We start from the raw sequence: 57,671 nt of genomic DNA, 5'->3' as shown, positions 1-57,671 counted from the left end.
CTGCTCACCTCGTAACAGAGATGAGATCGTCGGCCAGGTACAGTGGGCAACCACCGCTGATTGCGAACACGCTTTAATGGTCGCCCATCTGGCTTTTCCAAACTGGCGTAACACGTCGGTAGAGCTGAGGGCCAAGCTACTTGAAACGCTAGCTGACCAGCTGCAAGCCCATCAAGTAGAGCTGATCGCATTGTGCACCCGCGAAGCAGGTAAACAGCTTCATGACGGTATTGACGAAGTAAGAGAAGCGATCGATTTTTGTCGTTATTACGCCGTTGAAGCACGCAAGTTATTCCGTCCCGGCGCGCCACTCCCTGGCCCAACCGGCGAACTGAACGAACTATTTGTACAGGGCCGTGGGGTGTTTGTTTGCATCAGCCCCTGGAACTTTCCGTTGGCCATCTTCCTCGGTCAAATATCGGCGGCGTTGGTCACTGGCAACACAGTGATAGCCAAACCCGCAGAGCAAACCAGTCTGATCGCTCACCGTACCGTGGAACTGATGCTGGAAGTTGGTTTTCCAGCGGATGTGATCCAGCTATTACCCGGCAGTGGCAAAACGCTGGGAACGGCACTGACGCAAGATAACCGCGTTACCGGAGTCTGTTTTACCGGTTCAACCCAAACGGCACAGCTAATCAACCGCAGTTTGGCGACAAGGGACGGAGCCATTGCGACGCTTATCGCCGAAACGGGTGGGCAAAACTGTATGCTGGTTGACAGCACCTCACTGCCTGAACAGGTCGTTAAGGATGTAGTCCAGTCTGCGTTTGCCAGTGCCGGGCAGCGCTGCTCAGCGTTGCGCGTACTATATCTGCAAGCAGAGATCGCGGATAAGGTTATCGCGCTACTCGCTGGCGCAATGCAAGAGCTGAATGTCGGCGATACCTGGTATCACCACACTGACATAGGCCCGGTCATTGACACGGCGGCGCAGCAACAACTGCTACAACACATTGCAGACATGCAGAGTAGAGGACGTCTGATCGCCCAATCCCCGATGCCGGAAGAAACCAACACAGGCAGCTATGTGCCGGCAACAGCAGTGGAAATAGAGAGTATTAACTGGCTCAGTAAAGAGCAATTTGGACCCGTGCTGCATGTGATCAGGTATAAAAAGTCCGACCTCAATGACGTTATCGCTCAGATAAATGCGACCGGTTTCGGTTTAACCTTAGGGATCCATAGCCGCAATACCCAGCTCGCCCTAACAATTGCCGATCAGGTCAATGTCGGAAATGTCTATATCAACCGTAATCAGATCGGTGCCATGGTTGGCACTCAACCCTTTGGCGGTCAGGGGTTATCAGGCACAGGCCCGAAAGCCGGTGGCCCCCGCTATCTGCCGCGATTTATTACCGAGAAAACCCGCAGCAACAATATTACGGCAGTTGGCGGCAATGCATCACTGCTGTCTCTTGGCGATGCTTAACAACAAAGCCTTTCTGTTACGCACAAAAAAGGCCGCATCTGCGGCCTTTTCAACCCAGCACAGGGATATTACCAATCGGTCAGTGCTGGCAAGCTAAACATATAGCCGTGTAAAGACATCACTACTGATTGCGGGTCGATGCGCTCAAGCACCAGATCCTCACTTACAGTCTCCCCTTCATGGACGGTTTGGCCGTTAACTTTCACCCAACGCTTAGAAGCGTCTGAAGAGTAGATATGCTGACTAAAGCTCAAGCTGGGGACGGCATCCTGTAACGCTTGCGATTTCTCCGTCAACATGGGCACCGGCTGCGCCATCATCGGATCCAGCCCCGTATCATTCATATCCTGCGTCGCAGCAATGGCGGCCTGAAAACGCGCCATCAACTCCTCTTCTTCTAGCTGAGCTAATGGTTCTGTGTTATCGCCAGGTGGCTGCTCAACAACAGCCGCCACAGGCGTTTCCAGATCTAAGCTAATCGCTGGTGCCGGCTCGGGTGGCAAAGCGGTAGGAGCAGACGCAGGTTTAGCCGGTGCAGTCACCACCGGGCGCGGCTGCATCTCTTGCGGTGGCCAACTGCCTGACGGCTTAACTTTAGCCACTTCTCGCTTACCGAGGATCCGCATATCGGTCGCTTCATCGGCTATCGCTGGCACAGTTTCTTCCACGATAGGCACTTCTGCAGGCGCCACAACAGCAGTCACCTCAGTTTCAGGTAGCGATGGCAAAGGCTGCGCTATCTTTAACATCACCCACATGCCACCAAGTACTGCGATACTGACAATCGTTGCGCCCACCAGCACTGGCAACCACACAGGCGTGGTTTGCGTCTCTTCAATAAACATCATGTCACTGCTTTGCTCGGTACTGATACCGGGCAACTCTGGCGTCTTCTGTTCATTTTCGGAGCGCTTTAACGCCTGCAATATATAAGACATCAGCCGGCCTCTTTCATTAATGTTGGCGCTTCAAGTTGCAGCATCTGATTCAGACGGATCAGAGTTTGCACTCCCGCAATACCATCGGCTTCCAGACGCTGTTCACGTTGAAAACGGCGGATCCGTTCACCTAACATTGAATCAAAACCATCTAACCTGCGCGGACGTTCGCCCTGTAGCAACCCCAAAGAGGTTTCCAGCCATTGCACTGACGCGCCTTTGGCACTCCAACCTATGGGGCCAACATATCCGACCGGTGGCTGCCAGAGAACGGCATAAGAGCCTTTCCAATACCTTTCAAACCAACGTTCGCTGACTTCCAGCTCGTTGCCAGCGATAACTAACTTCAGCAAACCATTTTTAAACCCTAGCATCGCCCCATAAGCAACCTCACCGGTATCATCGATGAGACGCACCACCGCAGGTCGGTTTAGGTGTAACAAGCCATGTAAACTACCCTGCTTCCAGTAACAGGCTAAATCATTCTGTTTTGCCTGTTCACAGGCATCAATCCCTGTCATCAGAGATTTGTCCCACTCATTAAACACCACAGCGAAGGCGTCTTCTATCTCCCGGCTTTGTTCAAACATAGAAGCCAATAAGCGTTTCGAAGGCAGATCTAGCTGCATCTCAGTAGCAGGTTCGGCACCTTCCAAATCATCCAGCCGCTCATCACTCTCAGCCGCCAATGCAGGCTGCACGGGCCTTGGCACAGCATCACTGTCGGTATCCCCAAATTGCAGAGCCAACCAAGTCAATGCCACAACGAGGGCCGCCAAGGTGCCACCAATCGCCAAATAGCCAGGCCAACGGGCGATGCCACCAGACTCGGCATGTCCCGGTAAACCCAAAGCTTCAGAGGCAGCCTTACTGATCAGGTGGTGGTCAACACGCTGCTGCCCTTTACTATAAGCACCAAGCAGAGCGCGATCGCAAAGCAAGTTGATCACTCGAGGAATGCCGCCACTCAATTGATGCAATCTTTTAACAGCACGTTTAGTGAATAAGGGGTGGCTACTGCCAGCAACCTGCAGACGATGTGCCACATAGTTGGCCACATCATGTTCGGTCAACGGCAACAGATGATAACGCGCGGTGATCCGCTGTGCTAACTGACGGAGCTCCTTGCGTTGCAACAGCTCTTGAAGTTCCGGCTGACCAATTAAAATCACCTGTAAAAGCTTTTTGGTATGAGTTTCTAAATTGGTGAGTAATCGCAATTGCTCCAGCACTTCCGGACGAAGGTGTTGCGCCTCATCAATAATCAATACGGTGGTTTTTTCCGCCTCGTGATTGCGAAGCAGGTGTTGATGAATGGTATCTGTTAGCTGCTTGAGTGTTGGCTGCGATGGGTATTGAACATGAAATTCATCGCAAATAGTTGCCAGCAATTCATGCTCGGTCAATGTGGGGTTGAGAACAAACGCTGTTTCCGTCTGCGCAGGCAGCTGCTCCATCAAGCAGCGGGAGACGGTGGTTTTACCTGTGCCCACCTCGCCTGTCAGTAATACGAAACCGCCAGTTTCCCCCAAACCAAACATTAAATGAGCAAGCGCTTCACGATGGCGATCGCTCATATAGAGGTATTGTGGGTTGGGCGCGATTGAAAAGGGGTTTTCCCTGAGCGCAAAAAATCCTGTGTACATGAGAGTTGTCGGGTATCCAAGGGCAATTTGCCAGTAGCGCCCAAGTTAAGACTTTCACCGAATGATGTCAAAACGATGCGCCCATTGAGAGGCCTCGATATAATGATCCTATGATGGAACTTTGAAAGCGGTCACAGGTGCAGATTTATTTAGTGGGTGGAGCGGTAAGAGACCGCTTGTTACAGATCCCGGTACAAGACAAAGATTTTGTGGTTGTCGGCAGCTCCTCAACAGAGATGCTGGCCGCGGGCTATCAGGCTGTGGGCGCCGATTTTCCGGTCTTTTTACACCCGACAACAAAACAGGAATATGCCCTCGCCCGAACAGAGCGCAAGTCAGGCCATGGTTATACAGGTTTCATCTGTCATGCCAGTCCAGAAGTGACCCTGGAAGAGGACCTGCTACGCCGAGATCTCACCATCAATGCGATCGCTGAAGCAGAAGACGGTAGTCTAATTGATCCCTATGGCGGTCAGGAAGATCTGCAGAACAGGCTACTACGGCACGTATCTCCGGCTTTTGCCGAAGATCCTTTACGCGTATTGCGGGTCGCACGCTTTGCCGCACGCTACGCTGCATTGGGTTTCACTGTCGCAGATGAAACCATGATCTTAATGCAAAAAATGGCCGCCAACGGCGAATTGGCGCATTTAGTTGCCGAGCGGATATGGAAAGAGACCGAGCGCGCGCTGATGGGCCCCAACCCGGCCTGTTACTTTGAAATACTAAGAGAAGCGGGTGCCCTGCAGTGTTTAATGCCCGCTGTAGCGGCGCTTTGGGGAGTACCTAATCCGCCGAAATGGCATCCTGAGATCGATACAGGCATCCATACCATGATGGTATTGGAGCAAGCCGCCTTGGCTAACAGAAGCTTGGAGGTTCGCTACGCCGCACTCTGTCATGATCTGGGCAAAGGGTTAACGCCGCCGGATCAGTGGCCAAGCCACCGAGGCCATGAAAAAACTGGTTTAGCGCTGGTTACCGAGCTCAGCCAAGCATTGAAAGTCCCCACCGCCTGCCGCGAATTAGCCTTATTGGTTTGTGAATACCACACCCATTGCCATAAAGCCGATACCCTACGGCCAAAGACCCTGCTAAAAGTCCTTGATGCCATGGATGTTTGGCGCAAGCCGGAACGTTTTGAGTATTTTTTACAAGCCTGTGAAGCCGACTTTAAAGGACGCACAGAGTTTGAACACCGGCCATACCCCCAGGCCGGTCTTTTCCGTCAGGCGCATCAAGCCGCTCTGAGTGTTAATCCAGGTGAAATAGCCCGTCAGGGATACAAAGGTGCGGAGATCCGGGAAGCGGTAAAACGTGAGCGGCAGCAAGCTATTGCACAGCAGGTGGTCAATCCCTCTCTCTAAAGGAGTAGTTGTAAAAAAACCTTCATCGAACTTCCATTCCGAACGCCGGCTCAGCTGCTATAACCAGTAAAAGCAATACATTGGGCGGGAGTTTAAACAGACATGTGGTGGTTCGAAACTGATGTAGGTAAATATTCCACGCGTCAGGCGATGAAAAAGCTATTACATAAGCGCTATCGATCTCAGCGGGAGTATGAGGCATGCCTCGCGAAGCTGGAGGAGGCCACCGGTCACCCAGATCCAGAGGGCTTTCTCCGCCAACAGCGAGGCTCCGCCAAAGCCAAACAGGTACTCGCGGAACTTCGTGGTGAAGCCGCTCTTTTTCAAGCCATGGTTAACCATCGTGATTAAAAAAAGCCGCTAACTGACGCTAACGGCTTTCATTCTAACTTGATCTATCCGCTACCTGGATTAGCAAGCCTGTCAACACGACATCCCTACCAAATCAGGTAACCAACTAACAACAGACCAAGAGCCAGTCGATAGATCACAAAGGGCAACATACCCATACGGCTAACCAGCTTTAAAAATACATGGATACAAGCGTAGGCAGCAAAAAATGAAATCACTGTACCCAACGCTATCTGATCCCACTGCACCGGCTCAACTGCTTCAACCAATTTTTTGGTCTGTAAGCCACCCGCCAAAAAGATCACCGGGATAGACATTAGAAAAGAGAAACGAGCCGCCGCTTCGCGAGTTAACCCCAACATCAGGCCGGCGGTAATGGTAATGCCTGAACGAGAAGTACCTGGAATTAAAGCTAATGCCTGCGCACAGCCAATGATCAGCGCTTTCTTCCAGCCAACTGCATACTCATCTAAAACCAGTTTCGCCTTAATGTCTGCCCACCAAAGCAACAAACCAAATACAATGGTCGTTGCTGCAATAACAGCCGCACTGCGAGCCAACACTTCAATCAAGTCGCCAGCCATTAAACCAAACAGGCCAGCAGGTATGGTAGCCAGTACCACAGACCAAGCTAGCTGCGCTTCAGTGGTAAGACCGCGCCCAATGACCGATCCACACCAGTCTTGCGTCATGCGCCAAACTTCGTCGCGGAAATAGATAACAACCGCCAATAAAGTACCGACATGCACTGCCACATCAAATGCTAACCCCTGATCATTCCATCCTAAAATGGCTGATGGGAGAATAAGGTGTGCAGAAGATGAAATAGGGAGAAACTCGGTCAATCCCTGAATCAAAGCCAGAATGATAACTTCCAATGTACTCACAACAACAACCGCCTCTATAGATCTTAGCTTTGGCCGATCCTATCAGGAAAACGTGACGCATCTAACACTATTTTTGCAATACCAAATCAATTGGCCACAACTGCTGGCTGCCATCATAACTTTGCCACAGCTCGGCGTAGCTGCGGCCATCAACCGGATGGGTCAATAATGGTGCCAGTTCCGATAGCGGCCAGAGCACGAACGCATTGAATAGAATTTCAGCTCGAGGCAGCACCACAGGAGTATCGGTCACCAGATGGTCAAACAGTAACAGATCAATATCCACGGTTCGCGGGCTGAACTTCTTGGCATCAATGGTGCGCCCCAGTGACAGCTCTATTTGTTTGAGACATTCACTGATGGCTACGACAGTAAGCGGCGATGAAAACTCGGCTACCAAGTTGTAAAAGTTATCCCCGACAAAACCAACTGCTTCGCTTTCAAATACCCGAGAGCAACGAAGATCTGGGAACTGTTGTTGCAACGCAGCAACTGCTTTCACTATGTTATTAGCCGAATCGACGTTACTGCCGATACCAACAAAGATCCGAGCCATTAGAACCCCTGACCACGAACAATTCGCACACCAACAGATTCTGCCTGTGGAACCGCCCCCGGTTTATTAACCGTGAGTCTAACGCCAACCACGGCAAACTCTTCCAGCAACAACGTTGCACAACGCTCTGCCACCGTCTCAATCAGCTCCACTCGCATTGCTGACACGTACGCAGTTAATCTGTCGCTAATCGCGGCGTAATCGAGCGCCTGCTGAATATCGTCGGCGGCAGCGGCAGGGGCTACATCACAAGCGAGTTCAAGATCCAGTACTAAGGTCTGCCAAATCTCTTTTTCCCACTGATAAACACCGATCACCGTGTCTATGCGCAATCCCTGAATTAATACTAAATCTGTCATATTTCTTGATCCATTTGCCAACTGGTGGTCGAATCACCCTATGGACGACCCTCGCGTATGCTAGCATTCTCGCTCTGGGTCGCGAAGCTCTGAGCTAGTTTCGCATTCAAAACAGGAAGGGAACATTGACTGAAATACTCTGCATCATCATGGTGATTAGCGCCTACCTGATGGGTTCCGTCAGTAGTGCCGTATTGGTTTGCAGATTATTTGGTTTACCCGATCCTCGTACTGAAGGCTCCAAAAACCCCGGTACTACCAATGTTTATCGTCTCGGAGGTGCCGTTCCCGCGGTGCTCACCCTGCTTGCTGATATGCTCAAGGGTACCATCCCCGTATGGGGCTCCTATTTCCTGCAACTACCTGCGATTTGGCTTGGCGTAATCGCTGTTGCCGCTTGTATCGGCCATATGTACCCCTGCTTCTTTGAATTTAGTGGCGGCAAAGGTGTGGCAACGGCATTCGGTGCGCTGTTGCCCATAGGCTTGGATTTGGGAGCACTGCTGGTGATTACCTGGGGCCTAGTGATCCGCACCAGCGGTTATTCGTCACTCGCATCTATTGTCACCATCAGTTTATCTCCGCTGTTTGTGTATTGGATTAAACCACTTTACACGCTCCCAGTTGCCATGCTGGCCCTGCTGATGTTGTGGCGGCATCACCAAAACATCAGCCGCCTACTGGCTGGTACAGAAAAAAAGATCTGGGAAAAAGGCTCAACCAGCGAACAGTCCTAAACTACCCGAATTAAATGGAAGTGAGCTCTTCCAGTGGCCAACGCGGACGAGTCGTTACCGACAAAGGCTGAGTTTCCCCTGCTTTCAATCGCTGTAATCCGGCATAGGCAATCATCGCACCATTATCGGTACAAAACTGTGGCGCGGGATAAAACACTTCGCCCTGGCGCTCTGCCATCAACTCAGCCAACTGCCGACGTAGCTCCAGATTAGCACTCACGCCTCCCGCCACGACCAGACGTTTAAGCTGTGTTTGCTCTAACGCTCTACGGCACTTAATTGCCACGGTATCTATCACCGCTTGCTGAAAGGCATGAGCAATGTCAGCCTTGGTCTGATCACTGGCATCAGCAGCACGGATCGCCGTAGCGGCAGCAGTCTTCAAGCCACTAAAACTAAAATCCAACCCTGGCCTGTCGGTCATCGGGCGGGGAAACTTGAACACACCGGGAGTACCAGCCTCGGCCATCTTCGCCAGTAACGGTCCGCCGGGGTAATCCAAACCTATTAACTTCGCCGTCTTATCAAATGCCTCGCCCGCAGCATCATCTATCGATTCGCCTAACAACTCATACTGACCAATACCATCAACACGGATCAGCTGGGTATGCCCGCCAGACACAAGCAACGCCACGAACGGGAACTCAGGCACATTCTCTTCCAGCATCGGCGCCAAAAGATGACCTTCTAAATGATGCACACCAACCGCAGGCACATTCCAGCTGTAGGCCAAAGACCTACCCACCGTAGCCCCCACCAATAACGCACCAACCAAGCCTGGACCTCGGGTAAATGCCACGCCATCAATATCATCTGCGCTACAGTTAGCTTCTGCCATCGCGGCACGGATCAAGGGAACGATCTTGCGCACATGATCGCGGGATGCCAGCTCAGGCACGACTCCACCATAATCTGCATGCAGTTTAACTTGACTGTACAATTGGTTAGCGATCAAGCCAGCATGATCGTCAACGATCGCTATACCAGTTTCATCACAAGAGGTTTCAATACCCAGCACACGCATGCAATTAAGGCCTTATAAATAGGGACAAATATAACGAACAGGAATTTTACCTGCCCCCTACCAACAAAAACAGTCTAGATGTCACTTTACTTTGTGGTGTCGATCAGATTAGAATTCCGCACCATTTTTAAACGGCGGTCAAATTTCGTACCGCGTTTCAGATTATTCTGATGATCCAGTTTCTGAGGTGAGAGTTACATGCCAGTAATTAAAGTACGCGAGAACGAACCTTTTGACGTAGCGCTGCGTCGTTTCAAGCGCTCTTGTGAAAAAGCAGGCGTATTGTCTGAAGTTCGTCGTCGCGAGTTCTACGAGAAGCCAACTTCTGAGCGTAAGCGCAAAAAAGCTGCGGCTGTTAAGCGTCACGCTAAAAAGTTGTTCCGTGAGAATGCACGTCGCACCCGTCTGTACTAAGCAGCGGTTAAAAGGTTTATACCCCCATGAGTGAATTGGTAGTACAGCTAAAAGAACATCAAAAAGATGCCATGCGCGCCAAAGATAAGGTTCGTTTAGGCACTATCCGGATGATCCTCTCTGAGGTGAAACAACGGGAAATTGATGGTCAGACTACGCTGTCCGATGACGAAGTTATCGCGGTCTTAACCAAAATGGTTAAGCAGCGCAGAGATTCCGTCAGTCAATTTGAATCCGCTGGTCGTGAAGATTTAGCAGCAGTTGAACGTTCAGAGATCAGTGTGATCGAAGCTTTCCTGCCGCAACAGCTTTCCGCGGACGAGATCCAAGCACTGATAGCTCAAGCAATTGATGCGACAGGCGCCAGTGGGATGCAAGACATGGGTAAGGTAATGGGAATACTCAAGCCTAAGATTCAGGGGCGTGCCGAAATGGGCCCCGTTAGTGCGCAGGTTAAAGCACAGCTAACAGCCTGATCTTTGAGTTACCCAAAAATCTGTTAACAAGCCGTGCCCCAGGGCACGGCTTGTTGCGTTTCTACTTGTCTGAAACAAAAGCAATAGTCGGAAATTGATGGCTGGACACATTCCCCGCGAGTTTATAGACGATCTGCTTGCCCGCACCGACATAGTCGAAGTGGTAGATAGCCGTGTACGTCTAAAAAAAGCCGGTAAGAATTATGGTGCCTGCTGTCCATTTCATAACGAAAAAACCCCCTCTTTCACCGTCAGCCAAGACAAACAGTTTTATCACTGCTTCGGTTGCGGTGCCCATGGCAACGCCATCGACTTCATCATGGAGTATGAACGCCTCGAGTTCGTTGATGCGATTGACGAACTCGCCGGGCAAATGGGCCTAGAGGTGCCACGCGAACAGCGCAGCGGCAAAAGCCCGCAGGCAAAGCAGGCCAGTGCCGAGCAGAAACGCGACGGCTACGAGTTAATGGAGCAGCTGGCGCGTTTTTACCAGGCTCAACTCAGACAAAACCCAAATAGCAAAAAAGTCGTCGAGTATCTTAAGCAACGCGGCCTCAGCGGCGAAACCGCCCGTGATTGGGAGATCGGCTACGCTCCTGCGGATTGGGATGGCGTGTTTAAAGCGTTTGGTCATACAGCACAGCAACAGGAACAACTGCTGTCGCTGGGTATGCTGATTGAGAATGATAATAAACGCCGTTACGACCGCTTTCGTGATCGCGTTATGTTCCCAATCCGCGACAAGCGTGGCCGAGTGATAGGCTTTGGTGGCCGTATTATCGACGATGGCACACCGAAATACCTCAACAGTCCAGAAACCCCACTGTTCCATAAAGGTCTTGAGCTATATGGCCTGTTTCAAGTCAAAGAAGCCGAGCGAAAGCCAAAACAGGTGGTGATTGTTGAGGGCTATATGGATGTGGTGGCGCTGTCACAATATGAGATTAATTATGCAGTGGCCTCACTTGGCACAGCCACCAGCCGCGAACAGCTGCAAACCCTATTCAGACTGACGGACAAAGTCGTCTGCTGTTACGACGGCGATCGCGCAGGCCGAGAAGCCGCTTGGCGGGCACTCGAAAATGCACTGCCACTGCTCAAAGATGGCATTCAGCTCCGTTTTGTTTTTTTACCCGATGGTGAAGATCCTGATTCATTAGTGCAAGCGCAAGGCAAAGCTGCCTTCGAACAGATTATCGATGATGCGCAACCCATGGCTGATTTCTTATTCCAACAGTTAACGGCGCGAGTCGATATGGAGCAGCAAGAGGGGCGTGCCAAGTTTGCCAACTTAGCCGCACCACTTATCAGTAAGATGCCTGATGGTATCATGCGCGAGATGATGACAGACCGCCTATGCCAGCGGCTAGCAATGCCAAGAGCAAAACTTGAGCGCTTACTCGAAGATGCAGACAAGAAAACACAACCGCAACACAAGAGGACGCCGGTCCGTACGGCTATCGCCACACTGCTACAACACCCTGAACTCGGACAAACAGAACAGGTCAAAGCATTACATGGGATCGACGCCTTTGCTGATATCACCATGCCCGGCGTGCCGTTATTAAAAAGGCTAATTGAGCAGACCATTGCTGAGCCTCTTACTACCGCCCGTTTATTGGAGCGCTGGCGAGAGACTCCGGAGTACAGCAGCCTGGCTAAGTTAGCCAGCTGGGAACTCCATGTGGACGAAGAGTCGTGCGAGCCACACTTTTTCGACACGTTAGAAAAGCTGCTAAATATGTTCGTTGAGCAGCGTACAGAGCTATTATTGGCTAGAGCCAGAGAAAATCGGCTTTCCGCCGAAGAGAAGCAAGAGCTTCAACAATTGCTGCGAGAACGTCAGCAGATAGAAACAACGCCCTAGCGGGCGAATAAGCAACAGGTTATACTGTAGGGCTTTCGTGCCCATCAGTTAAGCGCGGTATCACATCAAGAAGGTCCAAGAGAGTATATGGAGCAGACCCCGCAGTCTCAACTAAAACTCCTCGTTGCCAAAGGCAAAGAGCAAGGCTATCTGACCTATGCTGAGGTCAATGACCACCTGCCGGCAGATATCGTCGATTCAGATCAAATCGAAGATATCATCAGTATGATCAACGACATGGGAATTCAGGTTTATGAAACCGCCCCAGACGCTGACACACTGATACTCAACGAAAACAGTTCAACGGACGAAGATACCGCGGAGGCTGCTGCACAAGCACTCGCCACGGTCGATTCTGAGCTGGGACGCACCACAGACCCTGTCCGCATGTATATGCGTGAAATGGGTACCGTGGAGCTGCTCACCCGCGAAGGCGAAATTAAGATCGCCAAACGGATCGAAGAAGGTATCTACACCGTACAAAGCTCGGTCGCTGAATATCCAGCAGCCATCACTTATCTGTTAGATCAGTTTGACCAGTTTGAAGCCGGTGAAATGCGCCTGGCTGAAATCATCTCCGGTTTTATCGATCCCAATGCAGAAGATGTGGCTCCAGCGGCCACTCACGTCGGTTCAGACCTGTCTCAAGATGACCTTGATGACGAAGATGAAGACGATAAAGACGACGATGACGACGATGAAGAGGAAGGTCCAACCGGCCCGGATCCTGAAGAAGCGCGTGAGATGTTTTCCCAGCTGCGTGAGATGCACGATAAAACTCGGGACGTCTTAAGTTCTGAAGCCCGCGATACAAAAGCGGCCAAAGCTGCCCTCGCTGAGTTATCCGAGTTCTTCAAACAGTTCCGCTTGGTGCCTAAGCAGTTCGACAAGATCGTTGCCAGCATGCGTAACATGATGGATCGCGTTCGTACTCAAGAACGCCTCCTAATGAAGCTGTGTATTGCTAAAGCCTCTATGCCGAAGAAGATATTCGTCCAGACCTTTAGTGGTAACGAATCATCTGTTGAATGGTTAGATGCGCAAATTGCTGTCGGTAAAGCCTGGAGTCCAGTCCTCGAAGAGGAACGTGACGACATCCTTCGCAGCATAACGAAGCTGAAACAGGTTGAAGAAGAAACAGGCCTGAGCATCACCATCATTAAAGATATCAACCGCCGTATGAGCATTGGTGAAGCCAAAGCCCGTCGTGCGAAGAAAGAGATGGTTGAAGCTAACTTGCGTTTGGTTATTTCAATTGCGAAGAAATACACCAACCGTGGCTTGCAGTTCTTGGATTTAATCCAAGAAGGTAATATCGGTTTGATGAAGGCCGTGGATAAGTTTGAATACCGTCGTGGCTATAAGTTTTCAACTTATGCAACATGGTGGATCCGCCAGGCAATCACTCGTTCAATTGCTGACCAGGCACGGACTATCCGTATCCCGGTGCATATGATCGAGACCATCAACAAACTAAACCGTATCTCTCGCCAGATGCTCCAGGAGATGGGTCGTGAGCCTAGCCCGGAAGAGCTAGCCGAACGCATGTTGATGCCGGAAGATAAGATCCGCAAAGTACTGAAGATCGCAAAAGAGCCGATCTCGATGGAAACGCCTATTGGTGACGATGAAGATTCGCATCTGGGTGATTTTATCGAAGATGGCACGACAGAGTTGCCGTCTGATTCAGCCACCATGGCAAGCCTGAAAGGCGCAACCCATGAAGTGCTGGCTGGTCTGACTGCCCGCGAAGCAAAAGTACTGCGTATGCGCTTCGGTATCGATATGAATACCGACCATACCCTTGAGGAGGTTGGCAAACAGTTTGATGTTACTCGTGAGCGTATTCGTCAAATCGAAGCCAAGGCACTGCGTAAGCTGCGCCACCCTTCCCGTTCAGAAGTTCTTCGCAGCTTCTTGGACGAATAATAACCAACTGAATAATAGTTAGTTATTGTTAGTGTCACAAAGCTAGACAGGAGCGGCAGCAAGTCATAAAATTGCTGCCGCTTTTACATCTTATGGATGTATAAAAAATTAGGCCCCTTAGCTCAGTTGGGCGAAGTAGAATCGTTATGTCAGTGACATAACGCAGTCAACTGAGGTGGAGGCATGGATGCCGACAGGAAGGCACTCCATGGATGGACGACATCAGCGATAGATAAAAATTAGGCCCCTTAGCTCAGTTGGTTAGAGCACACGACTCATAATCGTTAGGTCCCCAGTTCAAGTCTGGGAGGGGCCACCATATATTACAAAGCCTGAACAGTTTCTGACTGCTCAGGCTTTGTTGCTTTTGCCCTTAGATGACTGCGGTCTTCATGCTTATCAGTGCTCTATCGATGCGCTAAGCAATATTTGCTCTCCTCCAACCGCTTGTAATTGATGGATCTTCCAGAATGCGACTTTCCTCACGGTTACCTGCACAAGGTTCCCGCCATCATATTTTAATCAGTTCAGAGGAGTCAGCATGGGTCGACAAGAGCAGGTTACCGCATCTCAACGAGCACGTTATGTTGAGATCTTAGAAGGTCTTTTCGATGCCACCTTCGAACTCAAACGGTTACAGCAAGATGCGTCGGTGGAAAAAGCACGGGCAGAAACCTTTGCGCTAGCAGGCGAAGTCCTTGGCATTTTTGAGCGCAGCAAGTTACAACAACTGATGAATGAGTCCCACGTGAGAATTTTAGGGACACAGATATCTCAAACAGAAAATGACCAAAGCGTCCAATATCGAGAAGCATTAGCGCAAAACAAGTTTGAACTCTTCGATATCCCTACCCTGCTGCGGCAACAAGCAGACACGCCTGATAAATAATCGAACAGCGGGCTCATATGCTAATCACTTGTATAAATAAGATGGACATAGGGCATGTTCCTTCCTACCTCTGTAATTAAAACTCTTTTTAACCAAACACCTATAACTCTTCAAATAATTTATTTATGCTGCCAATGGCCAAGGAAAATAATGCTCGGCCATTAGCAACAGGCTACGCAAGGAAACTATTCTTGAAAACTATCAATAGCATGGGCTTTCCCGAAGATCTGCAATGGACAACAGAAGAGCAGTCGGCACAAGCACTATCGCAACTATTTCATTATGCCAATCGACGCTGTGATGGTTTTCGCGAATGGTACCTCAAACGTATCGCAGTCAAAAAGCGTGCGGCCTTAAGTACCAGGCTGGGAGCCATCATGAGTACAACAATGGCAGGGATCATCCCGATGCTTTCAACACTGCCAATGTTTGCGCAATCAGAGTGGTTACATGCCGCCTGGTCCAGTGTCGCATTAGCGGTCGCTGCGCTCCTAGTTGCACTAGATAAATTTGCCGGCTACACCAGCGGGTGGATCCGTTACACGCTGACTGAACAAAAGCTAAGGCAGAGGCAACAACAGTTCTGCTTTGACTGGCAGCGAATAAAGGTTCTCAACACGACAGACAAGCCGCTCGAAGAAGTACACCAATTTCTCACAGATACTCAATCACTGGTTCATGAAGAAACCCAGCAATGGGCAAAAGAGTTTCAACAGCACCTTAGCCAATGGGAAAAAAGTGGCATGGCTTCACCAACAAGAAAGTAGCCCAACCAGCCACAACACAATGACAACGGGCGTAATGTTGTTTTTTTACAACACAAATACTAATCAACTGATTAGCTCATCGTACCAGCTGGTCATACCTTGACCCAGATCAATACCCACCTGGTCAGGCCAGTTAATATGTATACAAATTACGAACATCTAGTGCTCAGTTTATAAACTGAAGAAAGGAATTATCATGGATGCGCCTACCCAGCTTTTAACCGTTGTACTAACCCCGTTTGTGGTCTGTGTTGTTGCCGCTGTACTCGTATTGGCTTTTCAAAAAACGAAAAAAGCCACCCAGAAGCTATGGGTTAATCCTCGTTGCGCAAACTGTAAAACCAACCTTTGCTGGTCTTGCACGCCAGAGGGCACCAGAGAGCATCAAGCTTATAGCTGGTCAGCCGAGCCGAAGTAGACCAGATGAAGATGACGGTTTAGACACCGTCATCTTCATAGTCGCTAAGGCTTATTCCTAATTCGTCTGCCACTTCCGCCCAATAGGGCTCCGCTTCACAGACACAACAGTCGCACCAATCCGCCACCCCCTCATGCATACTGATCGCGGATCTTTTCGGCCGTATTACCGCTGGAGAATGGCTCTGCGCTATCTTCCTGTTGGTCTTATGTTGTTTATTCACCATTTCGAATCACCCATTCGCACTGTATCAGTTGCTCTCCTGTAGGGAATCAAGACCTCACTCCAAATTCCGACAGACCAATCAAAACAGCATAGCTTTTTGACAACATAAACCGGACAAGGGTTAGACCAATAAGTTATCTATTACACCGTTTTTACGATATTCTCGCGTTCAAATGTTTTGTCTCGCAGGAGCCCACTGTGCTCAGCTATCGCCACTCTTTTCATGCCGGTAATTACGCCGATGTCTTGAAGCATCTGGTGCAAGTACGGATCCTCAACTACTTCTGTCAAAAAGATAAACCCTTTTGCTACATAGACTCCCACGCCGGTGCCGGAGGCTATGAATTAAGTAGTGGTCACGCACAGCAAACTCAAGAGTACCAGGATGGTATCCAACGCCTATGGCAGATTGAGGGATTGCCCGAATCCCTGCAGAGCTATTTAGAAGAGATACGCGCCTTTAACGGCAGCAAAGAACTCATTCGCTACCCTGGTTCGCCAACTATCGCGCAGCAGATATTGCGTCGTCAGGACAAGCTCTGGCTATACGAGTTGCACCCTACAGACTATAAGATCTTAAGCGACCACTGTCAGGAAGATAGGCGCATACGCTGCGAGCAGTCGGATGGTTTTCAGGGGCTTATCGCCAAAGTGCCGCCGCTAGAACGACGCGCCGTGGTTTTAATGGATCCTCCTTATGAACTGAAAGAGGATTATCAGCGTTGCATCACCACCCTGATCAAAGCAAACCGCCGCTTTGCGACAGGATGTTATGCTCTTTGGTACCCCGTCGTTGCGCGAGAACGTATCAACAAGATGGAAGCTGAGCTAGTCGCCAGCGGTATCCGTAATATCCAACTATTCGAACTTGGACAGAGTAAAGACACTGAGACTTTTGGCATGACCGCGGCAGGCATGATAATAATCAACCCGCCTTGGACACTAATGCAGGAGATGCAGCAATGCCTACCTCTGTTAGCAGAGCTGTTGGGGAAAGAGGGGCGTGGGCATTTTCGCTGCGAAACCTTAGTCGAAGAATAACTAAGGCACAGAAAAGCCAGTGACAAACGACGCCCAATCCTAAATTCGTAATGCTTCCAAAAGTAAAGAGCCGACACTTGTCGGCTTTTTCAGTTTTGACGATAAGCTGTCAGCTATTTATCAGTGAGATAGCCTTGAACACCGGCAATATTCCTTCCCCAAAGACGCTCTGCTTGCTCCAGAGTTTCCACGGCGGTTGCATAGATAGGAATACCGAGACTGCTGACCGTATTGACGACGGCCGTTAGCAGCTCTCCATACTCATCGTCATCGCGACACAAAGCAGGTGCGAGTTTGACATAATCAGGTCTTAACCCCTGCAGATAGTCCAAATTGAGGCCACTGGCGCCTAATTGATCCACCCCAAAGCGATACCCCAGCTGTCGTAATACTGCCGCAAAACTAACAACCGTCTCCTGCTCTCTAAGCAGATTTAACTCTGACAACTCAAATAGTACCGTTTCCTTCACGTCTGCACCGAACTTAGACAAAGCACCGATAAATCGGGTATCCCTCATGGCTGAAAGGGATAAGTTAATCGCGGTGGGCACACTCTTCTCTGGTGACATTAACACCGACTGCACGACCGCCAGGTCCAACTCACCACCAAGCTCAAACTGCTCTATCACCGGCACGAAAAGCCCTGCATGCAGTGATTGACCCTGCTCATCTTTAACGCTGGTAAATACTTCCTTCTGCAGCGTCTCTCCCGAGCGTCCAACAACAGGTTGCCAACGCAGTGCCAGCGCCTGTTGCGAGAGTTGAGAGCGGAGTAATGCCAGCCACTGCTCTGCTGTGCGCAGAACCTCTAGCGGCGCATCAGATTCAATCCAAGAGGCGCGCTGAACCAACCCAGCAGTGCCTCGAAGTTGCTCATCAAGACGAGTCAATAACTGTGGTAATGACTGTTCGTTGAAAAGTAGACCGGCAGCTTGGCAATCGAGCTTGAGGTGGCTATCAACAACGGCAAGCGAGTTCAGGTCATCACACACCCCTTGGAGCTGTTCCTGCGGATAAGAGAGAGCATCGCTATCTAGCAGCAGTGCAAACTCTTCGGAAGAGAGTCGCCCCACCAGCAGAGAGCTTTCTCCTGCGGTATTAGAAAAATGGGAGATAAGCAGCTCATGGATACTGGCTAACAACGCGCGCCACTTTGGAAACCCTTCCTGCTTACGAATACTATCCAAATTGCCGACTCGGATCAGCACCAACACGCCTTGCTCACTCTGCTCCTGCCGCAACGTCACCGCATCCAGTAACGCTTGTCGCGTCATCAGTCCGGAATCGGCATCGGTTAACAGCTTGCCGCGAACTTCCTGCAATTGGCGGGCACTTTCTAAAAAGCGGCTTTTCAACAGTGCCGTTAATTGATTCAGTACGATAACTACCCGGCGAAATTCGCGGGTTGACGGTAATGGGATTCGATATTCAAAATCTTTCTGCTCGATGGCATGTGCTTGATGTTCGATCTGTCGCAGCGGTCTGATCAACCAGCGGAGTGCCACTGCAGTAAATAAGGCTAATAAGGTAAACAACAAACCATAGACCATCAACAGTTCACGCATCAGTGTCCAAAGCTGTTTATAAACGGTACCAGGATGGCCTTCAACGGTGAGCAAAGCAACCTCGTTCCAACCTAATGTTAACGGCGCCTGTGTTACCACCGGTGGAATACTGAAAAGCGAGATAAACCACTCAGGCACCCCCTCATCAATATCGTCTCTCACGCGCGTAATATGCGACTCATCGGCAAAAATTTCGACATCAATTCGTTTCAGAAAAGTACCGTCAAATGCCACATTCACCGTACTTTCAGCCGACACCCTATCTAAAGGCTGCAAAAGCGGCGCCAAACGCATTCCCAAACTGGTCACAGTACTATCGGTATTGGCATACAACTGCTGCTCAAGATAGCTCGCATTAGAGCGAAGATTCAAAGTCATCACCGCAATGAGCGATAGCAGCATAGTCACGATCAGCAATAAAAATACCTGACGATACAGGGTCATCGTTACTTCCTCTTAATTCTTCTGGGCTTGCTGCGCATGACGTTCCTGAAGATCACGCCAAAGTGAAATTCGGTCAGACTTGCCCACATGCTGGCCACTGCTACGCGCTTTGGCCAACCAAAGAAAATCTGCATTAAAGCTATAAATAGGGATCAGATCGTCACGTTCGCTGGCTGGACGGATCACCGGATCAATATTATCAAGTACCAAAGGCTCGGCACCACGCTGCTCATAGTAGGTCAACACCATATGATGTTGATTGTATTCCACCGCTTTCACATACATAAGCCGTAGCTTGTCAGCAGGGAAGCCCGCCTCAATCAAGCTGTAGTACTTAGCTATCGTATAGTCCTCACAGTCACCCTCTCCCCGACCAATAAACTCAATCGGAGTCGCCCAATAATCCTCGACGCCCCAGACGGACTCGTCGGAAGAAAATTTCATCTGGTTAAAAAAATTATTGATCGCTTTTAATTGGATCAGAGGAGGCTGAGAACGACTGCGCTCGATGACACTCTGCCAAGCCTTGCCTCTGGCTTCAGCTTCCTCACCATAGACTTGCCGCAAGTGTGCCAACAAGGAGGAAAAGTCCAGTGGCGCTGCTGCCCACAGTAATGAAATCCCGCCAGCAACCAACAAAATAAATAGATAACGGCGCAAGGACTCTCCCGTAATCAAAGCGGCCCGAAGGCCGCTATCAACGAGCTATGATTATCGCTCGATCTCTTTCTTTTCAACCACTGTAAGCGTAGCCACAATACGACGATTCGCCGCCGCAGCTTCTTTACTATTTTCTGTACTCAGTGGTTTAGTCTCACCGTAACCGACGGTGCTCACGCGAGATGCAGGCACGGAATAGCGCTCAACCAACTCAGCGGCAACCGCTTTGGCACGTTTTTCTGATAACTGCTGATTATAATCCGCGGCACCAGCACTGGATGTGTGACCTTCAATCGTCACGGTCAACTGCGGATACTGATTCATGAATTCAGCCAACTCTTCTATCTCTGGCAGATATTCATCCTTCACATCAGCTTTGTTGTTGTCGAAGTTCACCAGCAATGTTTTGCTGACCACTTCATCTTTATAGAGGGTACACCCTCTTTCATCAACGGCGTAACTCGCTGGCGTATCAGCACACTGATCATCGGCATCATAAACGCCATCACCATCGCTGTCTTTAGGTGCAACCACGACTACTGGCTCTGGTTCCGGCTCTGGCTCAGGTGCAACTTCTGGGGCTGCAGTAGGCTCGACCGCTGCCTGTGTCCCGAAGTAGTAAGCCAAGCCAAAACCGACGGTAAAGTCAGTGAAGCTCTCATCAATGCCCTGGTGAGCAATCAGTTCTGCCGACATCGCCACGGCATCATTGAAAAAATGACGTCCGCCAATACCTAAATGCACCGCTGTATTGCTGTCATCTAGATCGATATAGTCCAGACCGGTAATGATGTAATGCTTCTTCTCATTGAAGTAAAACAGTGCGTCGGCGGCGTACCACATGCCATCATCATCTTTGCCTCCTTCTACGTCCATGTCCGCGTATTCAGCTCGCAAACGTAAGCCGATCTCTTCCCAGGGATCCATGCCAAAGGATAACCCACCAAGCAGGCCATCATCATAATCACTACCTTGATACTGACGATCGCCGTCCATCGCGGCATAGCGCAAAGATGCACCAACATTCATTGGCATATTATTCAGCTCTTCCGCAACGACGCTCGTAGCCAGCAGACATCCAGCAACAACGGTTATTCCCTTATGTAAACGCATAGTCATCTCTCATTAAATTTCACATGTTGTTGGAGTACCACTCAAAGCTCCAGTAACCACCTCGCTCTAGTGGCGAGCGTGATAACATTTTGCATCGTTGTTACAACACAATCCAAACAAATTTAATGTTTTTCAGCATGGTATAGCGGTCAACACGCGACTTCGTATTTTTTTTTGAAAATGCCCATGACACCACGCGCTCATCTGGTAACTTTAAGCAATCACATACTGATCCGATCAGCGAATGGTCACTAAACTGCATAAACAGCAGGTGACGAAGGAGTATCAATGCGATATCACACCTTGGCTCACACCGATCTCAAAGTCTCTAAGATCTGCTTAGGCACCATGACTTTTGGCGAACAAAACAGTGAGCAACAAGCTCACCAACAGTTGGATAAAGCATTGGCGATGGGGGTCAACTTCATCGATACCGCAGAGATGTATCCCGTACCGCCCAAACCAGAAACACAGGGGCGCACCGAATCACATATTGGCAGTTGGTTAAAAGCACGCGGCAACCGTCAGCAGGTGGTTTTGGCAACCAAGGTGGCAGGCCCCGGCGGACCTGGTGATTACATCCGTGCCAATCTAAAACTGGACCGCGCCAACATCCGGCAAGCGATAGCCGATAGCTTGCAACGCTTACAAACCGATTATGTCGATCTTTACCAGGTGCACTGGCCAGAGCGTCAAACCAACTTTTTTGGTCAACTTGGCTATGTGCCACAAGCTGACGAAGATGCCACACCGATCCTGGAAACACTGCAGGCCCTTGGCGAACTGGTTGCCGAAGGCAAGGTACGTCATATCGGCATATCCAACGAAACGCCATGGGGTGTGGCACAGTATCTGAAGCTGGCAGAACAACACAATCTACCCAGAACAGTCACGATCCAGAACCCTTACAACCTCCTCAACCGCAGTTTCGAAGTGGGATTAGGTGAATTTGCTCACCGTGAGGGAGTAGAACTACTGGCCTACTCACCGCTGGCATTTGGGGCATTGTCAGGGAAATATCTGGACGATCACTGGCCGACGGGCGCGAGAATGACGCTGTACAAACGTTTTGCCCGTTATTTTACCGCGAAAGGTATCGAAGCAACTCAGGCCTATGTTGATCTAGCTAAAGCCCACGGACTGGATCCCGCACAGATGGCCTTGGCCTACATCAACAGTCGCCCCTTTGTCGCCAGTAATATTATTGGTGCCACTGACCTGGCGCAGCTGCAAGATAACATCAGCAGCATAGAGTTGGTGTTGTCAGAAGAGGTGCTCAAGGGCATTGAGCAGATCCATAGTCAAAATCCAAATCCTTGCCCTTAACCGACCCAACCAGCACTCAGGGGTATTGCATTAAGCCTCGTTAACGCAATATCCCTGTATAAACAGGTCGACGCAAGAGGTAAGGTATTGCAGTCGCTCAGCATCGGTTTGTACTGGAGCTAAGCCTAGCTCCACACACATACGATCACGGCTTTGCGCCATCAACAGCAGCTGCACAGCAGCATTCGGCACATGAGCGATCTTCAGCGCCCCCCGCTGGCACATTTTTTCGAGGTAATTGGTCACTTCAGCAATTACCCGCTTCGGTCCAGCCTGGAAAAATAGTTCTCCTAATTGCGGGTGAGTCTCCGCCTGTGCCACACAGGTGCGATAAGTCTTAACTGCAGCATCAGACAGAATCAATTCGTTGAAGCGGATCGCCACCAGCAACAGAGTTTCCCGCAGATCCCGTTCAACATTAAATGCTACATCGGTAAGTTCATGGGCAATGCATTTCTGACCAACCGCAGCGACAAACAGCTGCTCCTTATTCTCAAAGTGGCTATAAACCGTTTGTTTCGAGACCCCGGCCAACACGGCTATCTTATCCATGCTGGTATTGGCATAACCCAAGTCAGTAAACAGCGAGATGGCTGCATCTAATATTTGTAAGCGTTTCTGCTCACTTTTACTTCGCCCTTTTACTGCCACCTGCTTACCTCTACCTATCGCTATAGAACAAATTTCTAACCACTAAATAACAAATCAAACTATACAGTCTAGTTTAGTTAACTTAAACTGGACTAGATAGTCCATTTTATACTACTTGCTGCAGGAACGTTAGCCATGGGTTCGACGCCACCGCTCATCCTTGCTTTATTACTCGCTATTAGCGTGCCGACCTTAAATGGCTGCCTCCCCTCTGTTGCCGATGAAACTGCGACATCCTACCGACATAAAGTGCAAGCTTATCCCATCAAGCTTGCGCCGCACTATCAGGTGCCACGCCAGTTTGTCGGCCTCGTCAGCAACAATCAGGAAGCCCGAGTTGGCTTTGAACTGGCAGGCAAGATTGCCTCTATTGAAGTGAATGAAGGGGATCGAGTGAAAGCGGGCGATCTACTCGCCCAGCTTGATACCCAACTGTTGAAGATTAATCGCCAAGAACTGCAAGCCCAACTAAACGAGATCGATGCCGAGATGCTGCTGATCGACAGCAACCTGAAACGCGTCGAAGCCTTGGTACCCAAAGGCTATGCTTCAACCCAAAGCTTGGAAGAGTTACATACACAACGCAATGCGCTCGCAGCAAGGCGCACCCGTCTACAGGCCAGCTTATCAGCGAATCAAAGCCGCTTAGACAAAGCGCAACTGCTGGCCCCATTCGATGCCATCGTCAATAAGCGGATGATATCCGAAGGAGAGGTCGTTGCCGCCGGGCTCGCCACGTTCGAACTGTTACAACAGGGCACACTGGAAGTAAAAGTTGGCGTACCGGTCAGATTGCTGGAACTGCTGGCGCAAAAACAACCGACGCTGCGCGTAGGCGAACAAACGTTTACTGCCACGCTACTGACTCAGGGGGGCCAAGTTGACCCTGTGAGTCGCACAGTGCAACTAAGATACGCACTGCCCGCCGACGCCAGCGTGGTTAATGGTCAACTGGCTTACTTACAGTTAAAAGAAACCATTGAGAAGCAGGGGTGCTGGATCCCACTCACTGCGCTTACTGATGGCATCCGCGGCATGTGGAATGTTTATCTACTGGTCACTGATGACCATCAGGTTTACCGCTTAGAAAAACGCGATGTAGCCGTGCTCTATGCCAATGAAACTCACGCTTTTGTCAGTGGCGCAGTCACTGATCAGGATCTTATCGTCGCCGCAGGCTTGCATCGTCTGGCACCGGGTCAAAACGTGGAACTGACTGCACAGGTCACGGAGACCGCACAATGATCCGCACATTGGTCGAAAATGGTCGCTTAACGGCATTGGCCATCGTGCTTTTAATCGTTGCCGGACTCGGGGCATTGAATCAACTGCCACGCACCGAAGATCCGCGCATCACTAATCGTCACGCCAGTGTCATTACCCACTACCCAGGTGCCAGTGCGGAACGGGTTGAAGCGCTCATCAGCGAGCCGATGGAAAGTAAACTCCGCACCCTGCCAGAAATGGATGAGATCACCAGTGTCTCACGTCCCGGCATCTCCATCGTCAAACTAAAACTTAGGGATGATATCTACCACTCCACTCCTATCTGGAGTCAGGTACGGGACGAGATCGCCGAAGTTGCTTTTTCACTGCCACAAGGCGCCCTCGCGCCACGACTGGATGATGACAAAGGCTATGCGTTCACGACGCTGATCGGGCTGACCTGGCAAGGTGAGGGAGAAACTAACCTCGCCATCGTTCAACGCTACGCCCGTGAACTGCAAGATCAGCTGCGCAACCTCCACGGTACCGATTATGTTGAGCTTTACGGCCAACCACAGGAAGAGATCCTGGTCGAAATAGACCCCCATGCTGCAGCAGCAATGCAATACTCCGCCGCCGAAGTCGCCCAACTGATCGGTGCGGCTGATGCCAAAATATCCGCCGGCGAGCTAGTCAATAAACATAACAAGCTCCAAGTTGAACTCACCGGCGCCCTTGATTCCCTCGAGCGGATCCGGCAGATCCCGCTACGCAGCGATCAGCGCGGATTTATTTACCATCTCGGCGATCTGGCCGATATCAGCCGCCAACTGCAATCACCCGATGCCCAGCGGGTACTGCTGGCTGGTGAACGTGGCATTGTTGTCGCGGCACGCATGTTGCCAAATGAGCGGGTAGACCTGTGGAGCCAAGATCTACGGGACAAGTTGGCTCAATTTAAACAGCAGTTACCCGGCAATATCGAACTCACCATGCTGTTCGAGCAGCAGGAATATACCGACTGGCGTTTAGGGGAGTTACTGCTCAATGTATTGGAAGGGTTTGTCATTATCTCTCTGGTACTGTTTTTAACCCTCGGTTTCCGCGCAGCCATGATCGTGGCAACAGCATTGCCGCTGACGGTCATGTTCACCCTCACCTGCATGAACTACATCGGCCTGCCGATCCATCAAATGTCAGTGACAGGCCTGGTCGTAGCATTGGGGATCATGGTCGACAACGCTATCGTCATGGTCGATGCGATCCAACAGCGACGGCAAAAGGGGATGAGCGCACTCGCGGCGGTCAAGGCATCGGTACAACATTTCTGGCTCCCCCTACTCGGTTCCACGCTCACCACTGTTTTGGCATTTAGCCCCATCGTGATGATGCCCGGTCCCGCTGGCGAATTCGTTGGAGGTATTGCCTACAGCGTGATCTTGTCGCTGATTGGCTCCTACATTATCTCCCACACCTTGGTGGCAGGATTAGCCGGACGCTTTATCCGAGCCGGTGAAGAGACTCACCATTGGTGGCAACACGGCTTGGCTTTTCACCGCACCAGCCAGTGGTTTAACCGATCATTGCGCTGGACTCTGCAGCGGCCAGTATTAACCCTGCTGGTGATGACCATACTGCCGTTCAGTGGCTTCTACGCAGCCTCGAAACTGACCGAGCAGTTTTTCCCACCGTCCGACCGCGATATGTTTCAGGTCGAACTTTACCTGCCAGCCCAAGCGAGTATTGACGCTACCACTCGCGTGGCAGAATCTGTTTCAGCAGCCATCGCAGGTGAGCAGGATATCAAGAATTTACACTGGTTCATCGGTGAGAATGCCCCCAGCTTTTACTACAACATGGTGCCGCGACAACAAGGTGCGCAAAACTATGCTCAGGCCATGGTTACCACCACGAATATGGATGCCGCTAACCGATTAATCCCGGCATTACAGCGCAAACTTGATGATCTATTCCCACAGGCGCAGATCCTGGTGCGCAAGCTGGAGCAGGGGCCGCCATTTAACGCTCCGGTAGAGCTCAGGATCTATGGACCCAACCTCGATACGCTGAAAACTCTGGGTGATCAGGCGCGACGCATCATGCTGGAAACTCCGCAAGTGATCCATGCCCGTGCCACCCTGCAGCCTGGCACGCCGAAAGTTTGGTTAAATGTGGATGAAGATAGCAGTCGCTTAAGCGGCCTAACCTTAACCCAGATCGCCAACCAGCTACAAAACGGCCTGACTGGGGCGGTACGCGGCTCAATATTAGAGACCACAGAATCTGTCCCCGTACGAGTACGTGTCAGTGGTGAGCAGCGTAGTAATCTGCATCGTCTGACCGAACTGCGCCTTAGCTCACCAGAGCACCCCCACCCCATAGCTTTGACCTCCATCGCCACCGCTTCGTTGAAACCCAGCCGTGGTGCCATCCCCCATCGTAACGGCGAGCGGGTTAATATTATCGAAGGCTATCTCCGTGCAGACATTCTGCCGTCGGAGGTACTGAATGCATTTAAGCAACGTCTGGCAGAGGCGGAACTAGAGCTACCCGCAGGCTATCGATTCGAATATGGTGGCGAGTCCGCCAAGCGCAATAAAGCCGTAGGCAACCTGCTCGCTAATGTTGGTTTTCTTGGCATATTACTAGTCACCGTGATCGTCGTGTCGTTCAACTCGTTCCGCATGACCACAGTGATCCTGTTCAGTGCCATCCAAGCCGCAGGACTCGGATTACTGAGTGTCTTCTTGGGTGGTTACCCGTTTGGTTTTACTGTGATCATCGCACTGCTCGGCTTAATGGGCTTAGCGATCAACGCCGCCATTGTCATTTTGGCGGAGTTCAAAGCGGACCCCCAAGCCCTGGCAGGGGATCTGGATGCTATCCGTCATGCGGTCCAAAGCTGTAGCCGACACATCAGCTCCACCACCATCACCACCGTAGGCGGCTTTATGCCACTACTGTTAGCTGGTGGAGGCTTCTGGCCACCATTTGCAGTGGCAATAGCCGGTGGCACTGCATTAACGGCACTACTTAGCTTCTACTTCGTACCTTCGGCGTTTGTACTGTTGCGCCGTATCAAACCCTTTTGTAAAAACAGCGAGGCAGCTACGGCCAACGCCTAATTTTTGTTATCCTGCCGAGCAATAATCATGAGATGGGTATAAGTGATGAGCTATGTAGGCCGAATGTGGCGCGGTGAGCTGCCACTGGCAGTGACTTTTTTCGGTTTTCACCTCGGCGGCTGGGCAACCCTGTTCGCCTTGGGGCATCTGTTATCTCGCACTATGCCCGTGGCGGGATATGTCTGGGCATCCTTCCTGTTGATACCGATCTGGCTGGCGTTCTTTGTCTGGTCGCTCACTGGCTTGTGGCGCGCCGCCGAGCATGTGTCAAAGTGGCCAAAAATGTTTGCCCGAGGCTGGGTCATGGTCGTTGGCCTTACCTTAGTGCAAACCCTTATCCTGCCTATCTTTTTTAAATAGTTTCACGATCAGCGGAGATTATCGCTAGACAAATTTCTCCACAGACTTGCCGACCACCGGCCTGAATGATTAACATGCAGGTCACTAGTTGCGCACAATGTCGCCAAGTCCCTGTCTCAGCAGGCCGTTTCCGGCGATTGACTGACAAAGCATTCAGCCTGTCAGTCATAAGCTCCATTTCGTGCAGTAACAACGAAATTCCAGAGATAGCTCGGCAACAGAGCTAACCACAAAAATTAGCCAGAGAGAAAGCTGAATGTTCCCAGTTTTGCACCACACTCGTAGTATCGCGTGGCTGTTATGCGGGGTACTGTCTGTACCAGCAGTATTCGCCGACCAAACAACTCCGAACCAGGGGTTGCATGAGAACACGCCGACCCTGTTTGCTTTGGTCAACGCCACGGTGGTGACAGAGCCTGGCAAACGGATCCCGAATGCCACCCTGATACTAGAAGATGAGCGTATTCAACGGGTGATCGAAGATGGTGATGTGCCACCAGGCGCAACCATCATCGATCTTAAAGGCCATTTTATCTATCCGGGATTTATTGACCTCTATACCCAATATGGCGTTGAACCCTATTCAGGCAATGGCCATCACGATGAAGAGCCTATCTACGATGCCCATCGTAAAGGAGGTAATGCCAGCAACGATGCCATCCATAGCCAGATTAGCTGGATAGACAGGTTCGAACCCAGTCCAGACAACGCACAAAGTTGGATCCAAGATGGCTTTACTGCCGTTCAGAGCGCCCGTTTTGACGGCATTCTGCAAGGTCGAGGCATGTTGATCAGTTTGGCTGATGGTTTACCCAATGACCTGGTTTATCGGGCACAAGCTCAGTACTTTGGCAGTTTTGATAAAGGAACATCGGAGCAGGCTTACCCCACCTCCTTGATGGGTAGCATCTCACTGATCCGCCAAACCCTGACCGATGCGCAGTGGTATACCGCTGCGCATAAACAACAAGGCGCAACCAACCTAGCGATAGAGTACAACGCAGCGCTGGCAGGACTGAGCGAGATCGCAGAGCGTGGCATAGTGTTTAAAACCACCGATGACCTGATGTTATTGCGCGCCGCCGGCCTGTTTAATGAGTTCGACGTGCCGCTCACCGCTTTAGGCAGTCATTACGAATACGGCCGCCTAAGAGAGATTAAAGCCAGCGGCGTCAATATAGTGCTCCCTCTTAACTTTCCAGATGCTCCGACAGTAGATAGCCTGGATGATGCCGCCGATGTGACATTGGCGAAGTTACGCCATTGGGAGCGCGCTCCTGGTAACCCCGCCGCGCTCGCCAACGCCAAGATCCCATTTGCACTCACCCGTGAGGGTAGCAATGGCAGCTTTTGGCAGAACTTAAAACAGGCGATGACTCACGGCCTGAAAGCCGATGACGCGCTTGCCGCACTGACGCTGGTGCCAGCACAGTTGGCAGGCGTCAGCGATCAGTTGGGTCGTATCGCTCCCGGTTACCGAGCAGATTTAGTCATCACATCAGGGGATCTATTTGCTGGCGGCGAAATTCGCCAAGTTTGGTTGCAAGGGCAACAGCAACTCTTGGATCCGACTACACCACAACTACTGGCCGGTCAGTACCGCCTTGAGATTGATGGTAAACCGCTCACCCTGAGTTTTGAGTACAGCGATGGCAACCTACACGGCGAACTGCTGCATGAACAAACCACATTGGCAATCAGTTCACTGAACCTGTTCAGCGATCGCTTACGCTTTAGTGCCGAACTAGAACAGATTGGCTTTCCCGGTGTTAGTCGTTTTGCCTTAGAACGCCATAAAGAAAAGTTGCTCGGCCAGATGATTGACGGGAGCGGCAAGCCCCATGCCCTGCTAGCGATCGCCAGCGGCGGCAAACAGAAAACAGCCGTCAAACCAACGATTAACGAAGCCAACTATATTGGGCAACTCACCTACCCTAACCGTGCTTTTGGTCTGACACAGGTACCGAGCGTAGAAAAGGTACACATCAAAAATGCCACGATCTGGACCTCGACTGATAAGGGCAATCTTCAGAACAGCGATCTGCTATTCGCCAACGGTGAAATTGAAGAGATCGGCCAAGATCTCGATACACCCAGCGGCTACCTGGTTATTGATGCCCAAGGTAAACACCTAACCGCAGGCATTATTGATGCACACAGTCACTTAGCGATCAGCCACGGCGTCAACGAAGCTTCTGATGCCGTCACCTCCGAAGTGCGGATCGGTGATGTGCTCGATCCAGAAGATCCCAACATCTACCGTGCATTGGCTGGCGGCGTCACCTCTGCTCACCTATTGCACGGCTCAGCTAACCCCATCGGCGGTCAAGCACAAGTGATCCAACTACGTTGGGGAGCAACGGCCGAGGCACTAAAATTCAAAGGAGCACCCGCCAGCATCAAATTTGCTCTGGGCGAAAACGTCAAGCAGTCAGGTTGGGGGGATCGCTTTGATATTCGCTATCCACAAAGCCGATTAGGGGTAGAAGCGATTATTCGTGACTACTTCCAGGCCGCAAAAGAGTATGAAGCCAAACATAAAGCGTATAACGATTTAGGACGTCGAGCGAAGCGCGATACCCTGCCTCCGCGTACCGACTACCGAATGGAAGCACTGGTAGAGATCCTCAATAGTGAACGCTTTATTCATCCTCACTCGTATGTCGCCTCCGAGATGCTTGCACTACTGCAGGTCGCCGATGATTTTGGCTTTACCGTACAAACCTTTACCCACGCCTTAGAGGGCTACAAAGTGGCTGACAGTCTAGCCAAACATGGTGCCACGGCCTCCACGTTTGCCGATTGGTGGGCCTACAAATTTGAGGTTTACGACGCGATCCCGCAAAACGCCTGCTTGATGCAGCAACGCGGCGTCAATGTCAGTATTAATTCCGACAGTGAAGACCTGATCCGCCGCCTGAATCAAGAAGCGGCGAAATCGATGATGTATTGCGATATGAAGCCAGAACAGGCTTGGCAGTTAGTCACCCTTAATCCAGCCATACAGCTGAAAATCGATGACCAAGTCGGCAGCTTAGAAGAGGGTAAACAGGCAGATATCGTCCTTTGGAACCACAACCCAATGTCCAGCTATGCCCGTGCCGAAGTGACCTGGGTAGCCGGTCAGCGCTACTTTGATCGCCAACGGGATAAAGTCATGCGCCAACAACAAGCCAAAGAGAAGCAATTGCTGATTCAAAAAATATTGGCAGGCGACAATGGCCATGCTGAAGATGACCGCGACACCGCGGGTGCCAGCTACAAAATCGATCAACCAAGCTGGCACTGTGACACCCAGCATGACATCTGGAAACAGACCCATCAGCATCACGTAGGAGGGCACTAATCATGAAGATGACAACGAAAGCCATTACCCTGATAGCCCTGTTATGCAGCCTCCTGCCCTGGTCTGCATCGAGCCATACCCAGTTACCGGGAGTTCAGCAGCAACAATCGCTGTTGATCCAGGATGGCAATATCCATACCGGGGATGGCGAAGTACTCAAAGCCTACGATCTGCTGATTGAAGGCGGCATGATCACAGCGCTGGAGCCACAGATCCCGGCACCCACAGGTGCTAAAGTGATTAACGCCAACGGCCAATCTATCTACCCCACATTGATCGCCCTGGATACCACCCTCGGCCTGCTTGAGATCGACGCAGTACGCGCTAGCGACGATATCGCCGAGGTGGGAAGTATCAACCCCAATGTCACCGGCTATGTGGCATTTAATGCTGATTCAGAGCTAAATACCACTACCCGCAGTAACGGCATAGGCTATGCCCAGGTCGTACCTCAGCGTGGTTTACTCAGTGGTGGCTCCAGCTTAATGCAGCTCGATGGCTGGGATAATTTAGACGCATTAGTCATAGACCGAGTCGGTATCCACTTACGCTGGCCCACCATTAAGATCCGTGACCAAGCCCGTTCGTCACAATCGCCAGAAGAGCAGCGGGAAAAATACCAGGAAAAATTAGCGCAGCTACAAACGGCCTTTGATCAAGCGCGCCGCTACTTTAAGAGCTTCCGCGTTGATCAAGTGCAAGCCGTTGACCAGCGCTGGCAAGCGATGACCCAGATCCTCAACGGGGCGCAGCCACTGTTTATCCATGCCGATGACGCACGAGACATCGCACAGGCAATCGCTTTCGCCCAGCGTGAAAAGGTGCGCATGGTGCTCGTCGGCGGCGCAGAAGCGGATCAAGTTGCCGTACAACTGCTGCGCTTTAATATTCCGGTGATCTACACCCACAGCGTTGGTCAGCCATTTAAAGAAGACGCCAGCTACGACAGCGCGTATGGCGGCCCGGCACGGCTACAATCTCTCGGTATCAAGTACGCCATTGCTTACCACAACGAAGGCAACTGGGACGTACGTAACCTGCCTTTTGCTGCGGGTCAGGCGGTGGCTTATGGCTTAACCCCAGAGCAAGCACTGCAAGCGGTGACACTGTCCGCCGCAGAGATACTCGGCGTCGACGATAAACTTGGTTCGCTGCGTCCCGGTAAGCAGGCCAGCCTGATTATCGCCCCCGGCGATATTCTTGATTACAGCGGCCACCCCATTACCACCATGTTGATTGATGGCCGTGAAGTGGATCTGAATAACCGGCAGACCCAGCTGTACAACAAATACAAGCAGCGCCCGGCGACGCATTAATCTGCGCCGGGTGCTCCAACCGTTCAAGCGGGCTTAGCAGCCCGCGTTACGCCAGTTAGCCAGAAAGGAACAAGTCATGGGATGTTGTGACGCGCCGGGCTTAATGCCCGTGGAACAAGCACTGACAGAGATGGCTGCGAATGTTACCAATGTCAGTGAAACCGAGTTCTGCGAACTGGAGCAAGCCTTTGATCGCATACTTGCCGAAGCCGTCGCCTCCCCTCTGGATATTCCACCATTCGACAACTCTGCTATGGACGGTTACGCCTTTCGTTTTGCCGACTTGTCAGCGGATATCCCCATGCCAGTCGTGGGTACCGCTCTTGCTGGCCAACCCTTTGCTGGCGACATTCCCGCTGGCGGCTGTGTGCGGATCATGACGGGTGCACTGCTGCCCGCCGGGCTCGACACTGTGGTGATGCAGGAGAACGCCGAACTCACCGAAACAGACGATAAAAAGTACGCCCGCTTTGCCAACGTCAAAGCCAATAGCAATGTCCGTTACCGCGGTGAAGATGTCAGCACCGGCGATACCGTCATGACGCCGGGCTGTCGCCTGTCACCCAGACACATAGGCCAACTCGCCTGCCTCGGCATTGCGCAAGTAAAGGTCTACCGCAAACTCAAAGTGGCTATCTTCTCGACCGGCGATGAGCTAAAACAGCCTGGAGAAATCCTCGGCAAAGGCGAGATTTACGATTCGAACCGCATCGCCGTCAAAGCCATGCTGCAACGCCTGCCTGTCGACATACTCGACTTAGGCGTGGTACCCGATGACGAAGCCAAGCTGCGCAGTGTATTTCAACAAGCAGATAGCGAAGCTGACGTGGTCATTTCCAGCGGTGGCGTCTCAGTTGGTGACGCCGACTACACCAAACTGTTACTAGAACAGCTGGGTCAGGTTGGCTTTTGGAAACTGGCCATCAAACCAGGCAAACCTTTTGCCTTTGGTGCCCTGCCAAATAGTCGGTTTTTCGGTTTACCAGGAAATCCCGTCTCTGCCGTGGTCACCTGTGATCAACTGGTGATGCCCACGCTACAGAAAATGATGGGCTGGCAGGCAGAGCCCGCCATCCAATACCCCGCAAAACTGACCTCTGGCCTGCGCAAGCGCCCCGGTCGCAAGGATTATCAGCGCGGTGAAGCGACCCTTGATAGCGATACCGGCCAATGGCAAGTAGTTACCACTGGCGCCCAAGGCTCAGCGATCTTTAGCTCCATGGTCTCGGCCAACGGCTATGTCCCTTTGCCTGCTGCGAGCGGCAATCAGGCTGAAGGGGATGAAGTGTGGTTTGAACCATTCGCGGAGTGGTTGCGCTAGGAAAGAACGCTCTCCTGCCAAGAACACTAATCATCCACAATCTATCGGGCAAAACTTATGGAAGAGTTAGTCGTCGCCATCGGCGCATTTATGCTTGAGCTGTGTATCTTCAGCATCATGGCCGTCAGCCGGCCATTTCAATTCCTGATATCTGGTCATTACCGACAGCAAATGAAAAACAAATGGGCAGGTCGTTCTCGTATCCGGCTTTACTTGCATCTGTTTAATGGTGTGTTGCTGCTAGCCGCACTGCTTATTGCTGCCGGTTGGTGGTTATACACAGCAGCGCCTCAGCCCAGCACAACGGATAAACTCCAACAGATAGTGACCGAAACCCTCATTGAAACAATTTAAGTCCCGCACCAATAACTCACCGCATCATATCCAGGAAAATGCGTTGGTCATGAAGAAGCCATGAACATGGGCGAGATGAACGCCCCACACGTTGAAAAACAGAGGGGCTAGCAGGTCAATGACAGCATGGGGGTAGTCATTGATATAGATACGGCAATAGCTTCAAGTAACAGATAAACATAACCGATACGGGCCAGCTCAACGCTTGCTCGCAGTTTTCTCGCTCAGCTGAAAAGAAACTATCAGAGATTGGATCACGTCGTCATCCCCTTCAATCTCCCACTCAAACCAGTTGCTCCATTCAAAATGCAGCGTTTGCTGACATTTTTTTAAGGTATAGCTATCAAAATCGATACCTTTATCAAAAGCTAACCGATTGTACTGCTTAGCGATTTTCCAACCCGCTTTACGCAGTCCGGCCAGAATTTCGTTGCCCCGTTCGGTCTCGATATTTTCTATTTTCACGTTAATTTATTCCGACCTTATGGATTAACGTCGCTTGGTATTTTGGTCTCATTCAAGTAGTAACGTTTACCCAAAATTAGAAATGGAATAGCTAGATATAACGATGCATAAGTTAAGATCTGATATACCCAGTCAAAAGAGGTCACTTGATAAACAGCTGCGACCTCCGAAAAGCGATACAGGGAGTATGACGGTATCGCAAGCAAATAGACCAAGCGCACATAGAACGTCATCCCCACCCTGTGACCAGTCCAAACGACCACAGCAAAAGCAACACCGATATGAACAGCCCAAGCAGTGGACAAAGGCTCACCCGCTAGCATTGATTGCGCAATCAGAAACAGATAAAGCAGCAGATGCACAACACCAAGAACTGAAACCACTTTTAGCGCATTTGAACAACCCATAAACATCCCTATTTTTATGCTTTAATCTATCAGCAGACCACATTCTGAGGAGCAATAACTCTAACCATTTTGAGAAAGAATGTATTCTTAGTCTATTCAATATGTATTTAACTAAGTTGACATTACCAGCTGTAGGCACTAAATTTCGTCTTAGACAAGGACTGTTTAATTGCGGAATTATCCCAATGAAAAACGCAAAGATGAAATGGAGAATATCATTTATAATCAGTGTAATTAGCCTGATTTATTTCTGCGTGCATATGTTTGTGTACGAACAAAGTACTGACAACAGTAGTCAACTAGTCCAAACATCTCTGAATAAAGAAACTATCATTATCCCCTCTTATAATGACGGCTCACCTCCTCTTCACCACCAAACCTTTATTCACTCAAACTCTAAAGAAGCTAACTCTTTATTAAGCTTTATTTCAGATCGGACTATTTCCGATGAACTCCAGCTAGTTGAGAAAATCGAAGACCGTTTACTCGATATGCTTTCACTACAGGAGGTGAACGGAGTTGAAGTATCCACTATTAGCTGTCAAAACACTTCTTGTTATATTTCATTCTATTCATCTTTGCCATTATCACAAACCCAAATAGTAGAAGGTATTGTGGCGATTTTTGACAACGATATAGAGCTTACTATCTCATCACCCCCATCAAGCGACTTTTTCTTTTCAGAAATAGTCGTAGAACAAATTTAAGGATGAAAATGAACACAAAATCATTGATTAAATGGTCACTAGCCGCTGTTGTATTTTACAGTTCAAGCAGTTATGCGGAACAATTTAACTTCCCAGGACACAACTGTAGTAGTCCAACTAACATCTACCGAACAAACGGTTCAGTAGTTAATACCTTTACAACAAAAACACTCACCTACTGGTGTCCAATAACTAGCACTAGCAGCTCAAACCGTCTAAGCAGTGTCTCTATCGTAGTGAAAGATGAAACTAGTGCAGGAAACGTTTCTTGCTCTTTATATTCCTACAGCAGCACTGGCGGCTCTCGACTGATAAACAAAAAAACATCCACTAGCGGAAAAGGTACTTACACGTTAACTTATACAGGAATTACTGGGTACACGAATGGTTCATATTCTATTGCTTGTGTACTCCCCAAAAGCAGCGGTGCAACACAAAGTGCCATCTTGAACTATCGTGTTGTAACAAACTAAGCTAATCAATAGTGAATGAGGCCAAAGCTATAGCAGTACATGAACCTAGGCCTCTTATTTCTTTATTTCTTGTAAATGTGAGATGTCATCATCCACCTAAAACCTCACCATATCCGCCGTGCTAAACCTTTTCACCCCATTAAAATCTGGATTCAACACTTGCCTTGCCATTGCATTGGCGACTTGCTCACCGGCTACGGGCGCAAACGGTGAGCGAATACCGCCGCTGAGTTTTGCCGCCAGCGACAATAGAGGCGTACCGAGCTTCTCTGACCAGCGCAGGGCGGGTCGGCCGGTTAGCGGGCCAGGTTGAAAGATCCCTAAACGATCAAAATTTAGTGCAACAAGCGCTTGTTCTGCTTGGCCTTTACAACGTAAATAGGGCGAAAGAGATTTAGCCGAGGCCAGCGTTGACGACACCAGCAGGCAGTTTTTTATGCCGGCTTCACGGGCGAGTGTCGCTGCTTTGACGGTGTAACCCAGATCCACCTGCTGATAGCTGCCAGCATGGCCACTATGAGTGCCCAAGCAGAGTAGCAACCAGTCGATACTCGACAGCTTTTTATCCGCGTTAAATAAGTTGGCCGGGATCTGGTTGAAATCGATCACTGGCCGCTGCAAACGATCATTCTCAGCCAAACTTAGATCGTGACTAAGCTTTTGTCTTTGCGGGCAAATAAGTGCTGCTATACGGCTATCAGCCAGCAGGTTAGCCGCCAGCTGGCCACCAATAAAGCCGCTGGCTCCAAATAGCAAAATACGCACTAGACTCTCCCTTAAGATAAGCTTTTTCCGACCAATCAAGTTGTTGGCGCCTGTAGCCTCTATGCTAGTCTCTGTAGAGGTGAGCCACCAGCCACGACATGAGTCATGCATGCCATAGGACGATAGCCAGTTAACCAGCCAGATCAGGGTAAGTAATGGAAAACAACTCTTCTACACTGCAAGCGATGAATATTCTGGTGGTCGGCGCCAGTGGTTATGTTGGCCGTCATCTGGTGCCCAAGCTACTGCAACAAGGCCATAAGGTACGCGTAAGCGCTCGCCGCGTGACTGAGCTGGTGGCACTGTTTGATCAACGGCCTGTCGATATCTGTCCCATGGATCTGTTACAACCCACCACGGTAACCGAAGCGTGTCGGGATATAGATATCGCTTTCTATCTGGTGCATTCGATGCAGGCGGGCGATGACTTTGCCGAACGCGACCGTCGTGCCGCCCATGTCTTTGGTCGCGAGGCCTCCCGCGCGGGTATTAAACAGATCGTCTACCTTGGCGCCCTCGCCCCTGAAGATACGCATTCGCTACACCTGCGCTCCCGTGCCGAAACCGGCGAAGCGCTGCGGGAAGGTGGCGTGCCCGTTACCGAGCTACGCGCCCCTATTATTGTTGGTGCGGGATCGGTGCCGTTTGAGGCGATCCGCGATATGGTTAACCACCTGCCAGGCATGCTGTTACCGACGGCCGTAAAAAACAAAAGCGCCCCTATCGCATTGGATAACTTACTTTTTTATCTGGTCGGTGTGATGGCCTGCCGTGAAGCCTATCAACAGATCTACGACGTTGCCGGGCCAGATACCATCAGCTACCTGCAGCAGATAGAGAAGTACGCGGCCGTTACCGAACAACGCTTTAAACCGCTGCCCTTTTTTCTGATATCTATTGCCATGGTGCGCTTTGGCATGCCGCTGTTTAGCTCTGCGCCTAAAGGGGTGATAAAAGCGCTGTTAGGTGGCCTTAAGCACGACATACTCGCGGACGATAAGGCGATCCGGAGGCTGCTACCCCAGCCGCTGCTCAGCTATGAGCAAGCCGTTGAAAAGGCGCTTGCAGATGAACAAAGCTGGCCGGCACCACTGACTTGGTTTCAGGGCAATATGGCGTTTCGGGAAGGCTGGCGCAATGCCGCCTTTTATGGCGACTGCTTGGGACTCAGCCATGAATCCGCTATGCCCGCTAAACCGATCTGGCAGGTACTGAGCAAAATAGGCGGCAAGCAACGCTTCTTCTTTATGAACTGGGTATGGGCGATCCGTGAATGGATCGACTTTTGTGTTGGCGGCCCCGGTCGGGATCTGGGGCGAGATACCGCAGACAAATTTGTCGTCGGCGAACGGGTAGACTCCTGGAATATTCTGCGGGTAAACGAGGAAAAATCTGTGCTGCTGGGCTTTGGCATGAAGGGCCCCGGCTCAGGCAATCTGGAGTTTCGCTTAGAGCCACTGCCTGACGGTGGCACCCGCATCACGATGCTCGCGTATTGGCACCCGGCGGGGTTCTGGGGGCAACTCTATTGGTACTCAATGATGCGCCCACACACATTCCTGTTCTGGGGCATGTTGCGTCGGATCAGCGCGCTGGCAGTGAAGCAACATCTGCGCTCGTCACCAGACTGACCGCTTTCACATAAGCGTAGATCGGATCGCCAAGTTTGATCTTTAACTCCTCGGCGGATCGTTCGGTGATCCTAGCCAGCAATTTCTGTTCGGCCAATTGCAGCCGCACCAACACCTGACTTTCTGCCGTACTATGTATGCCTATCACGGTGACCGAGAACCCATTGCGTAGGCTAGTGCCCTGCAATGTATCGCGGGAAAGAATAATATCCCGGCACATCAGGCGTAACGGCAGAGTTTCACCCGCAGCAGTGACCACCGCTTTGTCTGCGGGGATCTCTAATGGTTGGCCATCGACCATCAGATGCTGAGTATGATGCACAGGATCGTACTCCATCATCTGCGCCAGCAGCAGTGACGCCGCACTATCACGGTGGGAGATCTGTAGATCCGGACGAGAAAATAGCTCCGATGGTGAGCCTTGTGCCCGTAAGCAACCCTCATCCATCAACAAGATATGATCACACAGCGCACCCAGCTCCTGCTCTGAATGACTGACTAATAAAATCGGCAGCCGCGCTGATAACTGTTTCAGGTAGTGACCGATCACGCGCCGGTGGACTTGGTCGACCGCCGACAGTGGCTCATCTAGTAATAGCCAACGGGGATTCACCAACAGTGCCCGCGCTAACGCCACCCGTTGACGCTCGCCACCGGAAAGCTCGGTCACCGGTTTGTCTAACAGTGGTTCCAGCATCAACACGTCAAGCAACTCTGCTTTTTCTACCACCGCAGCATTGGCGAACGGTTTAGCCAGCGCCAAATTACCCGCCACAGTCAAATGAGAGAACAACGCACTTTCCTGTGGTACATAACCGACCTGCCGCGCTTCCACCCGCAGCGAGCCGCTCAGCCCTTGCCAAACCGCGCCAAAGGCTTCAATAGTGCCCTCTTTTTCAATCAGTCCGGCCAGCCACCGCAGCAGCGTTGTCTTACCCGCACCTGAACGACCAAACACACCACACAAGCCGCTTTCGGCCAGCTGGATTTCTTTCAGGCCCGAAGCTTCAGTCGTTTGATTTATATAACTAAAACTAATCATCTTGGCGCCTTATTACCAGCACGAAGCCAGCTATAAGTGAGACTCAGGGCCAGCAAAGAAAACAGCAGAAGGCCACCAGCCAAACGATGAGCGGCCGCATAATCGAGCGCTTCAACATGGTCAAACAAGACAATAGAAAGTACCTGCGTGGCACCGGGAATATTACCGCCAATCATGAGTACCACGCCGAACTCGCCCACCGTATGAGAGAACCCCAGCACACCCGCAGCACCGGTGGCACGTTTGGTTTGCGGCAAGATGATTTTAAAGAACCGTCGCAACGGCGACATACCCAAGGTGCGCGCCACCTCTAACTGACGTTGATCGATCGCCTGATAAGCCGCTTGCAGTGGCTGCACAATAAACGGCAGGCTATACAGCATAGAGCCGATCACCAAGGCAGAAAAACTGAACGCCAATGGCGTACCAAACAACGCCTGCCAATAGCTACCAACAGGCCCTTGCGGGGCAAAAGCGACCAGCAGATAAAAACCTAAAACGGTGGGAGGCAAGATCAGTGGTAAAGCCACAATCGCTTCTATCAATGGTCGATGCCAGCGCCGTGTATGAGCTAACCACCATGCCAACGGCGGACACAGAACAAGTAGCAACAGCGTGGTGACAGCTGACAGCTTAACGGTCAACCAAAGGGCCGCAATGTCTTGTGCTGAGAAGCCGAAATCCATTAATCCGCCCCGCGATGCAAAGCAGTAGAGGCAAAACTCGCGGCAGGATAAAAGCCATGTTCAGCAAGTACGTTTTGCCCTGCCCCCAACAAGTGCTGCAAAAACTGTCGCGCTAATTGGGCTTTGCCGTTTTTAATCACGACCGCCTGATGCGCCAAGGGGGGATACAGCTCTTGAGGAATAACCAAGTAGTCATGCTCAACACCGCCCTGCAGTAACAGGGACTGCGGCAATAAGCCCGCAGCGATATTGCCGCTAGCGACAAACTGATAGGCCTGCGATGCCCCGGCACCACGCACCAGCCTTTTCTGCATGCTAGTCCACAGACCTTGCCCCTGTAGCAACGCTTTTGCCGCTTCACCGTAAGGCGCCGTGCGCGGATTAGCGATTGATAAGCGGGACACGTCGTTAAGTTGCTTTAAGCGGGGCTCTCCCCCTTTGTGGCTACCACCGGGCGGCCACCAAAACACCAGAATGCCGCGCGCATAGGTCAAACGACTGTCTGCATAAGCCAGCCCCCTATCCACCAGCAGCGCTGGCCGAGCACTATCGGCAGACAAAAATAGGTCAAACGGCGCACCGTGCAGGATCTGGTTTGCCAACACACCACTGGAAGCAGAAGCTAACTGGATCTGAACATTGTGTCGTTGTGAAAACTCTGCCGCGATTAACTCTGCGACGGGACGAAAGCTGTTCGCGACAGCAATGGTCAGGGTACGAGAAGCGCCAGTAGAATTAGCCGCTCCGCCTTGGGGCGTAGGATCGGCATGTACTGAAGTAAACAGGCTTAAAAGCAGAAACAGCGCCAAAATGCGGCAGAAAACACTTACGGGAAATAGTCGAGAAACGCTTAACTCCATCGTTTACTCGCCTCCTGATCACTTTGCCGCGCATCTACCCAGCTAGTTTTACCGTCAGCAGTCTCTCTCTTCCAGAACGGCGCTTCGGTTTTGAGAAAATCCATGATGAACTGAGCAGCCGAGAACGCAGCATCACGATGGGCACTGGCGACCCCCACAAACACGATCTGTGCGTTCAATGGCAGTGCGCCAATGCGATGGATCACCGTCACAGGCCCCAGCGGCCAGCGCGAACGGGCGCGTTCGACGATATCAGCCAACGCTTTTTCGGTCATGCCAGGATAGTGCTCCAAGAACAGCTCGGTCACTTTCGGCGCATCCTGCTCACTTAACTTGGCAAACTCACGCACTAAGCCAGAAAAAGTCACCACGGCACCGCAACTGGCACTAGCCGCTAACCGCTGATACTCAGCGGCCATGTCAAAGTCATCATGCTGAACAGAGATATAAGTCTCTACATTGATTAGTGCCGGCTCAGTCATGTTCACCCCCCAGTCACCGGAGGAAATAGCGCAATTTCATCACTCTCATTGAGCGGTGTTTGCCAGTCCGCCATCTGCTGGTTCACAGCTAACAATAATGCCGGTTGGCTCAATGCTATTTGCCATTGAGGGTGGTCAGCTATCAACTGTGCGCGCAACGCTTCCGCCGTTGTGCCCTGTGCCAGAGAAACATCGACCTCGGCGGTGCCTAAAGCATCTCGCAGCGAGGCGAAAAAAAGCACTTTCATGATGCGTCCGCCACAAAGTGGCCAGACTTTCCGCCCTGCTTTTCTAACAATTTCAGATCTTCTATCACGATATCTTTCTGTACCGCTTTGCACATGTCATACAGGGTTAGCGCCGCTACAGATGCCGCTGTCAGCGCTTCCATTTCGACACCGGTTTTACCACTGAGTTTGCATAACGTCTGAATACGCACGCAGCTTTGCTGTTCGTCTGCAATGAGGTCCACTTCTACCTTGGTCAGCATCAGCGGATGACACAGAGGGATCAACTCCCAAGTGCGCTTGGCGGCTTGGATACCGGCGATCCGCGCGGTAGCAAACACATCCCCTTTGTGATGTTGACCAGACACAATCATGGCTAAGGTCTCTGGTGCCATCCGTACAACGGCCTGGGCACGGGCAATGCGTGTGGTGATCTGTTTCTCACCCACATCGACCATGTGCGCCTGACCGCTTTGATTAATATGGGTTAACCCCTGCTCGGACATGGTTCTACCTTCTCGCCAGTGGTTTTCAGGTGCATCACAAAGTTACATGGGCCATGACGCGCATCTAACTGCTCGGCTATGATCTTATTCCAACCGGTACGGCAGGCATTGGTCGAACCCGGCATACAGAACACCACGGTGCCATTAGCGAAACCTGCCAGCGCCCGAGACTGAATGGTTGATGTACCGATCTCATCGTAGGAGATAGCTCGGAACAGTTCGCCAAACCCTTCCACCGGCTTATCAAACAGTATCGACAGCGCTTCTGGCGTGGTATCTCGTGCGGTAAAACCGGTGCCACCTGTCACCAACACCGCTTGTATATGGTCTGATGCAATCCAGCTGGAGACAATCGCTCTTAATTGGTAGACATCGTCTTTAGCGATCTGACGATCCGCTAACTGGTGTCCTGCCTCAGTTAATGCATCAGCCAGAAATTGCCCTGAAGTATCATTTTCAAAACTGCGGGTATCTGACACGGTTAATACGGCGATATTCAGCGCCTTAAAAGTGCGGGCGGCATGGCTCATAACGGTTTGTAAACTCCTATTCTTCACTTAGCGCTTGTTGCAGCGCCCACTGCCATTGCTCTGGCGTATTGACGTTACTTAGTAGCTCTGGTGGATCAGGTAACGGCAACCAACGTTTTGGTAACCGCTCTAACAGTGCCCGCAACGAACGTAATTTATGCTCGTGTTGATCTAGCAGGCAACGCAGATGTTCAATCAGGTGATCATCAAGTATCAAACGTAATGGAAAATATGCGTCTTGGTAAGCGACAGCAGGGAACTCTGCCGGCTGCTCCAGTAACTGATGGATTGTACTTGGCGGCAACAGGGGCATATCCACTGGCACGACGACCATAAAGCCGTATTGACCACGAAGTTGCTCGGCCACACTCAGTAAGCCGGCTAACGGCCCTTGAGAGATAACTTGACCAGCGGCGTCCGGAAAGTCGATAAGGTGCGGATAATCGGGATAATCTCCACTCACGAATACCTGCGCTAAACCTGCTTGCCGCAAGCGCCCGAGCATGCGTGCGACTAAAGGCTCGCCATGAAATTGCAGCAAAGCCTTATCTTCACCCATGCGCCGCGACTGACCTCCGGCCAGCACCACGCCGCAACAGCTTTCTGCATTAACCTCGGCCATTATTAGCTCTATCGAAGAGGGGCACATCTATTCCCAAAAACTTATGCCCAACCATCTATGCCCAAAACATCATCCTACCCAAGAATGGGCCGCTTTCAAATGAAAACGGCGAGGCTTGGCCTCACCGTTTATCCCAACACTTAGACCATCAAGCCACTACCAGCCCTCGACACCCGACATATCCGGCAACTGATGGGCAATGCCTTTGTGACAATCGATGCAGGTTTTCTCACCCGATGCCAGCGAGGTGCTGTGCTGGGCTGACGCGCGTTGGCTCTGTTTAGTGAAGTCCATGTAATCAAAGTTATGGCAGTTGCGACACTCCAACGAATCATTCGCTTTCAGGCGCGCCCATTCATGTTGTGCCAGCTCTAAGCGATGTTCGAGGAATTTCTCCCGCGTATTAATCGTGCCAAACAAAGTCGCCCATACCTCTTTGCTGGCCTGCATTTTTCGGGCGATCTTATCTGTCCAGTTATGCGGTACATGGCAGTCGGGACAGGTCGCACGCACCCCAGAGCGGTTGGTAAAGTGAATGGTACTGCGCATCTCCTGATAAACATTGTCTTCCATTTCATGGCAGCTAATACAGAAAGCTTCGGTATTAGACAGTTCCAGCGCCGTGTTGAAACCACCCCAGAAGATGATCCCAGCAATGAAGCCACCAACAGTGAGAAAGCCAAGACTGTAATGAACACTGGGGCGGGCCACGACCCGCCAGCATTTAATAATAAACTTCTTCATAGTGGCCTCATTTCACCTGTTCGGCGCTTTTCTCTTTCAGCACCAAATCCACATCCTTGAACTCATTTTCAATCAAAGGCTTAACCTTATCCTGAGTGACGTGGCACTGCTGACAGAAATAACGGCGCGGAGAGACATCCGCAAGAAAGTTCCCGTCCCGATCCATAAAGTGGGTCACACTCACCATCGGCGCCTGACTTTCAGCGGTTCTCTTTCTCGAATGACAGCTAAGACATTTATTACTATTTAAATCAACTTGATAGCCATCAATCTTATGTGGAATGATCGGCGGCTGCATTGGATACGCCCGCTGTAACTTCACATCTTCGTTGACCACTGGCGCCATCATGGGTGGCTTACCCTGTTCAGTGAGTTCAGTACTTCCCCTGAGGGTAGCCACTTCCACTTTGGCGACCACAGCACCTGCAATCAGCATAGAGAGCAGGCCAAAAGTTGCGATTAAAACTCTCATGATCCTCTCTCCTATGCTTTTTCTACACGAACAGCGCACTTTTTAAAGTCAGTCTGTTTCGAGATGGGGTCTGTGGCATCCAATGTCACTTTGTTAATCAGCTGCGTGGCATCAAACCAAGGTACATATACCAGCCCTTTAGGTGGCTTATTTCGGCCTCTCGTCTCTACCCGAGTTCTGATCTCGCCACGACGAGAAGTCACTTTCACTTCCTCACCGCGACGCACCCCAAGCGCCAGAGCATCGTCTGGATGCATGTAGCAAAGCGCATTAGGAACCGCTTTATGCAGTTCGGGCACCCGCTGCGTCATAGACCCGGAATGCCAATGCTCTAGCACGCGTCCGGTCGACAACCATAATGGGTATTCTTTATCAGGAGATTCAGCCGCTGGCTCGTATGGCAGCGCAAAAATGATCGCGCGGCCATCCGGCTTACCGTAAAACTCAAAACCTTTACCCGGCTTCACGTAAGGATCAGAGCCTTCCCGAAAACGCCAGAGCGTCTCTTTGCCATCAACCACTGGCCAACGCAGGCCTCGCTCTTGATGGTAAACCTCGTAGTCGGCCAAATCGTGCGCATGACCGCGACCAAACGTCGCGTATTCTTCGAACAAGCCTTTTTGCACATAAAAACCAAAATGTTTGGATTCTTGGTTTTGATACTCATCGCTGATCTGTTCCAGCGGGAATTTATCTACATTGCCGTTTCGGTACAGCACCTCATAAAGGGTTTTGCCTTTAAACTCTGGATTAGCGGCAAGCAGATCTGCAGGCCAAACCTCATCGGTGGTGAAACGCTTGGAAAACTCCATCAACTGCCATGTATCAGAGCGCGCCTCGCCGGGCGCATCGGTCAACTGATACCAAGTCTGAGTTCTACGTTCCGCGTTACCATAGGCACCCTCTTTCTCAACCCACATCGCACTCGGTAATATCAGGTCTGCGGCTTCGGCTGTCACCGTTGGATAAGCGTCAGACACAACGATGAAATTATCCGGATTACGATAAGCCGGATAGGTTTCTTCGTTCATATTGGCGGCGGCTTGCAAGTTATTGTTCACTTGGATCCAGTAAGCATTAATCTTGCTGTCTTTCAGCGCTCGGCTTTGAGCTACCGCGTGTAATCCCGGCTTGGCAGGGATCAAGCCACTTGGCAACTTCCAAATATTCTCCGCGGTCGCGCGATGCTTAGGATTGGCCACGAGCATATCGGCAGGTAAGCGATGGCTAAACGTACCCACTTCACGTGCAGTACCACAAGCCGACGGCTGACCGGTCAGTGAAAATGGACTATTCCCCGGTGTCGATATCTTTCCAGTTAGCAGGTGAATGTTATAAATCAGGTTGTTACACCAAACCCCACGGGTATGTTGGTTGAAACCCATGGTCCAAAACGATGTTACTTTCGTTTTGGGATCAGCATACAGTTTCGCCAGCTTCTCTAAACTGGCTTCTGGTACACCAGAAAGTTTAGACACGTAGGCCGCGTCGTATGTACTGACAAACTTGGCGTACTCTTCAAAAGATATCTTGCTTGAACCACCCGCTTTTCCGGCGTTTTTAGCCTTTTTCTGCAGTGGGTGTTCGTCTCGCAAGCCATAACCAATATCATCGTTCCCCATATGAAAATTGGTATGCTTATCAACAAAGTCCCAGTTCACTTTGTCGTTCTGAATGATGTAGTTAGCGATATAATTTAGCATCGCCAAATCAGTTTGTGGCGTGAATACCACCGGTATATCGGCCAGTTCAAAACTGCGGTGTTCGAAGGTGGACAGCACAGCCACTTTGACATGAGGTGCGCTGAGTCGGCGATCGGTGAGACGTGTCCACAAAATCGGGTGCATCTCAGCCATATTTGAGCCCCACAGCACAAATGCATCGGCAGCTTCGATATCGTCATAGCAGCCCATTGGCTCATCGATGCCGAACGTACGCATAAAACCTGCGACTGCCGACGCCATACAATGACGCGCGTTGGGTTCAATGTTATTAGAGCGGAAACCCGCCTTCATCAGTTTGACGGCGGCATAGCCTTCCATCACTGTCCATTGACCTGAGCCAAACATACCCACGCCTTCAGGGCCTTTCTCTTTCAAAGTTTGCTTAAACTTGTCAGCCATGACGTCAAACGCTTCGTCCCAGCTCACCGGTGTAAACTCACCCTGCTTATCATATTTACCGTTTTTCTTTCGCAACAACGGCTGCGTTAACCGGTCCTTGCCATAGAGGATCTTTGACAGGAAGTAACCCTTAACGCAGTTCAACCCCTTGTTTACAGGTGATTTAATGTCACCATGGGTGGCCACGACCTTACCGCCCTTAGTGGCAACATTGACACTGCAACCGGTACCGCAAAAACGGCAAGCCGCTTTTGACCATTTCAATTTAGTTTGGTCTGAGGCAGTAATCAGATTACTCGCACTCACAGGTAAGGTAATGCCTGCCACAGCCGCCGCAGTAGCTGCAGCATTGGCCTTAATAAACGATCGACGTGTCACTTTCATAGCGCTTCTTCTCCCACATTAACCGTGACAGGTAAGCTCTCTTCCTGCGCACTGGCATCATCTATCTGGTGAAACACCAAGCTGGTATTTAACACGCCTGGCAGTTCATTGATGTCTCGTATGGCATCTAGTACCGGATGCTCTGTTGCTGTTTCGAGGGTCACCACCATTTTTCCGGTATCGTTGTGGCCTTGGATCTCTAAGCCATGAATATTGGTTAACGCCGCCGAAATTGGGGTTAAGAATTCAGGCTTAAAATGCACCACCAAACTGGAGATATGCACAATATCTGGCTCACTCATTTAGAGCATCCTCTGGTTTAATCACTATCGCCGACGCAGGACAGGGGGCAACACAAGCACCACACCCAGTACACGCCTGCAAATCAATCTCTGGCTGCGCCTTGCCACCAACGTGCAAACGAAACGTAATCGCTCGTGAGTCGCATGGATCGCTGCAGCTTCGACAAAAAATACCTCGTAAAGATAAGCAGCTATCTTCTTGCACTTCTGCCCGATAATCCCACGCCTGTTGATCCTCTTGTCTGCTCAGTGCGTCGGTCTGACATGCATCAACGCAATCACCACAAAACGTACATTCGGCAGCAGAAAAATCGACTTCAGGAAAACCACCGCTACCGATTTTAATCAGACCTGTGGGACACGCATCTAAACAGTCACTACAACGGGTACACAGATCTGTGAATAGATGCTCCGCCTGTCCCCATGGTGGACGCAAAGGTTGAGAAAGGCGTTCCGGCTGACGGAACAATGCACGCCGGGCCAAGTTAACCGTGGTCATCTACTTACGATCCAGGAGGGCCCATCAACAGTTGTGAAAACCAGATAGCGAAGCCATAGGCGGTAACCAAACCCACAGTAATGGCTGGCGCCAACACCACAGTAAGGAAAAGGAACATGCGCCACTCCCAGCGTTTTTGCTGTTCAGGCGAAAGCTCTTCTGGAACGGATGGGGAATCAGCCACAGTTGCTACCTCTTAATCGAATACACTTAGAGTAATCTTTAACCAACCCTTTGCCGCTATCCCTAAAGAGATAAATGAAGGGAACAACTTAGAGCACTAACTCATTCTATGATCTCTATCAAAATCAGCAGGCTAGCCATCAGGCCAAGCCCAAAAATGGGAGCCTGATAACAGTTTTTTATTAATATGAGTTTAGACCACGAAAGAGACTTTAGGGATTAGCCACCGATAGAGGCCAAATGAGGGGTACTGCCTGCATCTCCTTGATGCAAATAGTGAGTTTCACGCTTGGTCTGTAAGGCAGATTGTAATCTAGCGATTAACTCGCCCTGTTGCTCATCTGCGGCTAAGAGGTCACGCAACTCTACGCCGCCTTCTCCGAACAGACACAAATGAAGCTTGCCTTGCGCAGACACCCGCAATCGATTGCAGCCTGCACAGAAGTCTTTACTGTAAGGCATGATCAAACCCAATTTGCCCGCATAATCAGGGTGCCAAAAACGTTCGGCGGGTCCGGCGTCTTTTTCTCGCAAAACCGATTGCCAGCCTTGCTGCAACATCCGCTGCTTGATCTGCTCTCCGCTCATGTGGTGCCGTTCAAAAAACTGATCCATTTCACCCGTTTGCATCAATTCAATAAACCGCATCTCCACTGGGCGGGTCTTTATCCAGTCTAGAAACTGATCCAGCTCTTTGCCGTTTAAGCCCTTAAGCAACACGCTGTTCAGTTTGACCTGCTCAAACCCGGCATCAAGCGCCGCATCAACCCCGGCCATCACCTCATGAAACAGGTTCTCTCCGGTGATTTGATGAAACATCTTCGGATCAAGACTATCGACGCTGACATTCAGATGGGTCAGGCCGGCATCACGCCACTCTTGCGCATGCTTTGCTAAACGATATCCGTTTGTCGTCAGTGCCACTTTGGTTATCCCTGGCGTATCTGCCACCGTGCGCAACAACTCAGTAAAGTCTTTACGCATGGTCGGCTCGCCACCAGTAATACGCACCTTTTGCGTTCCCAACGCGGCGAATGCGCGGGTAATACGCGCCACTTCTGCTTGAGTAATAAAGTAGTTCCGCCCGTTAGGGCGATAGCCATCAGGCAAACAGTAGGTGCAACGAAAGTTACACACATCTGTTATCGATAGGCGCAAATAGTAAAATTGACGGCCGAAACCATCTTCAAGTTGAGTCATGGGCACCTTTCCAAGCATGGGAGGCTGACGCATTTCTACGGCAACCCTGGTGGCGAAATTGCCACGGCCCCCACTCCTTATTACTCAGCCACAGCAGAAAACTTAGGGCGAGAGGGCTCGGTGTCTGCACAGTTGTGCATATTCAAGTCTACCTCATAAACACCGATTAGGAACAATCACCCCTAAGTGGTAATTTGAACTAAATTCGAAACCTATGTTGATTTGTATCAGGTAATTGGATGACCAAAACACTGCAAGACATTGAAACACAACCATCTGTTCCGAAACATTCACTGACTCGGGTGATCAGCCGCACCATGACACTGATGGTAGTAATGGCCGCACTCGCTATCTCGGTGTCGATACTTACCCTGTTACAAAGCCATTCTGACGCCCGTGCGATTAATGTCTCTGGTTCATTGCGGATGCAAAACTACCGCATGGCCTACAGTATCGAAACCAAAGCGCCAGAAGCAGAGATCCAAGCCAAAATAGTGGCATTTGAACACTCTCTGCATGAACCCGCCTTAGCCAAACTATTAGATCGCAACACACCACCGCCGCTGAAACGTAAATACCAAGCGATCCTTGATGAGTGGCAAGTGCTTAAAGCACACCTCACTGACCCGGCAAAGCGGCCGCTGTATCTGGCAGAAGTAAAAAGCTTTGTCGACCGTATCGACAAACTGGTGTTTCTACTGCAAAGCCACCTAGAAGACAAAGTGGCTATGTTGGTGCTATTTGAAGCGATCTGCTTGCTGGTGCTGCTTGCCACGGCCGTCTTTGCCATACGCTTCGTCAGCAATCAGGTGGTACAGCCGCTTAAGTTACTGCTTCATGCCGCCTATCAAGTGAAGCGTGGCGATTTCTCAGTGAAAGTGAAAACAGGTAAAGCCGACGAGCTAGGTTTGCTGTCTGATGCCTTTAATGACATGGCCGCGGACCTGGCCAAGCTGTACGAAGACCTAAACCAGAAAGTGGCAGAGAAAACTGAAAAGCTACACTTGGCCAACAACACCTTATCAGTACTGTTTCAGTGCTCGGAAGCTGTGCATGTCAGCCATGTTGATGATGCCCAGATCACTGAGCTAATGAATAAAATCATCGATAACACCCGTATCAACGCGATGCAAGCCACCATTAATCCACAGCTGGCCCACGCGCTGCGAGACAGAAGTAGCGTAGGCGATATGACCGTAGGCGGGCCAAGGGTCTGTTTTGCCCTTTACATAAACGATATATCGCTGGGGCATCTGGAATTAATCTCAGCTGAAGAGTTGGATGAAAATGAACTACGATTGATGTCTACCTTCAGCCGGCTGATATCAAAAGTGTTGCACGTAGAGTTATTGCTGCAGCAAGAGCAGCAACTTTTGCTGATGGAAGAGCGTTCGATTATCGCCCGCGAGCTGCATGATTCGCTGGCTCAATCTCTCTCTTATCTGAAGATCCAATTGACACTACTGCGACGCGCAACCCAGGACGTCGAAGGCCCAAGCAGTGCAATTATGGCAGATCTGAATACCGGCCTAAACTCTGCGTATCGACAACTGCGCGAACTGCTCAGTACGTTCCGCCTATCGGTGAAAGATGACAACCTAAAAACAGCCATCAATACCGTGCTCAAACAGTTACAACCTCAAACCGAGGCGCAACTGCAACTGGATTATCGCGTATCTGAATACCCATTACCCCCCCATCAGTACATCCACGTGCTACAGATTGTTCGCGAAGCGGTGATAAACGCCATCAAACATGCTGATGCTAAACAGATCTTTGTACGCTGTGTTTATGACGGCGAAGGTAAGATCGACATTCAGGTAGAAGATGATGGCAAAGGGATCGGCGGTGAAGTACCGAACAAGCTTCACCACTACGGCGTGGCGATCATGAAAGAGCGCGCGGAATCCCTCGATGGTGGGTTGGAAATTGCAAATAAGCCTGACGGTGGTACTTTAGTGTCGCTCTGTTTTCCAGCGGTTGGTAACAGCGTCACGTAAATAAGGGAGAAGTGATGAGTAGTCAGATGCATCGCGTATTAGTCGTAGATGATCATCCATTGATGCGCAAAGGCGTTATCCAATTGCTGGCATTAGATGAAGCATTTCAGTTAGTTGGCGAGGCTAGCAACGGTGAAGAAGCGGTTGCATTAGCACTGCACCGACGCCCAGACCTTATCTTGCTCGATCTGAATATGAAAGGCATGAGCGGCTTAGACACCCTCAAGGAGCTACGTGCAGAGGGCGTCGACTGTCATGTCATCGCATTAACCGTCTCTGATGCCTACGAAGATGTCATCTCCATGCTCAGCCAAGGCGCTAATGGTTATCTGCTAAAAGATATGGAGCCAGAGCATATGCTGAGCTCTTTGCGTTTGGCTGCCAATGGTGAGCAAGTGCTGAGTAAAGAGATCGCAGGCTACCTGCTAAAACGGCCACAGGCGGAACAGACCCCGAAAGATGAAAAGCTCAGTGCTATCACCCGTCGGGAAAGCGAGATCCTGGCGCTTATCGCCAAAGGCAACAGTAACCGCGAGATTGGCGAGACGCTGCATATCTCAGAAGGGACAGTAAAAGTTCACGTTAAAAGCCTACTGAAAAAACTAGGCATGAAGAGCCGGGTTGAAGCTGCGGTATGGTTTTTAAGTTGATTGCAATTAAGCCCACCAGACTCTGACCATCAGGGTCTGGTAAATCGGCTTACAAAAGCTCAACTAGATAAGCCCGCCAGTAACTTATCAGCCACCAGCAGCGCTTGTTCATAATCAAAGCTATCAATATGTTGTCGCAATAACTCAAAATCCTCTTGTTGCTCAGGCAACGCTGTCGCTAGCTGATCCAGCTCGTCATCAGCGATAAAGTCATTGTCTTGCAACTTCTGCCGTAGGGTTTGCCACAGTAGCGCAACATCCACCTCGTTGGTCTGCTCATCAGGGAGCGATGCAGGTACAGATTGCTCCAGCTGCAACCGCTCAATTTCAGCCATCACATCCGCAACCGCTTTCGTCAGATCATCGAACGCTTGCGCTGTGGCAGCATTCTGTTGTCCATAATTGGCTTCAAACACAGCGGATATCGCCGCCAACTTGGTCATTCCTAAGTTTGCCGCAACCCCTTTTAGCGTATGCGCAACCCGTTCAGCTTCTTGCCAATTCTGCTGCTGTTCAAAAGCGCGGAGCCGACCTACAACCTCTTGATAATCACGGGCGAATATATCCAGAGTTGAGTGCCATGCCTTCTTATTGCCGGACATCTGGCGTAAACCAAAATCAGCATCGAGCACAACCTCCTCAGCCTCCCTAGAGGGACGATCACCAGCGCCCGCTTCAAGAGAAGAGGCCAATGCGCGATCCGGATCTATCCACAACGCTAATGTGCGGTATAGATCTTCTTGCAGTACCGGTTTCGAAATATGATCGTTCATCCCAGAAGCAAGACACTTTTCACGATCACCGGCCATGGCATTGGCCGTCATCGCGATGACGGGAAGTTCGGCAAACCGGGGGATTTTCCGCAGCGCCCTCGTCGCCTCATAACCATCTAATACCGGCATCTGTACATCCATCAGCACGGCATCAAATTGGTGCTTATCTAACAGTGTCAGCGCTTCCTGACCATGATTCGCTATGCTGACATCGATCCCGACCAATCTCAGCATCTCCTGCGCTACCTGTTGATTAATCTGATTATCTTCAACCAACAAGACCTGCTTATTATGCAAAATATCTCTCAATATACGGTCGTCGGCGTAACTTTCCAGCGCACTCTCTTCTACCAAAATTTCGTTGCTGCCACGGATAGTAAAGAAGAAAGTCGAGCCTTTATCTGGCTCACTTTGCACCCAGATCTCCCCCCCCATCATCTCGACGAGACGGCGAGAAATCGTTAATCCCAAACCGGTACCACCGTATTTACGCGTGGTGGACGAATCCGCCTGCGTAAACGCTTTGAAGAGCAGCTCACACTGTGCTGCTGAAATGCCGATCCCCGTGTCGGTCACAGCAAACTGCAAATACGTTTCCGCCTCACTGCCACGTAGGTTCGTCACCTTGATTGAGATACTACCTTCGGAGGTAAATTTCACCGCATTGTTAATCAAGTTAATCAAAACCTGGCCAATACGAAGGGAATCCCCCATCATCCGATCCGGCACATCTTGGCCAATATCGACATTCAGTTTCAGGCCTTTCTCCTGGATTTTTAACTGCACGACACTGGAAGCATTTTCAATCACATCTTCGACATAGAATGGCGCATCTTCCAGATCCATCTTGCCAGCTTCAATTTTGGAGAAATCAAGAATGTCATTGATGATATCGAGCAGGCTATTGGAAGCCCCCCAAATTTTACTGACATAATCTTTTTGCCGCTCATCCAACGACGTACTTAGCGCCAATTGCGATAAACCAAGGATCGCATTCATTGGTGTACGAATTTCGTGGCTCATATTGGCCAGAAATTCACTCTTAGCGCGATTGGCTTTTTCAGCTTCCTGTTTCGCTCCAAGTAGGGCTTCATTGGTGTGCTTTAACTCGGATGTGCGCAGCCTGACGCGATCTTCAAGCTCTTCATTCAGGCGATACAACTGATCCTGGGCATGGCGACGTTGCGTGTCATCCATCATAAAGCCCTCTAGCGCCTGCAGTTTGCCATTCTCATCAAATACACCGGCACCCTGCTCCCATAACCAACGGTAGCTGCCGTCAGCATGGAGAATACGATACTCAACGGTGTACTGTTCGCGCTTCGCTACCGCGCCCTGCACTTCCGCCCAAACACGATCGCGATCCTGCTGATGAATAATCTCACTGAACTGGCTGTCGCCACCCATCACAAAACGTTCAGTGGCGTAGCCGGTCACTTTATGAAATGCAGGACTCAGGTATTCCATCGTCCAATGGGTGTCATTGGCACAACGGTAGGCAATGCCCGGCAAGTTACTCATCAACAGTGAAACTTTGCGCTCACTTTCCCGCATCGCTTCCTCAACCGCTTTGCGGCTAGTGATGTCGATGTGGGTTCCCACCATACGCAGTGCTTCGCCCTGCTCATTGCGCTCGGTGACAGAGCCTCGAGCGAGGATCCAGCGATATCCCCCCTGCTTGGTACGCATGCGAAATTCACGCTGATAGTTACGCAGTTCGGGGTTATCAATCACCGCCTGTACAGCTTCGAATGTCGCGTCACGATCATCGTCATGCATTAGGTGGGAGAAGGTTTCCAAGACATTAGGCAGTTCGCCAGGCTGGTAACCCAACATGCCATACCAACGAGGACTAAAATAAACTTCCCCAGTTTGTATTTGCCAGTCCCAGATACCGTCATTAGATGCTGTCATCGCTAAATTAAGTCGATGCTCACTTTCCAGCAACGCTTCCTGAGAAAGCTTCTGTTCAGTGATATCCCGTATGGTCACCAACACCAATTTAGCCTGTTCCAACTCTATGGGGCTCAAGCTGATTTCGGCAGGAAACATGGCGCCGTTTTTACACATGGCTAAGATGTCCAGTCCTGCGCCCATGGTTCTCATTCTGGGGTCGGCAAAATACTGGGCCATCCACGAGCTATGCTGAACCCGCCTATTAAACGGGATCAACATTTCCACTGAGCCGCTCACCAACTCGTCATGACGATAACCGAAACGTTGGATCGCACGCTCATTGGCTACGGTGATCACCCCCTCATGGTTAACCACCAAAATGGCATCTGGGGACGCCTCCAACAGCGCACGTCCTTGCTGTTCGGCACGCGTCATTAACTCAAGTTCAGCGGTGCGTTGCCCCAACACATCTTCAAGTTGCAAATTACTGTCATTCAACTCCCGATTGAGCTTGGTCATGGAGTCAGCCATCTGGTTGAACGTATCTGCCAGCAGTCGCACTTCCAATGCTCCCGTAGCTGTCACTCGCTGGTCGTAATTCCCTAGTTTGATACCCGCAGCGACCTTAGTCAGCCCCAGCAACGGCTTCGTTACCCGGCGCACAACGATAATGATCAGCAACAGTGCCAGTGGCAAAACCGTGCCCGCGATAATCAGTAACCGATTTGTCATCGCGGCGTGTGATGCAAATGCTTCCTCGTGATTAAGGGTAACAACCAACCCCCAATCCGCTTCTGCCAGATAACGAACGGCAGCGACTACAGGCAAGCCGTGGTAGCCCGTCGCTTGTTCAATAAACTGTTCTTGCCCGGCTAACGCCAACATTTCAGGCGAACTTTCATCATCGCTGGCGATCTCAACCAGCACTTTGCTGGGAACAAAACGTCGGGGAGTGAGATAAACAGGCTTGCCTTCTTTGTTGTAACTAATGACTAAAGTCTCACCGCTTTCACCTAAATGACTGTAGTCAGAGCTGACATCAAAAACCCCACTGACGCGGCTATGTACCAAGATTACCCCTAAAAAATCACTTTCCAGCACCAATGGCGCACTAAGTAAATTTAGGATTAAGCCACCTTCCCGCTCATAGATACCGGTTTGCACCCGGGAGGAGCCGATGATAAACGCCCGATGCTCTGCCATATTCCGTCCAATCAGCCCCTCATTTGAGCTGGCTACCAGCCGGCCCTTAAGGTCGAGAACAGAAACAGCAAACAGATCAGGCAAAGTGAATTGGGCATCTTTGAGGATACGACGGATACGGATCAGCTCTTGCGTATCCCCCGTGTTGTTATAGGTCAGCAAAGAGCGACGCAACTGGGTGCGGCTGGCGATCAATGCAACCCGCTCCCGGCTTTGACGCAGATACGCTTCAATGCGCTTCGCTTGAGAATCGGCGAGCGTACTTAACCGCAGTTCGGTTTGTTCAAGTAGCGCTTCACGGTAGGCTGCCGCAGTTAACAGCCCCACAGACACCAGTGACAGCAGCACGATACTGCCAACCCCGAACAGGAATAGATTCCTTAGTTTCATCTTGCCGTTATCCCAGACATAAAACTCCCTGTGCAATAGCGCACGGCATCTATCATGCTAGCAAATCAATAGCAAAAGGCGAGCAACAACAACCCGTTGCGTAGTACAACTGGGGGCTAGCGCACGCTCTTAATCTCATCCTTAAATAAACTCAGATGGAAATATCTCTTGACAGTAACCCCTATCACAAAGTACACATAGCAGCATTAGTGATATTGACATTACAAAACTGACGGTAACGTGAATTCAATTCGGCATATCCTACGACTAAACCTACTACTGCTCGCAGTTCGCCTGCGCGGGTTTGTCATGCCGACCGTATAATACGACCGGACAGAACAAAAAACCCGTGCAGCAAGCGCGGGTTTTTTTATTGTTTAAGCGAAAGCAACTAGACGCCATCAGGGGGCACCATGAGCGACCAAGTGATCATCTTCGACACCACCTTAAGAGACGGCGAACAAGCGCTGTCAGCGAGCTTGACGGTGAGAGAGAAGCTACAGATCGCCCTCGCCCTTGAGCGCCTTGGTGTTGATGTGATGGAAGTTGGCTTCCCGGTGTCTTCACCTGGTGATTTTGAATCTGTTCAAACCATCGCCAACACCATCAAAAACAGTCGTGTTTGTGCCTTGTCACGCGCTGTTGAAAAAGATATCGATGCGGCAGGCGAAGCCTTACGTAACGCTGCGCAAGGGCGTATTCATACCTTTATCTCCACTTCAACGATCCATGTTGAAAGTAAATTAAAGCGTAACTTTGACGATGTCCTTGCGATGGGGATCAACGCGGTAAAACACGCACGCCGCTATACCGATGATGTCGAATTTTCTTGCGAAGACGCAGGTAGAACACCTATCGACAACTTGTGTCGCATGGTCGAAGCCGCCATTACAGCCGGTGCAACCACAGTCAACATTCCAGACACCGTGGGCTACACCATCCCATCAGAGTTTGGCGGCATTATTCAAACCCTATTTAACCGCGTGCCCAACATCGACAAAGCAATTATCTCGGTGCATTGCCATAACGATTTAGGTTTGGCCGTAGCCAACTCTATCAGTGCCGTGCAACAAGGCGCTCGCCAAATCGAATGTACCGTCAATGGTATCGGCGAACGCGCCGGTAACTGCTCGATGGAAGAGGTGGCGATGATCATCAACACCCGTAAGGATATGTTCCCGAACGTCACCACGGGCATCAATACCAAAGAGATTTATCGCACCAGCCAGATGGTCAGCCAGCTTTGCAACATGCCGGTTCAATCTAATAAGGCGATTGTGGGTGCCAATGCATTTAGCCACTCTTCAGGTATCCACCAAGATGGCGTGCTCAAAGCGAA

General features: G+C 50.7%; 55 protein-coding genes, 1 tRNA gene and 1 riboswitch (2 of these 57 only partly in view). Of the genes, 26 read left to right on the top strand and 30 right to left on the bottom strand.

The window, feature by feature from the left end; translation table 11 throughout:
- Nucleotides 1-1,432 carry the end of a bifunctional proline dehydrogenase/L-glutamate gamma-semialdehyde dehydrogenase PutA gene (putA, locus tag DU002_RS04475; protein ID WP_114337384.1) on the top strand. 1,730 nt of this gene lie to the left of the window's left edge, so 1,432 of the gene's 3,162 nt are visible here — the last part of the coding sequence; its start codon lies off the left edge, out of view; its stop codon occupies nucleotides 1,430-1,432.
- A 68-nt stretch (nucleotides 1,433-1,500) separates the two neighbouring features.
- On the opposite strand, the gene DU002_RS04470 is transcribed toward putA, so the two are convergent.
- Together DU002_RS04470 and DU002_RS04465 are read right to left on the bottom strand one after the other, a co-directional pair.
- Nucleotides 1,501-2,370, bottom strand: a complete 870-nt coding sequence (locus DU002_RS04470; protein ID WP_114337160.1) for a general secretion pathway protein GspB — start codon at nucleotides 2,368-2,370, stop codon at nucleotides 1,501-1,503.
- Nucleotides 2,370-4,016, bottom strand: a complete 1,647-nt coding sequence (locus DU002_RS04465) for an ExeA family protein (protein WP_114337159.1) — start codon at nucleotides 4,014-4,016, stop codon at nucleotides 2,370-2,372. The genes DU002_RS04470 and DU002_RS04465 overlap by 1 nt, the downstream gene beginning before the upstream one ends.
- A 137-nt stretch (nucleotides 4,017-4,153) precedes the next feature.
- Here DU002_RS04465 and DU002_RS04460 point away from each other — a divergent pair, with 137 nt between their 5' ends.
- Together DU002_RS04460 and DU002_RS04455 are read left to right on the top strand one after the other, a co-directional pair.
- On the top strand, nucleotides 4,154-5,383 hold the full coding sequence (locus tag DU002_RS04460) for a multifunctional CCA addition/repair protein (protein WP_114337158.1): 1,230 nt from the start codon (nucleotides 4,154-4,156) through the stop codon (nucleotides 5,381-5,383).
- Between the two features lie 102 nt (nucleotides 5,384-5,485).
- Nucleotides 5,486-5,734 carry a hypothetical protein gene (locus DU002_RS04455; RefSeq protein ID WP_114337157.1) on the top strand — a complete coding sequence of 83 codons (249 nt, stop codon included), beginning with the start codon at nucleotides 5,486-5,488 and terminating at the stop codon, nucleotides 5,732-5,734.
- Between the two features lie 86 nt (nucleotides 5,735-5,820).
- On the opposite strand, the gene DU002_RS04450 is transcribed toward DU002_RS04455, so the two are convergent.
- The 3 genes from DU002_RS04450 to folB all read right to left on the bottom strand — a co-directional run bounded on the left by DU002_RS04450 (nucleotide 5,821) and on the right by folB (nucleotide 7,536).
- Complete coding sequence (locus DU002_RS04450; RefSeq protein ID WP_114337156.1) at nucleotides 5,821-6,621, bottom strand: undecaprenyl-diphosphate phosphatase; 801 nt, start codon at nucleotides 6,619-6,621, stop codon at nucleotides 5,821-5,823.
- 67 nt (nucleotides 6,622-6,688) lie between these two features.
- A complete protein-coding gene (folK, locus tag DU002_RS04445; RefSeq protein WP_114337155.1) occupies nucleotides 6,689-7,177 on the bottom strand; it encodes a 2-amino-4-hydroxy-6-hydroxymethyldihydropteridine diphosphokinase in 489 nt (162 codons plus the stop codon).
- Nucleotides 7,177-7,536 carry a dihydroneopterin aldolase gene (gene folB / locus DU002_RS04440; protein ID WP_114337154.1) on the bottom strand — a complete coding sequence of 120 codons (360 nt, stop codon included), beginning with the start codon at nucleotides 7,534-7,536 and terminating at the stop codon, nucleotides 7,177-7,179. Before folB ends, folK begins: the two co-directional genes overlap by 1 nt.
- 134 nt (nucleotides 7,537-7,670) lie before the next feature.
- Here folB and plsY point away from each other — a divergent pair, with 134 nt between their 5' ends.
- A complete protein-coding gene (gene plsY, locus DU002_RS04435; protein ID WP_233496429.1) occupies nucleotides 7,671-8,273 on the top strand; it encodes a glycerol-3-phosphate 1-O-acyltransferase PlsY in 603 nt (200 codons plus the stop codon).
- Between the two features lie 10 nt (nucleotides 8,274-8,283).
- On the opposite strand, the gene tsaD is transcribed toward plsY, so the two are convergent.
- Nucleotides 8,284-9,297: a tRNA (adenosine(37)-N6)-threonylcarbamoyltransferase complex transferase subunit TsaD gene (tsaD, locus tag DU002_RS04430; RefSeq protein ID WP_114337152.1), complete on the bottom strand. Its 1,014-nt coding sequence runs from the start codon at nucleotides 9,295-9,297 to the stop codon at nucleotides 8,284-8,286.
- 198 nt (nucleotides 9,298-9,495) lie between these two features.
- Here tsaD and rpsU point away from each other — a divergent pair, with 198 nt between their 5' ends.
- The 8 genes from rpsU to DU002_RS04390 all read left to right on the top strand — a co-directional run bounded on the left by rpsU (nucleotide 9,496) and on the right by DU002_RS04390 (nucleotide 16,057).
- On the top strand, nucleotides 9,496-9,711 hold the full coding sequence (gene rpsU / locus DU002_RS04425) for a 30S ribosomal protein S21 (protein ID WP_114337151.1): 216 nt from the start codon (nucleotides 9,496-9,498) through the stop codon (nucleotides 9,709-9,711).
- Between the two features lie 26 nt (nucleotides 9,712-9,737).
- Nucleotides 9,738-10,187: a GatB/YqeY domain-containing protein gene (locus DU002_RS04420; protein WP_114337150.1), complete on the top strand. Its 450-nt coding sequence runs from the start codon at nucleotides 9,738-9,740 to the stop codon at nucleotides 10,185-10,187.
- 97 nt (nucleotides 10,188-10,284) lie between these two features.
- Nucleotides 10,285-12,054 carry a DNA primase gene (dnaG, locus tag DU002_RS04415; protein ID WP_114337149.1) on the top strand — a complete coding sequence of 590 codons (1,770 nt, stop codon included), beginning with the start codon at nucleotides 10,285-10,287 and terminating at the stop codon, nucleotides 12,052-12,054.
- Nucleotides 12,055-12,141: 87 nt separating this feature from the next.
- Nucleotides 12,142-13,983 carry an RNA polymerase sigma factor RpoD gene (gene rpoD / locus DU002_RS04410; protein WP_114337148.1) on the top strand — a complete coding sequence of 614 codons (1,842 nt, stop codon included), beginning with the start codon at nucleotides 12,142-12,144 and terminating at the stop codon, nucleotides 13,981-13,983.
- Nucleotides 13,984-14,225: 242 nt separating this feature from the next.
- Nucleotides 14,226-14,302, top strand: a tRNA-Ile gene (locus DU002_RS04405).
- A 222-nt stretch (nucleotides 14,303-14,524) separates the two neighbouring features.
- Nucleotides 14,525-14,872: a hypothetical protein gene (locus DU002_RS04400; RefSeq protein ID WP_114337147.1), complete on the top strand. Its 348-nt coding sequence runs from the start codon at nucleotides 14,525-14,527 to the stop codon at nucleotides 14,870-14,872.
- Nucleotides 14,873-15,063: 191 nt separating this feature from the next.
- Nucleotides 15,064-15,639, top strand: coding sequence for an SLATT domain-containing protein (locus DU002_RS04395; protein ID WP_131414232.1), 576 nt, complete (start codon nucleotides 15,064-15,066; stop codon nucleotides 15,637-15,639).
- A gap of 196 nt (nucleotides 15,640-15,835) precedes the next feature.
- Nucleotides 15,836-16,057 (top strand): hypothetical protein, encoded by a 222-nt coding sequence (locus DU002_RS04390; RefSeq protein WP_114337145.1) that lies wholly within the window; start codon nucleotides 15,836-15,838, stop codon nucleotides 16,055-16,057.
- Nucleotides 16,058-16,076: 19 nt separating this feature from the next.
- Here DU002_RS04390 and DU002_RS04385 read toward each other — a convergent pair whose 3' ends face one another.
- Complete coding sequence (locus DU002_RS04385; RefSeq protein WP_114337144.1) at nucleotides 16,077-16,283, bottom strand: hypothetical protein; 207 nt, start codon at nucleotides 16,281-16,283, stop codon at nucleotides 16,077-16,079.
- A gap of 197 nt (nucleotides 16,284-16,480) precedes the next feature.
- Between DU002_RS04385 and DU002_RS04380 the strand changes: the two genes are divergently transcribed.
- The gene (locus DU002_RS04380; RefSeq protein ID WP_114337143.1) at nucleotides 16,481-17,323 is read left to right on the top strand and encodes a 23S rRNA (adenine(2030)-N(6))-methyltransferase RlmJ; all 843 of its coding nucleotides are present in this window, start codon (nucleotides 16,481-16,483) and stop codon (nucleotides 17,321-17,323) included.
- 113 nt (nucleotides 17,324-17,436) lie between these two features.
- Here the strand turns inward: DU002_RS04380 and DU002_RS04375 are convergent, their stop codons facing one another.
- The 3 genes from DU002_RS04375 to DU002_RS04365 are packed head-to-tail and all read right to left on the bottom strand — an operon-like array spanning nucleotide 17,437 to nucleotide 21,105.
- The gene (locus tag DU002_RS04375; protein WP_114337142.1) at nucleotides 17,437-19,332 is read right to left on the bottom strand and encodes an EAL domain-containing protein; all 1,896 of its coding nucleotides are present in this window, start codon (nucleotides 19,330-19,332) and stop codon (nucleotides 17,437-17,439) included.
- 12 nt (nucleotides 19,333-19,344) lie between these two features.
- On the bottom strand, nucleotides 19,345-19,992 hold the full coding sequence (locus tag DU002_RS04370; RefSeq protein WP_114337141.1) for a transglutaminase-like cysteine peptidase: 648 nt from the start codon (nucleotides 19,990-19,992) through the stop codon (nucleotides 19,345-19,347).
- A gap of 51 nt (nucleotides 19,993-20,043) precedes the next feature.
- On the bottom strand, nucleotides 20,044-21,105 hold the full coding sequence (locus DU002_RS04365; RefSeq protein WP_158537958.1) for an OmpA family protein: 1,062 nt from the start codon (nucleotides 21,103-21,105) through the stop codon (nucleotides 20,044-20,046).
- Nucleotides 21,106-21,393: 288 nt separating this feature from the next.
- Between DU002_RS04365 and DU002_RS04355 the strand changes: the two genes are divergently transcribed.
- Nucleotides 21,394-22,431: an NADP(H)-dependent aldo-keto reductase gene (locus tag DU002_RS04355; protein ID WP_114337138.1), complete on the top strand. Its 1,038-nt coding sequence runs from the start codon at nucleotides 21,394-21,396 to the stop codon at nucleotides 22,429-22,431.
- Nucleotides 22,432-22,461: 30 nt separating this feature from the next.
- Here DU002_RS04355 and DU002_RS04350 read toward each other — a convergent pair whose 3' ends face one another.
- On the bottom strand, nucleotides 22,462-23,082 hold the full coding sequence (locus DU002_RS04350) for a TetR/AcrR family transcriptional regulator (RefSeq protein WP_114337137.1): 621 nt from the start codon (nucleotides 23,080-23,082) through the stop codon (nucleotides 22,462-22,464).
- Nucleotides 23,083-23,217: 135 nt separating this feature from the next.
- On the opposite strand from DU002_RS04350, the gene DU002_RS04345 reads away from it, so the two are divergent.
- From DU002_RS04345 to DU002_RS04315, 7 genes are all read left to right on the top strand, one after another.
- Nucleotides 23,218-24,327 carry an efflux RND transporter periplasmic adaptor subunit gene (locus DU002_RS04345; protein ID WP_114337136.1) on the top strand — a complete coding sequence of 370 codons (1,110 nt, stop codon included), beginning with the start codon at nucleotides 23,218-23,220 and terminating at the stop codon, nucleotides 24,325-24,327.
- Nucleotides 24,324-27,413 (top strand): efflux RND transporter permease subunit, encoded by a 3,090-nt coding sequence (locus DU002_RS04340; RefSeq protein WP_114337135.1) that lies wholly within the window; start codon nucleotides 24,324-24,326, stop codon nucleotides 27,411-27,413. The genes DU002_RS04345 and DU002_RS04340 overlap by 4 nt, the downstream gene beginning before the upstream one ends.
- Before the next feature lie 45 nt (nucleotides 27,414-27,458).
- Complete coding sequence (locus DU002_RS04335; protein WP_114337134.1) at nucleotides 27,459-27,773, top strand: hypothetical protein; 315 nt, start codon at nucleotides 27,459-27,461, stop codon at nucleotides 27,771-27,773.
- 256 nt (nucleotides 27,774-28,029) lie between these two features.
- Nucleotides 28,030-31,119 carry an amidohydrolase family protein gene (locus tag DU002_RS04330; protein ID WP_114337133.1) on the top strand — a complete coding sequence of 1,030 codons (3,090 nt, stop codon included), beginning with the start codon at nucleotides 28,030-28,032 and terminating at the stop codon, nucleotides 31,117-31,119.
- 2 nt (nucleotides 31,120-31,121) lie between these two features.
- On the top strand, nucleotides 31,122-32,435 hold the full coding sequence (locus DU002_RS04325) for an amidohydrolase family protein (protein ID WP_114337132.1): 1,314 nt from the start codon (nucleotides 31,122-31,124) through the stop codon (nucleotides 32,433-32,435).
- Nucleotides 32,436-32,511: 76 nt separating this feature from the next.
- Nucleotides 32,512-33,756 carry a molybdopterin molybdotransferase MoeA gene (moeA, locus tag DU002_RS04320; protein WP_114337131.1) on the top strand — a complete coding sequence of 415 codons (1,245 nt, stop codon included), beginning with the start codon at nucleotides 32,512-32,514 and terminating at the stop codon, nucleotides 33,754-33,756.
- A gap of 57 nt (nucleotides 33,757-33,813) precedes the next feature.
- On the top strand, nucleotides 33,814-34,110 hold the full coding sequence (locus DU002_RS04315) for a hypothetical protein (RefSeq protein WP_114337130.1): 297 nt from the start codon (nucleotides 33,814-33,816) through the stop codon (nucleotides 34,108-34,110).
- Nucleotides 34,111-34,308: 198 nt separating this feature from the next.
- On the opposite strand, the gene DU002_RS04310 is transcribed toward DU002_RS04315, so the two are convergent.
- Together DU002_RS04310 and DU002_RS04305 are read right to left on the bottom strand one after the other, a co-directional pair.
- A complete protein-coding gene (locus tag DU002_RS04310) occupies nucleotides 34,309-34,575 on the bottom strand; it encodes a hypothetical protein (RefSeq protein ID WP_114337129.1) in 267 nt (88 codons plus the stop codon).
- Nucleotides 34,576-34,592: 17 nt separating this feature from the next.
- Nucleotides 34,593-34,982 (bottom strand): hypothetical protein, encoded by a 390-nt coding sequence (locus DU002_RS04305; protein ID WP_147271766.1) that lies wholly within the window; start codon nucleotides 34,980-34,982, stop codon nucleotides 34,593-34,595.
- Between the two features lie 185 nt (nucleotides 34,983-35,167).
- Between DU002_RS04305 and DU002_RS04300 the strand changes: the two genes are divergently transcribed.
- Complete coding sequence (locus DU002_RS04300) at nucleotides 35,168-35,689, top strand: hypothetical protein (RefSeq protein ID WP_147271765.1); 522 nt, start codon at nucleotides 35,168-35,170, stop codon at nucleotides 35,687-35,689.
- 569 nt (nucleotides 35,690-36,258) lie between these two features.
- Here DU002_RS04300 and DU002_RS04295 read toward each other — a convergent pair.
- A complete protein-coding gene (locus DU002_RS04295) occupies nucleotides 36,259-36,927 on the bottom strand; it encodes a Rossmann-fold NAD(P)-binding domain-containing protein (RefSeq protein ID WP_114337126.1) in 669 nt (222 codons plus the stop codon).
- 155 nt (nucleotides 36,928-37,082) lie between these two features.
- Here DU002_RS04295 and DU002_RS04290 point away from each other — a divergent pair, with 155 nt between their 5' ends.
- A complete protein-coding gene (locus DU002_RS04290; RefSeq protein WP_114337125.1) occupies nucleotides 37,083-38,558 on the top strand; it encodes a DUF2867 domain-containing protein in 1,476 nt (491 codons plus the stop codon).
- Here DU002_RS04290 and modC read toward each other — a convergent pair.
- From modC to moaA, 15 genes are all read right to left on the bottom strand, one after another.
- Nucleotides 38,512-39,600, bottom strand: a complete 1,089-nt coding sequence (gene modC, locus DU002_RS04285) for a molybdenum ABC transporter ATP-binding protein (protein WP_114337124.1) — start codon at nucleotides 39,598-39,600, stop codon at nucleotides 38,512-38,514. The genes DU002_RS04290 and modC overlap by 47 nt on opposite strands.
- Complete coding sequence (modB, locus tag DU002_RS04280; protein ID WP_114337123.1) at nucleotides 39,597-40,286, bottom strand: molybdate ABC transporter permease subunit; 690 nt, start codon at nucleotides 40,284-40,286, stop codon at nucleotides 39,597-39,599. Before modB ends, modC begins: the two co-directional genes overlap by 4 nt.
- Complete coding sequence (modA, locus tag DU002_RS04275) at nucleotides 40,286-41,146, bottom strand: molybdate ABC transporter substrate-binding protein (protein WP_114337122.1); 861 nt, start codon at nucleotides 41,144-41,146, stop codon at nucleotides 40,286-40,288. The genes modB and modA overlap by 1 nt, the downstream gene beginning before the upstream one ends.
- A complete protein-coding gene (gene moaE / locus DU002_RS04270) occupies nucleotides 41,137-41,628 on the bottom strand; it encodes a molybdopterin synthase catalytic subunit MoaE (protein WP_114337121.1) in 492 nt (163 codons plus the stop codon). The genes modA and moaE overlap by 10 nt, the downstream gene beginning before the upstream one ends.
- 2 nt (nucleotides 41,629-41,630) lie before the next feature.
- A complete protein-coding gene (gene moaD / locus DU002_RS04265) occupies nucleotides 41,631-41,876 on the bottom strand; it encodes a molybdopterin converting factor subunit 1 (RefSeq protein ID WP_233496415.1) in 246 nt (81 codons plus the stop codon).
- Entirely contained in the window at nucleotides 41,873-42,361 is a 489-nt protein-coding gene (moaC, locus tag DU002_RS04260; protein ID WP_114337120.1) for a cyclic pyranopterin monophosphate synthase MoaC, read from the bottom strand. Before moaC ends, moaD begins: the two co-directional genes overlap by 4 nt.
- A complete protein-coding gene (moaB, locus tag DU002_RS04255; RefSeq protein ID WP_114337119.1) occupies nucleotides 42,343-42,891 on the bottom strand; it encodes a molybdenum cofactor biosynthesis protein B in 549 nt (182 codons plus the stop codon). The genes moaC and moaB overlap by 19 nt, the downstream gene beginning before the upstream one ends.
- 16 nt (nucleotides 42,892-42,907) lie before the next feature.
- Complete coding sequence (gene mobA, locus DU002_RS04250; protein ID WP_158537957.1) at nucleotides 42,908-43,513, bottom strand: molybdenum cofactor guanylyltransferase; 606 nt, start codon at nucleotides 43,511-43,513, stop codon at nucleotides 42,908-42,910.
- A gap of 156 nt (nucleotides 43,514-43,669) precedes the next feature.
- Nucleotides 43,670-44,257 (bottom strand): cytochrome c3 family protein, encoded by a 588-nt coding sequence (locus tag DU002_RS04245; protein WP_114337117.1) that lies wholly within the window; start codon nucleotides 44,255-44,257, stop codon nucleotides 43,670-43,672.
- Nucleotides 44,258-44,264: 7 nt separating this feature from the next.
- Entirely contained in the window at nucleotides 44,265-44,729 is a 465-nt protein-coding gene (locus DU002_RS04240; protein ID WP_114337116.1) for a nitrate reductase cytochrome c-type subunit, read from the bottom strand.
- An 11-nt stretch (nucleotides 44,730-44,740) separates the two neighbouring features.
- Nucleotides 44,741-47,236, bottom strand: a complete 2,496-nt coding sequence (gene napA / locus DU002_RS04235) for a nitrate reductase catalytic subunit NapA (protein WP_170308590.1) — start codon at nucleotides 47,234-47,236, stop codon at nucleotides 44,741-44,743.
- The gene (locus tag DU002_RS04230; RefSeq protein WP_114337115.1) at nucleotides 47,233-47,538 is read right to left on the bottom strand and encodes a chaperone NapD; all 306 of its coding nucleotides are present in this window, start codon (nucleotides 47,536-47,538) and stop codon (nucleotides 47,233-47,235) included. The genes napA and DU002_RS04230 overlap by 4 nt, the downstream gene beginning before the upstream one ends.
- A complete protein-coding gene (napF, locus tag DU002_RS04225) occupies nucleotides 47,531-48,037 on the bottom strand; it encodes a ferredoxin-type protein NapF (RefSeq protein ID WP_114337114.1) in 507 nt (168 codons plus the stop codon). The genes DU002_RS04230 and napF overlap by 8 nt, the downstream gene beginning before the upstream one ends.
- A 4-nt stretch (nucleotides 48,038-48,041) precedes the next feature.
- Complete coding sequence (locus tag DU002_RS19475) at nucleotides 48,042-48,221, bottom strand: periplasmic nitrate reductase, NapE protein (RefSeq protein ID WP_233496412.1); 180 nt, start codon at nucleotides 48,219-48,221, stop codon at nucleotides 48,042-48,044.
- A gap of 218 nt (nucleotides 48,222-48,439) precedes the next feature.
- Nucleotides 48,440-49,420 (bottom strand): GTP 3',8-cyclase MoaA, encoded by a 981-nt coding sequence (gene moaA / locus DU002_RS04215; RefSeq protein ID WP_114337113.1) that lies wholly within the window; start codon nucleotides 49,418-49,420, stop codon nucleotides 48,440-48,442.
- A riboswitch (molybdenum cofactor riboswitch) is annotated at nucleotides 49,408-49,555 on the bottom strand. (Overlaps the previous gene by 13 nt.)
- Nucleotides 49,556-49,659: 104 nt before the next feature.
- Here moaA and narQ point away from each other — a divergent pair.
- Nucleotides 49,660-51,420, top strand: coding sequence for a nitrate/nitrite two-component system sensor histidine kinase NarQ (gene narQ, locus DU002_RS04210; protein WP_114337112.1), 1,761 nt, complete (start codon nucleotides 49,660-49,662; stop codon nucleotides 51,418-51,420).
- A gap of 14 nt (nucleotides 51,421-51,434) precedes the next feature.
- Nucleotides 51,435-52,070: a two-component system response regulator NarL gene (gene narL, locus DU002_RS04205; protein WP_114337111.1), complete on the top strand. Its 636-nt coding sequence runs from the start codon at nucleotides 51,435-51,437 to the stop codon at nucleotides 52,068-52,070.
- Between the two features lie 59 nt (nucleotides 52,071-52,129).
- Here narL and DU002_RS04200 read toward each other — a convergent pair whose 3' ends face one another.
- On the bottom strand, nucleotides 52,130-56,332 hold the full coding sequence (locus DU002_RS04200) for a PAS domain-containing protein (RefSeq protein WP_114337110.1): 4,203 nt from the start codon (nucleotides 56,330-56,332) through the stop codon (nucleotides 52,130-52,132).
- 413 nt (nucleotides 56,333-56,745) lie between these two features.
- On the opposite strand from DU002_RS04200, the gene leuA reads away from it, so the two are divergent.
- A protein-coding gene (gene leuA / locus DU002_RS04195; RefSeq protein WP_114337109.1) for a 2-isopropylmalate synthase crosses the window boundary here: on the top strand, nucleotides 56,746-57,671 show its 5' portion. Its footprint extends 643 nt past the window's final position; the window shows 926 of its 1,569 coding nt (coding positions 1-926); it begins with the start codon at nucleotides 56,746-56,748; its stop codon lies off the right edge, out of view.

Source organism: Corallincola holothuriorum, from assembly GCF_003336225.1.
GTDB lineage: Bacteria > Pseudomonadota > Gammaproteobacteria > Enterobacterales > Neiellaceae > Corallincola > Corallincola holothuriorum.
Note: the sequence above shows the minus strand (reverse complement) of the source record. Positions and strands in the feature narration are given on the sequence as shown.

Excerpts from the sequence above, each read along its gene's own strand:
- DU002_RS04470 (WP_114337160.1), bottom strand. The coding sequence starts at position 2,370 with ATGTCTTATATATTGCAGGCGTTAAAGCGCTCCGAAAATGAACAGAAG.
- DU002_RS04465 (WP_114337159.1), bottom strand. The coding sequence starts at position 4,016 with ATGTACACAGGATTTTTTGCGCTCAGGGAAAACCCCTTTTCAATCGCG.
- DU002_RS04455 (WP_114337157.1), top strand. The coding sequence starts at position 5,486 with ATGTGGTGGTTCGAAACTGATGTAGGTAAATATTCCACGCGTCAGGCG.
- folK (WP_114337155.1), bottom strand. The coding sequence starts at position 7,177 with ATGGCTCGGATCTTTGTTGGTATCGGCAGTAACGTCGATTCGGCTAAT.
- folB (WP_114337154.1), bottom strand. The coding sequence starts at position 7,536 with ATGACAGATTTAGTATTAATTCAGGGATTGCGCATAGACACGGTGATC.
- tsaD (WP_114337152.1), bottom strand. The coding sequence starts at position 9,297 with ATGCGTGTGCTGGGTATTGAAACCTCTTGTGATGAAACTGGTATAGCG.
- rpsU (WP_114337151.1), top strand. The coding sequence starts at position 9,496 with ATGCCAGTAATTAAAGTACGCGAGAACGAACCTTTTGACGTAGCGCTG.
- DU002_RS04420 (WP_114337150.1), top strand. The coding sequence starts at position 9,738 with ATGAGTGAATTGGTAGTACAGCTAAAAGAACATCAAAAAGATGCCATG.
- dnaG (WP_114337149.1), top strand. The coding sequence starts at position 10,285 with ATGGCTGGACACATTCCCCGCGAGTTTATAGACGATCTGCTTGCCCGC.
- rpoD (WP_114337148.1), top strand. The coding sequence starts at position 12,142 with ATGGAGCAGACCCCGCAGTCTCAACTAAAACTCCTCGTTGCCAAAGGC.
- DU002_RS04400 (WP_114337147.1), top strand. The coding sequence starts at position 14,525 with ATGGGTCGACAAGAGCAGGTTACCGCATCTCAACGAGCACGTTATGTT.
- DU002_RS04390 (WP_114337145.1), top strand. The coding sequence starts at position 15,836 with ATGGATGCGCCTACCCAGCTTTTAACCGTTGTACTAACCCCGTTTGTG.
- DU002_RS04385 (WP_114337144.1), bottom strand. The coding sequence starts at position 16,283 with ATGGTGAATAAACAACATAAGACCAACAGGAAGATAGCGCAGAGCCAT.
- DU002_RS04375 (WP_114337142.1), bottom strand. The coding sequence starts at position 19,332 with ATGACCCTGTATCGTCAGGTATTTTTATTGCTGATCGTGACTATGCTG.
- DU002_RS04365 (WP_158537958.1), bottom strand. The coding sequence starts at position 21,105 with ATGCGTTTACATAAGGGAATAACCGTTGTTGCTGGATGTCTGCTGGCT.
- DU002_RS04355 (WP_114337138.1), top strand. The coding sequence starts at position 21,394 with ATGCGATATCACACCTTGGCTCACACCGATCTCAAAGTCTCTAAGATC.
- DU002_RS04345 (WP_114337136.1), top strand. The coding sequence starts at position 23,218 with ATGGGTTCGACGCCACCGCTCATCCTTGCTTTATTACTCGCTATTAGC.
- DU002_RS04340 (WP_114337135.1), top strand. The coding sequence starts at position 24,324 with ATGATCCGCACATTGGTCGAAAATGGTCGCTTAACGGCATTGGCCATC.
- DU002_RS04335 (WP_114337134.1), top strand. The coding sequence starts at position 27,459 with ATGAGCTATGTAGGCCGAATGTGGCGCGGTGAGCTGCCACTGGCAGTG.
- DU002_RS04330 (WP_114337133.1), top strand. The coding sequence starts at position 28,030 with ATGTTCCCAGTTTTGCACCACACTCGTAGTATCGCGTGGCTGTTATGC.
- DU002_RS04325 (WP_114337132.1), top strand. The coding sequence starts at position 31,122 with ATGAAGATGACAACGAAAGCCATTACCCTGATAGCCCTGTTATGCAGC.
- moeA (WP_114337131.1), top strand. The coding sequence starts at position 32,512 with ATGGGATGTTGTGACGCGCCGGGCTTAATGCCCGTGGAACAAGCACTG.
- DU002_RS04315 (WP_114337130.1), top strand. The coding sequence starts at position 33,814 with ATGGAAGAGTTAGTCGTCGCCATCGGCGCATTTATGCTTGAGCTGTGT.
- DU002_RS04305 (WP_147271766.1), bottom strand. The coding sequence starts at position 34,982 with ATGGGTTGTTCAAATGCGCTAAAAGTGGTTTCAGTTCTTGGTGTTGTG.
- DU002_RS04300 (WP_147271765.1), top strand. The coding sequence starts at position 35,168 with ATGAAAAACGCAAAGATGAAATGGAGAATATCATTTATAATCAGTGTA.
- DU002_RS04290 (WP_114337125.1), top strand. The coding sequence starts at position 37,083 with ATGGAAAACAACTCTTCTACACTGCAAGCGATGAATATTCTGGTGGTC.
- modC (WP_114337124.1), bottom strand. The coding sequence starts at position 39,600 with ATGATTAGTTTTAGTTATATAAATCAAACGACTGAAGCTTCGGGCCTG.
- modB (WP_114337123.1), bottom strand. The coding sequence starts at position 40,286 with ATGGATTTCGGCTTCTCAGCACAAGACATTGCGGCCCTTTGGTTGACC.
- modA (WP_114337122.1), bottom strand. The coding sequence starts at position 41,146 with ATGGAGTTAAGCGTTTCTCGACTATTTCCCGTAAGTGTTTTCTGCCGC.
- moaE (WP_114337121.1), bottom strand. The coding sequence starts at position 41,628 with ATGACTGAGCCGGCACTAATCAATGTAGAGACTTATATCTCTGTTCAG.
- moaD (WP_233496415.1), bottom strand. The coding sequence starts at position 41,876 with ATGAAAGTGCTTTTTTTCGCCTCGCTGCGAGATGCTTTAGGCACCGCC.
- moaC (WP_114337120.1), bottom strand. The coding sequence starts at position 42,361 with ATGTCCGAGCAGGGGTTAACCCATATTAATCAAAGCGGTCAGGCGCAC.
- moaB (WP_114337119.1), bottom strand. The coding sequence starts at position 42,891 with ATGAGCCATGCCGCCCGCACTTTTAAGGCGCTGAATATCGCCGTATTA.
- mobA (WP_158537957.1), bottom strand. The coding sequence starts at position 43,513 with ATGGCCGAGGTTAATGCAGAAAGCTGTTGCGGCGTGGTGCTGGCCGGA.
- DU002_RS04245 (WP_114337117.1), bottom strand. The coding sequence starts at position 44,257 with ATGAAGAAGTTTATTATTAAATGCTGGCGGGTCGTGGCCCGCCCCAGT.
- DU002_RS04240 (WP_114337116.1), bottom strand. The coding sequence starts at position 44,729 with ATGAGAGTTTTAATCGCAACTTTTGGCCTGCTCTCTATGCTGATTGCA.
- napA (WP_170308590.1), bottom strand. The coding sequence starts at position 47,236 with ATGAAAGTGACACGTCGATCGTTTATTAAGGCCAATGCTGCAGCTACT.
- DU002_RS04230 (WP_114337115.1), bottom strand. The coding sequence starts at position 47,538 with ATGAGTGAGCCAGATATTGTGCATATCTCCAGTTTGGTGGTGCATTTT.
- napF (WP_114337114.1), bottom strand. The coding sequence starts at position 48,037 with ATGACCACGGTTAACTTGGCCCGGCGTGCATTGTTCCGTCAGCCGGAA.
- moaA (WP_114337113.1), bottom strand. The coding sequence starts at position 49,420 with ATGACTCAACTTGAAGATGGTTTCGGCCGTCAATTTTACTATTTGCGC.
- narQ (WP_114337112.1), top strand. The coding sequence starts at position 49,660 with ATGACCAAAACACTGCAAGACATTGAAACACAACCATCTGTTCCGAAA.
- narL (WP_114337111.1), top strand. The coding sequence starts at position 51,435 with ATGAGTAGTCAGATGCATCGCGTATTAGTCGTAGATGATCATCCATTG.
- DU002_RS04200 (WP_114337110.1), bottom strand. The coding sequence starts at position 56,332 with ATGAAACTAAGGAATCTATTCCTGTTCGGGGTTGGCAGTATCGTGCTG.